Source organism: Pseudomonas sp. Y39-6, assembly GCF_023651955.1.
Classification (GTDB): Bacteria; Pseudomonadota; Gammaproteobacteria; order Pseudomonadales; family Pseudomonadaceae; genus Aquipseudomonas; species Aquipseudomonas veronii.
On sequence record NZ_CP069594.1, the window covers coordinates 5,436,830 to 5,494,500 of the forward strand.

The 57,671-nt window shown below is 61.1% G+C and carries 53 protein-coding genes (2 of these 53 running past the window's edge); 11 read left to right on the plus strand and 42 right to left on the minus strand.

What is annotated here, in order from left to right; all coding sequences use genetic code 11:
• The 19 genes from JN756_RS24640 to JN756_RS24730 form a co-directional block, all read right to left on the minus strand.
• Positions 1-1,170: the 5' portion of a purine-cytosine permease family protein gene (locus tag JN756_RS24640; RefSeq protein ID WP_201021450.1), read on the minus strand. 297 nt of this gene lie to the left of the window's left edge; the window shows 1,170 of its 1,467 coding nt (coding positions 1-1,170); it begins with the start codon at positions 1,168-1,170; its stop codon lies off the left edge, out of view.
• Between the two features lie 68 nt (positions 1,171-1,238).
• Complete coding sequence (locus tag JN756_RS24645; RefSeq protein ID WP_046382377.1) at positions 1,239-2,270, minus strand: ADP-ribosylglycohydrolase family protein; 1,032 nt, start codon at positions 2,268-2,270, stop codon at positions 1,239-1,241.
• Positions 2,267-2,980, minus strand: coding sequence for a GntR family transcriptional regulator (locus JN756_RS24650; protein WP_201021451.1), 714 nt, complete (start codon positions 2,978-2,980; stop codon positions 2,267-2,269). Before JN756_RS24650 ends, JN756_RS24645 begins: the two co-directional genes overlap by 4 nt.
• 69 nt (positions 2,981-3,049) lie before the next feature.
• A complete protein-coding gene (locus tag JN756_RS24655; RefSeq protein WP_046489303.1) occupies positions 3,050-3,610 on the minus strand; it encodes a DUF1285 domain-containing protein in 561 nt (186 codons plus the stop codon).
• A 16-nt stretch (positions 3,611-3,626) separates the two neighbouring features.
• Entirely contained in the window at positions 3,627-4,232 is a 606-nt protein-coding gene (locus tag JN756_RS24660) for a DUF4823 domain-containing protein (RefSeq protein ID WP_046382374.1), read from the minus strand.
• Positions 4,233-4,416: 184 nt separating this feature from the next.
• Positions 4,417-5,385: a GTP 3',8-cyclase MoaA gene (locus tag JN756_RS24665; protein ID WP_046382373.1), complete on the minus strand. Its 969-nt coding sequence runs from the start codon at positions 5,383-5,385 to the stop codon at positions 4,417-4,419.
• A 114-nt stretch (positions 5,386-5,499) separates the two neighbouring features.
• Complete coding sequence (locus JN756_RS24670) at positions 5,500-6,168, minus strand: TetR/AcrR family transcriptional regulator (RefSeq protein WP_046382372.1); 669 nt, start codon at positions 6,166-6,168, stop codon at positions 5,500-5,502.
• Positions 6,169-6,613: 445 nt separating this feature from the next.
• Entirely contained in the window at positions 6,614-7,399 is a 786-nt protein-coding gene (locus JN756_RS24675) for a TatD family hydrolase (RefSeq protein ID WP_046382371.1), read from the minus strand.
• Positions 7,400-7,462: 63 nt separating this feature from the next.
• Entirely contained in the window at positions 7,463-8,452 is a 990-nt protein-coding gene (locus JN756_RS24680; RefSeq protein ID WP_046489299.1) for a DNA polymerase III subunit delta', read from the minus strand.
• Positions 8,445-9,077, minus strand: a complete 633-nt coding sequence (tmk, locus tag JN756_RS24685) for a dTMP kinase (protein ID WP_046382369.1) — start codon at positions 9,075-9,077, stop codon at positions 8,445-8,447. Before tmk ends, JN756_RS24680 begins: the two co-directional genes overlap by 8 nt.
• 19 nt (positions 9,078-9,096) lie before the next feature.
• Positions 9,097-10,227, minus strand: a complete 1,131-nt coding sequence (gene mltG / locus JN756_RS24690; RefSeq protein ID WP_046382368.1) for an endolytic transglycosylase MltG — start codon at positions 10,225-10,227, stop codon at positions 9,097-9,099.
• A gap of 1 nt (position 10,228) precedes the next feature.
• Entirely contained in the window at positions 10,229-11,044 is an 816-nt protein-coding gene (gene pabC / locus JN756_RS24695) for an aminodeoxychorismate lyase (RefSeq protein ID WP_201021452.1), read from the minus strand.
• Entirely contained in the window at positions 11,044-12,288 is a 1,245-nt protein-coding gene (gene fabF, locus JN756_RS24700; protein ID WP_046382366.1) for a beta-ketoacyl-ACP synthase II, read from the minus strand. Before fabF ends, pabC begins: the two co-directional genes overlap by 1 nt.
• Positions 12,289-12,414: 126 nt before the next feature.
• Entirely contained in the window at positions 12,415-12,651 is a 237-nt protein-coding gene (gene acpP / locus JN756_RS24705; protein ID WP_003175607.1) for an acyl carrier protein, read from the minus strand.
• 192 nt (positions 12,652-12,843) lie between these two features.
• The gene (gene fabG / locus JN756_RS24710) at positions 12,844-13,587 is read right to left on the minus strand and encodes a 3-oxoacyl-ACP reductase FabG (protein WP_046382365.1); all 744 of its coding nucleotides are present in this window, start codon (positions 13,585-13,587) and stop codon (positions 12,844-12,846) included.
• Positions 13,588-13,611: 24 nt separating this feature from the next.
• Positions 13,612-14,550: an ACP S-malonyltransferase gene (fabD, locus tag JN756_RS24715; RefSeq protein ID WP_046489281.1), complete on the minus strand. Its 939-nt coding sequence runs from the start codon at positions 14,548-14,550 to the stop codon at positions 13,612-13,614.
• Between the two features lie 126 nt (positions 14,551-14,676).
• Complete coding sequence (plsX, locus tag JN756_RS24720) at positions 14,677-15,687, minus strand: phosphate acyltransferase PlsX (RefSeq protein ID WP_079444532.1); 1,011 nt, start codon at positions 15,685-15,687, stop codon at positions 14,677-14,679.
• A gap of 4 nt (positions 15,688-15,691) precedes the next feature.
• Positions 15,692-15,874: a 50S ribosomal protein L32 gene (gene rpmF, locus JN756_RS24725; protein ID WP_008152339.1), complete on the minus strand. Its 183-nt coding sequence runs from the start codon at positions 15,872-15,874 to the stop codon at positions 15,692-15,694.
• Positions 15,875-15,887: 13 nt separating this feature from the next.
• The gene (locus tag JN756_RS24730) at positions 15,888-16,418 is read right to left on the minus strand and encodes a YceD family protein (RefSeq protein WP_027607804.1); all 531 of its coding nucleotides are present in this window, start codon (positions 16,416-16,418) and stop codon (positions 15,888-15,890) included.
• A gap of 105 nt (positions 16,419-16,523) precedes the next feature.
• On the opposite strand from JN756_RS24730, the gene JN756_RS24735 reads away from it, so the two are divergent.
• Positions 16,524-17,102: a Maf family protein gene (locus tag JN756_RS24735; RefSeq protein WP_201021453.1), complete on the plus strand. Its 579-nt coding sequence runs from the start codon at positions 16,524-16,526 to the stop codon at positions 17,100-17,102.
• Positions 17,103-17,232: 130 nt separating this feature from the next.
• Here JN756_RS24735 and sppA read toward each other — a convergent pair whose 3' ends face one another.
• From sppA to rluC, 3 genes are read right to left on the minus strand one after another with little or no spacing between them, the layout of a single operon-like run.
• Complete coding sequence (gene sppA / locus JN756_RS24740) at positions 17,233-18,216, minus strand: signal peptide peptidase SppA (protein ID WP_057005500.1); 984 nt, start codon at positions 18,214-18,216, stop codon at positions 17,233-17,235.
• A gap of 21 nt (positions 18,217-18,237) precedes the next feature.
• Positions 18,238-18,900, minus strand: a complete 663-nt coding sequence (locus JN756_RS24745) for an HAD-IA family hydrolase (RefSeq protein WP_046489270.1) — start codon at positions 18,898-18,900, stop codon at positions 18,238-18,240.
• Positions 18,887-19,846, minus strand: a complete 960-nt coding sequence (gene rluC / locus JN756_RS24750; RefSeq protein WP_046382359.1) for a 23S rRNA pseudouridine(955/2504/2580) synthase RluC — start codon at positions 19,844-19,846, stop codon at positions 18,887-18,889. The genes JN756_RS24745 and rluC overlap by 14 nt, the downstream gene beginning before the upstream one ends.
• 768 nt (positions 19,847-20,614) lie before the next feature.
• Here rluC and rne point away from each other — a divergent pair.
• Complete coding sequence (gene rne, locus JN756_RS24755; RefSeq protein ID WP_201021454.1) at positions 20,615-23,809, plus strand: ribonuclease E; 3,195 nt, start codon at positions 20,615-20,617, stop codon at positions 23,807-23,809.
• 115 nt (positions 23,810-23,924) lie between these two features.
• Here rne and JN756_RS24760 read toward each other — a convergent pair whose 3' ends face one another.
• From JN756_RS24760 to JN756_RS24780, 5 genes are all read right to left on the minus strand, one after another.
• Positions 23,925-24,509: a nucleotidyltransferase family protein gene (locus JN756_RS24760; RefSeq protein ID WP_108526642.1), complete on the minus strand. Its 585-nt coding sequence runs from the start codon at positions 24,507-24,509 to the stop codon at positions 23,925-23,927.
• Complete coding sequence (locus JN756_RS24765) at positions 24,506-25,492, minus strand: XdhC family protein (RefSeq protein WP_201021455.1); 987 nt, start codon at positions 25,490-25,492, stop codon at positions 24,506-24,508. The genes JN756_RS24760 and JN756_RS24765 overlap by 4 nt, the downstream gene beginning before the upstream one ends.
• Positions 25,492-27,813: a xanthine dehydrogenase family protein molybdopterin-binding subunit gene (locus tag JN756_RS24770; RefSeq protein WP_046382355.1), complete on the minus strand. Its 2,322-nt coding sequence runs from the start codon at positions 27,811-27,813 to the stop codon at positions 25,492-25,494. The genes JN756_RS24765 and JN756_RS24770 overlap by 1 nt, the downstream gene beginning before the upstream one ends.
• Positions 27,810-28,280, minus strand: a complete 471-nt coding sequence (locus tag JN756_RS24775; RefSeq protein ID WP_046382354.1) for a (2Fe-2S)-binding protein — start codon at positions 28,278-28,280, stop codon at positions 27,810-27,812. The genes JN756_RS24770 and JN756_RS24775 overlap by 4 nt, the downstream gene beginning before the upstream one ends.
• A gap of 254 nt (positions 28,281-28,534) precedes the next feature.
• Positions 28,535-29,866 carry a dicarboxylate/amino acid:cation symporter gene (locus tag JN756_RS24780; RefSeq protein ID WP_201021456.1) on the minus strand — a complete coding sequence of 444 codons (1,332 nt, stop codon included), beginning with the start codon at positions 29,864-29,866 and terminating at the stop codon, positions 28,535-28,537.
• A gap of 339 nt (positions 29,867-30,205) precedes the next feature.
• Here JN756_RS24780 and JN756_RS24785 point away from each other — a divergent pair, with 339 nt between their 5' ends.
• A complete protein-coding gene (locus tag JN756_RS24785) occupies positions 30,206-31,204 on the plus strand; it encodes an AraC family transcriptional regulator (protein ID WP_046382352.1) in 999 nt (332 codons plus the stop codon).
• Between the two features lie 21 nt (positions 31,205-31,225).
• Here JN756_RS24785 and JN756_RS24790 read toward each other — a convergent pair whose 3' ends face one another.
• The 3 genes from JN756_RS24790 to JN756_RS24800 are packed head-to-tail and all read right to left on the minus strand — an operon-like array spanning position 31,226 to position 33,573.
• Positions 31,226-32,572: an ATP-binding protein gene (locus JN756_RS24790; RefSeq protein ID WP_046382351.1), complete on the minus strand. Its 1,347-nt coding sequence runs from the start codon at positions 32,570-32,572 to the stop codon at positions 31,226-31,228.
• A complete protein-coding gene (locus JN756_RS24795; protein ID WP_046382350.1) occupies positions 32,569-33,246 on the minus strand; it encodes a response regulator in 678 nt (225 codons plus the stop codon). The genes JN756_RS24790 and JN756_RS24795 overlap by 4 nt, the downstream gene beginning before the upstream one ends.
• 18 nt (positions 33,247-33,264) lie before the next feature.
• Positions 33,265-33,573 (minus strand): hypothetical protein, encoded by a 309-nt coding sequence (locus JN756_RS24800; protein WP_057005506.1) that lies wholly within the window; start codon positions 33,571-33,573, stop codon positions 33,265-33,267.
• Positions 33,574-33,705: 132 nt separating this feature from the next.
• On the opposite strand from JN756_RS24800, the gene JN756_RS24805 reads away from it, so the two are divergent.
• Positions 33,706-34,422, plus strand: coding sequence for a 4'-phosphopantetheinyl transferase family protein (locus tag JN756_RS24805; RefSeq protein WP_057005507.1), 717 nt, complete (start codon positions 33,706-33,708; stop codon positions 34,420-34,422).
• Between the two features lie 90 nt (positions 34,423-34,512).
• Here JN756_RS24805 and JN756_RS24810 read toward each other — a convergent pair whose 3' ends face one another.
• Positions 34,513-36,123 (minus strand): ATP-binding protein, encoded by a 1,611-nt coding sequence (locus JN756_RS24810; RefSeq protein WP_046489255.1) that lies wholly within the window; start codon positions 36,121-36,123, stop codon positions 34,513-34,515.
• A complete protein-coding gene (locus JN756_RS24815) occupies positions 36,120-36,845 on the minus strand; it encodes a response regulator (protein ID WP_046382346.1) in 726 nt (241 codons plus the stop codon). The genes JN756_RS24810 and JN756_RS24815 overlap by 4 nt, the downstream gene beginning before the upstream one ends.
• Before the next feature lie 785 nt (positions 36,846-37,630).
• Between JN756_RS24815 and JN756_RS24820 the strand changes: the two genes are divergently transcribed.
• Positions 37,631-40,525, plus strand: coding sequence for a ribonucleoside-diphosphate reductase subunit alpha (locus JN756_RS24820; RefSeq protein ID WP_046382345.1), 2,895 nt, complete (start codon positions 37,631-37,633; stop codon positions 40,523-40,525).
• A 103-nt stretch (positions 40,526-40,628) separates the two neighbouring features.
• Here JN756_RS24820 and JN756_RS24825 read toward each other — a convergent pair whose 3' ends face one another.
• The 7 genes from JN756_RS24825 to JN756_RS24855 all read right to left on the minus strand — a co-directional run bounded on the left by JN756_RS24825 (position 40,629) and on the right by JN756_RS24855 (position 46,974).
• Positions 40,629-41,696 (minus strand): hypothetical protein, encoded by a 1,068-nt coding sequence (locus JN756_RS24825; protein WP_236255059.1) that lies wholly within the window; start codon positions 41,694-41,696, stop codon positions 40,629-40,631.
• A 227-nt stretch (positions 41,697-41,923) separates the two neighbouring features.
• A complete protein-coding gene (gene flgE / locus JN756_RS24830; protein WP_057005510.1) occupies positions 41,924-43,240 on the minus strand; it encodes a flagellar hook protein FlgE in 1,317 nt (438 codons plus the stop codon).
• Positions 43,241-43,271: 31 nt separating this feature from the next.
• On the minus strand, positions 43,272-43,997 hold the full coding sequence (gene flgD, locus JN756_RS24835) for a flagellar hook assembly protein FlgD (protein ID WP_057005511.1): 726 nt from the start codon (positions 43,995-43,997) through the stop codon (positions 43,272-43,274).
• A gap of 16 nt (positions 43,998-44,013) precedes the next feature.
• Positions 44,014-44,457, minus strand: a complete 444-nt coding sequence (gene flgC / locus JN756_RS24840; protein WP_046382341.1) for a flagellar basal body rod protein FlgC — start codon at positions 44,455-44,457, stop codon at positions 44,014-44,016.
• A gap of 3 nt (positions 44,458-44,460) precedes the next feature.
• Entirely contained in the window at positions 44,461-44,868 is a 408-nt protein-coding gene (gene flgB / locus JN756_RS24845) for a flagellar basal body rod protein FlgB (protein WP_003175633.1), read from the minus strand.
• A gap of 303 nt (positions 44,869-45,171) precedes the next feature.
• Entirely contained in the window at positions 45,172-45,999 is an 828-nt protein-coding gene (gene cheR / locus JN756_RS24850) for a protein-glutamate O-methyltransferase CheR (RefSeq protein WP_026140309.1), read from the minus strand.
• A gap of 42 nt (positions 46,000-46,041) precedes the next feature.
• The gene (locus tag JN756_RS24855) at positions 46,042-46,974 is read right to left on the minus strand and encodes a chemotaxis protein CheV (protein ID WP_026140310.1); all 933 of its coding nucleotides are present in this window, start codon (positions 46,972-46,974) and stop codon (positions 46,042-46,044) included.
• 81 nt (positions 46,975-47,055) lie between these two features.
• Here JN756_RS24855 and flgA point away from each other — a divergent pair, with 81 nt between their 5' ends.
• From flgA to JN756_RS24875, 4 genes are all read left to right on the plus strand, one after another.
• Positions 47,056-47,820 (plus strand): flagellar basal body P-ring formation chaperone FlgA, encoded by a 765-nt coding sequence (gene flgA / locus JN756_RS24860; RefSeq protein WP_032804943.1) that lies wholly within the window; start codon positions 47,056-47,058, stop codon positions 47,818-47,820.
• A 142-nt stretch (positions 47,821-47,962) separates the two neighbouring features.
• Positions 47,963-48,286 carry a flagellar biosynthesis anti-sigma factor FlgM gene (gene flgM / locus JN756_RS24865; protein WP_017849175.1) on the plus strand — a complete coding sequence of 108 codons (324 nt, stop codon included), beginning with the start codon at positions 47,963-47,965 and terminating at the stop codon, positions 48,284-48,286.
• Between the two features lie 48 nt (positions 48,287-48,334).
• Positions 48,335-48,805, plus strand: a complete 471-nt coding sequence (locus tag JN756_RS24870) for a flagella synthesis protein FlgN (RefSeq protein WP_057005512.1) — start codon at positions 48,335-48,337, stop codon at positions 48,803-48,805.
• Positions 48,806-48,901: 96 nt separating this feature from the next.
• The gene (locus JN756_RS24875) at positions 48,902-49,651 is read left to right on the plus strand and encodes a flagellar brake protein (protein ID WP_017849177.1); all 750 of its coding nucleotides are present in this window, start codon (positions 48,902-48,904) and stop codon (positions 49,649-49,651) included.
• A gap of 58 nt (positions 49,652-49,709) precedes the next feature.
• Here JN756_RS24875 and JN756_RS24880 read toward each other — a convergent pair whose 3' ends face one another.
• Positions 49,710-51,095: an MFS transporter gene (locus JN756_RS24880; RefSeq protein WP_046382338.1), complete on the minus strand. Its 1,386-nt coding sequence runs from the start codon at positions 51,093-51,095 to the stop codon at positions 49,710-49,712.
• Positions 51,096-51,961: 866 nt separating this feature from the next.
• Between JN756_RS24880 and JN756_RS24885 the strand changes: the two genes are divergently transcribed.
• Together JN756_RS24885 and JN756_RS24890 are read left to right on the plus strand one after the other, a co-directional pair.
• Positions 51,962-54,358: a membrane-bound PQQ-dependent dehydrogenase, glucose/quinate/shikimate family gene (locus JN756_RS24885; protein WP_236255060.1), complete on the plus strand. Its 2,397-nt coding sequence runs from the start codon at positions 51,962-51,964 to the stop codon at positions 54,356-54,358.
• 138 nt (positions 54,359-54,496) lie between these two features.
• Positions 54,497-55,783 (plus strand): carbohydrate porin, encoded by a 1,287-nt coding sequence (locus JN756_RS24890; protein WP_201021459.1) that lies wholly within the window; start codon positions 54,497-54,499, stop codon positions 55,781-55,783.
• 63 nt (positions 55,784-55,846) lie between these two features.
• Here the strand turns inward: JN756_RS24890 and JN756_RS24895 are convergent, their stop codons facing one another.
• Positions 55,847-56,719 (minus strand): NotI family restriction endonuclease, encoded by an 873-nt coding sequence (locus JN756_RS24895; RefSeq protein ID WP_128192564.1) that lies wholly within the window; start codon positions 56,717-56,719, stop codon positions 55,847-55,849.
• On the minus strand, positions 56,716-57,671 hold the 3' portion of the coding sequence (locus JN756_RS24900) for a DNA-methyltransferase (RefSeq protein ID WP_128192565.1). 175 nt of this gene lie beyond the right edge of the window; the window shows 956 of its 1,131 coding nt (coding positions 176-1,131); its start codon lies off the right edge, out of view — the gene reads right to left on this strand; its stop codon occupies positions 56,716-56,718. The genes JN756_RS24895 and JN756_RS24900 overlap by 4 nt, the downstream gene beginning before the upstream one ends.

The window sequence follows — 57,671 nt, forward strand, 5'->3', positions numbered from 1 at the left end:
ATGACGGTGAATCAGGTCGACCACGAAGATCCCCACCCATGCGGTGATCGGCACCGCCAGCAACGAGATGAAGGTGATGAACGGGCCGTAGAAACTGTCGGCGATCAGCATGAAGTAGATGGAACCGGCGAAGATCGCCACGATATCGACGATCACCGCGTACACGCGCTTGACCTTCAAACCGAGGGTCAAGGTAGTGAGGCCGGCCGAATACACCGACAGGTTATTCGACAGCAACAGCCCGCCAAACGCGGTGATCAGGTACGGCACGGCCATCCAGGTGGGCAGCATGTCGCGGATCGCGACGATCGGGTCGGTCGCCGCCGCCAGGTCGTTGTTGCCCACCGACAGCAGGCCGCCGAGGGTGATCAGCAGCACCAGTGGAATGCCCGCGCCAAACGCGGCAGACGCCACCAGGCGCACGGCCGTGACGCTGCGGTGTTGGTAGCGCGACATGTCGGCGCCGGCGTTGGCCCAGCCGATCCCGGTGCCGGCGGCCATGGTGCCGATGCCGATGAGCATCGCGCTCAAGGGCGCCGGGGTGGCGTTGAACACTGCGCTCCAGTCGATGGTGGCGCAGAGGAAGCCGCCGACCAGGAGATTCAAGGCGCCGAACACGTAGGTCGCCCACTTCTGGATCACCAGCAAAGTCGCATGGCCCAGGCCGGAAACGGCCAGGGTCAGCAGTACGAAAATGGCGATGAACAGCAGCGTCAGCAGCGGCGCACTTTTCGCCGCAACCGGGGTGTGGAACAGCAGCGTACACAACGACAGCAGCACGAACGCAGCGGTGGTGGTGTTGACGGTCTCCCAACCGAGCCGCGACATCAGCGACACCAACGTCGGCCCGATATTGCCGCGCACGCCGAAGATGGCGCGAGACAGCGTCAGACTCGGCGCACGCCCGCGCCGCCCGGCGATCGAGATAATGCCCACCACCGCGAAGGAGCCGGCGGCACCGAGGATGGCGACGATGACCGCCTGCCAGATGGCCAGGCCGCGAAACGCAACCAGGGTGGCGCCCAACGGCAACCCCAGGATGCTGATGTTCGCGGCGAACCACACCCAGAACAGTTGCAGCGGATGGCCGTGGCACTCGCCTTCGGGGACCGGTTCGATGCCGCGCGTTTCCAAGCGCCCGGCGCCTGGGCCGGAAGTGGACGTACTCATGTGCGGGTGCTCCTGGTGCCAGTATTGTTAGGGTTGTGGCAAATTCGCAAATCGCAATGTTGACTCGGTCAGTGCGCGAGCGCGCTGGCCTGTAGCGCCTGGCGCAAGCTGAGCAGCCCTTCAACCAACGGCTGCAACGCCAGCCCGTTGACCCGCTGGACCTGTTCGATCATCGCCGCCGGCCAGCATTGCATCCCCAGGCACGCGCCCAGCATCGCGCCGAGGATCGCGGCGATGGTGTCGGTGTCGCCGCCCAGGCTGGCGGCCACGCACAAGGCCTCGAAGGCGTTCATCTCGCCCACCGCCACTTGCTGCGCGAGGGCGAACGAGACCACCACCGATTCCTGGGAAGCGACCGAGGTGCCAATCAATTCATAGAGCAAGTCGGCGAACAGCGCCTTGTCGCCACTGGCGACGCTCAAGGTCCGCGCCCAACCGATGCGCGTGGCAATACGGCCGCCGGCCACCCAGTGTCCATGGCGTTCGGCCTGCTGGGCGATCTGGCTGCCGATGTTCAGCGCTGCGCCCAGGTCCGCGCCGTTGATCCCGGCCGAGACCACTGCCGCCACTGCCGCGGCACTGGAGATGCCCAGGCTGGTGTTGTGGGTCACCTGGCACGCCTGGATCACCGCACGGATGAACGGCGCGGGGTCGCTGACATCGGCGGCAATCCCCACCGGCGCGATACGCATCGCCGCGCCGTTGGTGGTGCCGTAGCGCCCGGACTCTTCAGGCGTATGCCCAGCGAGGATCATGTCGATGGCGCGCTTGGTCGACGGGCCCAGCAGGTCCTGGGAGCCTTTGGCGCGCATTCGCGCTTCCCAGTCGATCAGGCGTCGCGCAAGTACGCTCGGCTCGATCGTGCCCTGGCCTTCCACCAGCAACTCGCCGACGAGGATCGCCTGCTCGGTGTCATCGGTGATGGAGCCGGCGGGCATGTTCGGTGCGATGGGTTGGTCGGCGTCGGCATCTTCCAGGCCGGTGATGGCACCGAAGCGCGCCCGGACCTGCTCGCGACTCAAAGACTGGGTGGGCATGCCCAGGGCATCGCCCAACGCCAGACCGTAGAAGGCGCCGAGGGCACGATTGTGCGCGCTCATTTCGTCGCGCCAAACTGCAAGTGCAGACGAAAATGCAGCGGGTCGAGCAGACTCTCCACGTATTCCATGAAGCGTTCGCGCCGGTCGTAAGTGGTGCGCGACGCCTTGAGAAACACCGTGCCCACCGGGCGCTCGAGCAGCTCGGCGTCTTCATCGGTCAGAGGCTCGGCGCCGATCCATTGATCGCCTTCGGCGCCGACGTAACCGTAGGCGGCCAGGGTGATGGTCAGGGAGTTGTCGATCAGCCCGACCCGGGGCAAGCCTTCCAGGCCTCCGGAGGCCGGCATCAGCGAGCGCTCCAAAGACACGGCGCGGCCATCGGCGGCGCGGCGGCGACGGTCGAGGGCGATGAATTGGTCGCTGCCGAAGCGGCTGAACAGGTCCGGGCGGGTCACGGCTTCGAAGCGCAGGATGTCGGTGCGGACCAGGGCGCCGGTGTCGGCCAGGGCCTGGGCCCAGCCATTGCGTTGGTCGAGCACCATGCCGTCATAGGTGACGATGGAGCCGACGCCGCCCTGGGTGGCGATGTAGTTGCGGCGCTTGAGCTCGGCCAGGGCTTCGCGCAGCGTGCCGCGACTGACCGCAAACTCTTCGGCCAGTTGATGCTCACCCGGCAGCAGGAAACCATCGGCCATCACCCCACCTTCGATACGGCGGATGAGTTCGTCGACGACGCGTTTTTTCTTATCGAATCGGACATGTCTAATCATGTACAAATTGATAACCGAAAGCAGCCGTTTGCAGCAAGCGAATTATTTCAGGGAGAGGAAAAAACCTTCTCAGGGCTCCAGGCCAATCGGGAAGAACGTCCCGCCGCTCCACACGCCGAGCCAGTTCTGACCGTCGATCGGACGGCTCACCGCCAGCTCGACCAATTGGTAGAACACATTGCGATGCACCAGGGCTTCGAGGTTGGCGCGCACGCGCAGATAGGGCGAAGGCTCCTCGGTGTCGGGGTCGATCACCACCCGCAGCGGGTGTTCAAGATCGGCCTCGACCTGCTCGTCGACTTGCGTGGTGAAGCGCAACCGCTGGCTTTCGCCCTGCCCTTCGACTTCCAGGGTGACCGCGACAAACGGCGCATCCTCGACGGTGATGCCGACCTTTTCCACGGGGGTGACCAGAAAGTACTCATCGCCATCGCGGCGGATGATGTTGGAGAACAACTTGACCATCGGCTTGCGCCCGATCGGCGTGCCCTGGTAATACCAGGTGCCGTCGCGGGCAATGTGCATGTCGATGTTGCCGCAGAAGTCCGGGTTCCACAGATGCACCGGCGCCGGTCCCTTACCCTTGGGCAGTTGGGCCAATAGATCATTGGCCTTGGCGGAATCGGTCATGGGCTTCTCCTCTGGCTTACTGATCGCTCATGCCCAGCAGGCCTCGGGCGTACTGCGCCAGCGGGCGGGCGATCAGATCTTGGGGCGTATTGTCGTGGAACGTCAGTAAACCGCCACGACTGCGAATCCGTGCAGTATCAATCAAATACTGGGTGCTGGTCTCGATCAACATGATCTGGATAACGCCGCTGTCCAGGCCGACACGGTCGAGGGCCTGCTGATCGGTCCACTCATCGGCGTTGCCGATGCGGTCATCCGCCTTGGCGAAGCGGCAGTACAGCAAGTAGTGAGCGCCGGCCGCACGGGCTTCGGCCATGGCTTGTTCGAGGCTTTCGGGCTGGCGGGCGCGGCGCACCATGGGGAAGTATTCGACGAAGCCGTTGAAGGCTTCTTCGGCGACCACGTTCGGGCGCGGATAGGCGCTGCCGGGCGGCACGAAGGCGCCCTGGGCGATGAAGACAAAGGAGTCCGGCTGCACGCGAATCGACGCGGAGCGCCGGGTGTCGCTGTGGTCCAGCAACCCGGCGTCGCTCATCTGATAACGGGTGCCTTCGGCCATATCGCTGACGGTCATGCAACCACTCAGCGTCAACGACGCCAGCAACAAAACCAGACTACGCATCCTAATCCTCCAGAAGCCGGTGACGGAAAACCGGCGAATGGGCATGAGATGCAGAATCCGCGCCATTTGGGGAGGGGGCTTGCTCCCGATTGCGGCGAGTCGGTCAGATTATCTGGGACTGACACATTGCAATCGGGGGCAAGCCCCCTCCCACACTGGATTGTGCGCAATCTTGAAAACCGGGTTAGCCGCCGATGATTTTCATGATGGTCGCACCACCGGAGAACGCCACTTCCTGTTTGTCGCCCAGGGCCTTCATCAGCAAGCCTTGCAAGGCCGGCAGCGCCTGGTGGCGCGGTTTATCCAGCAGGTCACCGACATAGTGACGATTGCTCGACGACAGGCAGCCATGCAACCAACCGGTGGACGACAGCCGCAACCGTGAACAGGTGCGGCAGAACGGCACGCTTTCGTTGGCGATCACCCCAAAGAAACCCTTGCCCGGCACTTCGTAGCGCACCGCCGTGGCGTCCACGGGAGCGTTGGCTTGCAGGTATTCGTGGTGTTCGCCGATCAGGCTCAGCAGTTGCTGAAGGCTGACGAATTGCTGCAGGAAGGCATTGGAGTCCTTGGCCAGGTGGCCCATTCGCATCAGTTCGATAAAGCGCAGCTCGTAGCCCCGTTCCAGGCAATAGTCGAGCAGCGGCATCACCTGATCGAGGTTCTGGCCGCGCAACGGCACCATATTCACCTTGATCTTGATCCCGGCCGCGCGCGCCTGATCCATGCCATCGAGCACCGTGGCCAGGTCGCCGCCACGGGCGATGCTGCGGAAGGCCTCGGCGTTCAGCGTGTCGAGGGACACGTTGATGCGCCGAATGCCGGCGTCCACCAGCAGCGGCAGTTTGCGCGCCAGCAGTTGGCCGTTGGTGGTCAGGCTGATCTCACTGAGGCCCATCCCGCCCACGGCGCCCATGAAGGCTTCCAGCTTGGGGCTGACCAACGGCTCACCACCGGTGATGCGCAGGCGCTCGATACCGGCGGCTTCGATCAGGTAAGCCACGCCACGGGCCATGGCCTCGGCCGAGAGTTCGTCCTGGGCAGCCACCAGCCGCTTGCCGTTAGGCACGCAATAGGTACACGCGTAATTGCAGGCTGAGGTCAGGCTGATCCGCAAATTGCGAAAACGCCTGCCTTGACGATCAACGATCATGGATCACTCCGGCAGAGGATAATTCAGACGCAGCAAAAGCTGACTCATAAATCAGCTTTTAGCAATAGCCTTACCTGAGTATATTCCTGGGTTACTGCACCTGGCAGCAAATCATTACGCGGCAGGCGTGCCAGCAGGTGCAGCGTCAACGGGTGGCAGCTCGCTGCTGTGCTTGCGCTTGTTGCCCATACGCACGCCGATGTCCATCAGGAACTGGAAGAAACCTTCCTGATCTTCCAATACATTGCTCCAGAACGGCGAGTGGTACAGCGCCACTGCGCCATGCACCAACGCCCAGGCGGCGCAGTAGTGGAAGTACGGCGGCACGTCTTCCAGCTTGCCTTCGCTGATGCGGCCCTTGATCAGCAGGGTCAGGCGTTCGAAGTTCGAGGCGCGGATCTTGTGCAACTCCTCGACCATTTCCGGCACCTGATGGCCCTTGACCACCTTCTCTTCCAGGCGGTCGAACAGGCGGTAGCGCTGCGGGTCACGCATGCGGAACTCGAAGTAGGCCCGCGACAGGGCTTCCTTGTCCTTGTCCACATCAGCCGAATGCAGCAGCTCGTTCAGGTCGCGCTCGTAGTCGAGCATCAGGCGCAGGTAGATCTCGGCCTTGGACTTGAAGTGCTTGTAGATGGTGCCTTTGCCGATACCTACGGCATCCGCGATCATCTCGACGGTAACGCTGTCTTCACCTTGTTCGAGGAACAACTTGAGGGCGGTGTCGAGAATTTCCTGCTCGCGGCGGCGAAACTCACGGACCTTACGGGGTTCTTTTTGCATGAGGAAAAGGTCTGCAGAGGTCGGTATAGGGAGGGTTGCGCAGGGCCAAGGAGACGTGGCAATACGATTTACCCGGTACGAGGGATTATCCCGACTGAACGTTCGTTGGGCAACGCTTATGTGAACCGCTCACACACATTACTTTCAGCATGCCGACGAATTCATGGCGTTCAGTCAGAAATAATACGTGACGTCTACGCCTGTACATCCGCTCAATGAGAACTCAAGCGAAGCGCGCGTATTCCAAATCTGTTTAAAAAACGACCAGACGCGACTGGACTGAATCGGATACTGATCAATACTTCAACTGTCGGCGCGACATCTCCCCCAAGTGAAGCGTCGACCTGGGTACCGACGGACTGCGTGCCCTTGTTTTACTCCTAATGGTCTTAACCCGGATTCCCCCCCCAGAACCCGGGTTTTTTTTGCCTCGGATTTGGTCGCGTCAACCCGCGACGTGCGCCAGCGGGAACAGGCGCTTGAAGTTCTCGGTGGTCTGTTCGGCAAAGCGTTCGTAGGATTCACCGCGTAGCATCGCCAGGTAATCCGCCACGTCACGCACATACTCCGGCAGGTTCGGCTTGCCGCGATGGGGAATCGGCGCCAGGTACGGCGAGTCGGTTTCCACCAGCAGCCGGTCGGCCGGCACTTGTCGCGCCACGTCACGCAGGGCGTCGGCATTGCGAAAGGTGACGATGCCCGACAGGGAAATGTAGAACCCCAGGTCGAGGGCCGCCTTGGCCATGTCCCAGTCTTCGGTGAAGCAATGCAGCACGCCGGCCTGGGGCAATGCGGCTTCGCGCAGCAGGCTCAGGGTGTCGGCGCGGGCGCCGCGGGTGTGGACGATGACCGGTTTGCCGGTCTGCTCGGCGGCGTGCAGGTGCAGGCGGAACGACGCTTGCTGCAATAGCGCGGCTTCGGGCTCGTAGTGATAGTCCAGGCCGGTTTCACCAATCGCCACCACCCGTGGGTGGTTGAGTTCGCCGAGCAACCAGTCGAGGGCCGGAGCTTCGCCAGGCTTGAGGTCCAGCGGGTGGATACCCACCGAGCAATCCACGTCCGCGTAGCGATCCGCGAGGGCTTTGACGTCGGCCGCATTGTCGGCGCTGACGCCGATGCACAGGAAGTGCCCGACCCCACGCTGGCGGGCCGCTTCCAGGGCGGCGTCGAGGGAACCGCCGTGTTGGGCGAGGTCGAGGCGATCAAGGTGGCAATGGGAATCTACGAGCATAGGAAATGACAACTTCAATCACGGGAAGGATCTGGTCGACGATACACCCGTCGGCCACGGAAATTAACGCCGGCCGAGCAAACCGACCCACTGCACCAGCAGCGCTTCGAGCAACAGCACGCGGTTGAGGTTGGCCTTGCCGAGGACCTTCTGGCGCTGGGCGAGAATCCAGTCCTGGATATTCAGCACCTTGTCCTGTGCGCTTTTCTGCGCGAGGTATTGCACGACCTTGCGCATGTCCGGCAGGCCCAGGCCATTTTCATCCTGGGTCAACTGGTAGCGCAGGATCAGGCTCGACCAGTCGCAGAACCAGTCGAACAGCAGCAGCAAGGGGATGTCCTTCCAGGCGGTTTCCGCCAACTGGGTGGCGGACAACTCCTGCTTGAGCAGCTTTTTCACCCCGTCCACCACCAGCGCGCGTTGCTCGCGCACGCCCTGGGCCTGCAGCTTCACGGCGGCCAGGGGGGAGCCGGCGGCCAGGGTCAGCAACTCGACGCGTTCGGCTTCGGAACAGTCCGGCAAAGCCTGTTCCAGCCATTGCAGGCTCATCGCCTCGCTGGGCAATGGGCACGCCTGCTGCACGCAACGGCTGCGAATGGTCGGCAACAAGCGGCTGGACTGGTGGCTGACCAGCAACAGCACGGTATCGCCGGAAGGTTCTTCGAGGCTTTTGAGCAAGGCGTTGGCCGCGTTGATGTTCATCGCCTCCACCGGCTCGATCAGTACGACCTTGCGCCCGCCCATCTGCGCGGTTTGCACCACGAAGCTGACGAGGTCACGCACCTGGTCGACCTTGATCGCCTTGTCCGCTTCCTCGGGTTCCAGCAGGTAGTTGTCCGGGTGGCTGCCGGCCTTGAGCAGCAGGCAAGACTTGCACACGCCGCAGGCTTCCAGGTTGACCGGACGTTGGCACAGCAGGCTGGCCATCAGGCGTTCGGCGAGTGCGCGCTTACCGATACCCGCCGGGCCGTGCAACAAGTAGGCATGAGCGTGCTGGGCACGCCCCGCCAGTTGCTGCCAGAGACTGTCCTGCCAAGGGTAGGCTTCAGCCACGGGCGCGCTCCAGCAATGTGGGTAGCAGCGCATCGATGGCCTGCTGCACCTGGGCCAGCGGCTGCGCGGCGTCCAACAGGTAGTAACGCGCCGGCTCGGCCTTGGCCCGGGCGAGGAATGCGCTGCGCACGGCGTTGAAAAACGCCTGGCCTTCCAGTTCGAAGCGGTCCAGGCGGCCACGCGCACTGGCACGGGCCAGGCCGACTTCCACCGGCAGGTCGAACACCAGGGTCAGGTCGGGGCGCAAATCGCCCTGGACGAAGGTCTCCAGGGTGGCGATGCGCGCCTGGGACAGGCCGCGGCCACCGCCTTGGTAGGCATAGGTGGAATCGGTGAAGCGGTCACAAATCACCACGGCGCCGCGGGCCAGCGCCGGGCGAATCACTTCGGCCAGGTGCTGGGCGCGTGCGGCGAACACCAGCAGCAGCTCGGTGTCCGGGTTCATCTGTTCTTCACCTGGGGCCAGCAGCACTTCACGGATGCGCTCGGCCAATGGCGTACCGCCGGGCTCGCGGGTCAGCACCACCTCGACGCCCGCAGCGCGCAAACGCTCGGCCAGGTAATCGCGGTTGGTGCTTTTGCCGGCGCCTTCCGGGCCTTCCAGGGTAATAAACAAGCCAGTCACAGGCAGTCCTTAGTCAGAGTCATTGCGGGCTTTGCGGTGCGGCGGCGTCCGGCGCAGGCTCGGCGGGTGCGTCGGGGGCATCGTTCGTCGGCGCGGGGTCTTCCAACGGCTTCACCTGCGGCGCCGGGCTGGAACGGTAATCGGCGCGACGCTTGAGCTGGAACTCACGCACCGCGGCATTATGTGCATCCAGGTCGTCCGAGAAAATATGACTGCCATCACCCCGGGCAACGAAATACAGGCTGCTGCCCGGCACCGGGTTCAGCGCCGCATGAATCGCCTCGCGGCCGACCATCGCGATGGGTGTCGGCGGGAGCCCGGCAACCATGTAGGTGTTGTAGGGGTTGGCTTCCTTGAGATGGGCACGCGTCAGCTTACCGTTGTAGCGCTCGCCCAGGCCGTAGATCACCGTCGGATCGGTCTGCAGCAGCATGCCGATCTTCATGCGACGCACGAATACCCCGGCGATCTGCCCGCGCTCCTCCGGCACACCGGTCTCTTTCTCCACCAGGGAGGCCATGATCAGCGCTTGGTAGGGGTCGGTGTACGGCGCGTCGGCGGCGCGTTTGCTCCACTCCTGGGCGAGCACGTCGTCCAGGCGGTTGTAGGCTTTCTTGAGGAACTCGACATCCGTCATGCCGCGCACAAAGCGATAGGTATCGGGGAAGAACCGCCCCTCGGGGAAAACCCCTGGGTGGCCGAGCTTGTCCATCACTTCGCTGTCACTCAGGCCGGCAAGGCTCTGCACGATCTTTTCATGCTTGGCCAGCGCCGAGCGCACTTGGCGGAAATTCCAGCCCTCCACCAGGGTCAGGCTGTATTGCACCACTTCGCCACGCTGCCACAGGCCGATCAAGCCTTGGGCGGTGAGGCCGGGAGTGAGGCGGTATTCGCCGCTGTGCAATGGCTGGCCTTCGAGGTTGAAGCGCCAGTACAGACGCAACCAGAAGGCGCCGTCGAGCACACCGTCGGCTTCCAGGCGATTGAAAGTGCCGGTCGGCGTGGCTCCGGCGGGGACGTCGAGCAGTTGCTCCTCGGTCAGGTGCAAGGGCTGCTTGAGGGCTGAGTCGAGCTTCCAGGCCGAAAACCCCAACAGCAACGCCGCCGCGAACAGACCGATCAGCAGCAGTAACAACAGTTTTCGTATCAACTCAAATATCCAATAGCGCGCGAACAATGCCCTGCAGTTTACGGGTGAGCGGCCCAACCGACCAGCTCATCGCAGCACAGCTGCGCACCGGCCAAATGCCATAAACGCTGTTGCAGACAAAAACCTCGTCGGCCGACTGCAACTGCTCAAGGCTGATATCGGCCACGACCACCGGGATGCCGAGCGCCTGCGCCTGGGCCAGTAGCTCGGCACGCATGACGCCGGCCACGCCGCAACGATTCAGATCAGCGGTCAACAACACGCCGTGGCGCACCAGGAACAGGTTGCTGAACACGCCTTCGATGACGCGCCCGGACATATCCAGCATCAAACCTTCGGCATGCTCGGTATCTTGCCACTCGGCGCGCGCGATCACTTGTTCGAGGCGATTGAGGTGCTTGAGACCGGCCAGCAGCGGCTGTTCGGACAAACGGGTGGCGCACGGAAACAGGCGGATACCGTCGTTGCCATGGGCCTGGGGATAAGCAGCAGGCGCACTGCCCTGCAGGATACGGCGCACCGGGGCGCCGGGGTTGATGCCATAACCGCGTAGGCTGTCGCCTCGGGTGAGGATCAATTTGAGTACGCCGTCGCCGAGGGCGCTGGCATAAGCGAGCACTTCGCTGCGGACCAATGCCGGGTCCACAACCAATGCCAACCGCCTGCAACCCTCGGCCAGGCGTTGCAGGTGGCGGTCGAGCAACACCGGTTGCCCGGCCTTGACGGCGATGGTTTCGAACAGGCCATCGCCATACGCCAGGCCACGATCTTTCAGGGGCACGCTGTCCGCTGGCTGACCGTCGACCCAGCTGTGCATTACTCGGCGAACCGGCGGAACACCAGGGAGCCGTTGGTGCCACCGAAACCGAACGAGTTGGACAACACCACGTCGATCGGCATCTTCTGCGCTTCATGAGGCACGAAGTTCAGGTCGCAGCCTTCATCCGGCTCATCGAGGTTGATGGTCGGCGGAGCGACCTGATCCCTGATGGCCAGCACGCTGAAGATCGCTTCGACCGCGCCCGCCGCACCCAACAGGTGGCCGGTCATGGACTTGGTGGAGCTGACCGCCAGCTTGTAGGCGTGCTCGCCGAACACCGACTTGATCGCTTCGGCTTCCGCCAGGTCGCCGGTCGCTGTCGAAGTGCCGTGGGCGTTGATGTACTGCACCAGGTCCGGGCTGATCTTCGCATCGCGCAGGGCGTTGGTGATGCAACGCGCAGCACCGGCGCCGTTGGCCGGTGGCGAAGTCATGTGGTAGGCGTCGCCACTCATGCCAAAGCCGATCAGCTCGGCGTAGATCGTCGCGCCACGCGCCTTGGCGTGTTCCAGCTCTTCCAGCACCAGCGCACCGGCGCCGTCGGCCAGGACGAAACCGTCACGGCCCTTGTCCCACGGACGGCTGGCACGAGCCGGCTCGTCGTTGCGGGTCGACAGCGCACGCGACGCGCCGAAGCCGCCCATGCCCAGGCCGCAGGCCGCCATTTCAGCGCCGCCGGCAATCATCACGTCCGCTTCGTCATAGGCGATATTGCGCGCGGCCATGCCGATGCAATGCGTGCCTGTGGTGCAAGCCGTGGCAATGGCGTAGTTAGGTCCCTGTGCTCCCAGATGGATGGACAGGAAACCGGAAATCATATTGATGATCGAACCCGGCACGAAGAACGGTGAAATTCGACGCGGACCGGACTCGTGCAACGTGCGACTGGTTTCTTCGATATTGGTCAAACCGCCAATACCCGAACCCATGGCCACGCCGATGCGTTCACGGTTGGCGTCGGTGACTTCCAGACCAGCGTCACGCACTGCCTGAAAACCGGCTGCCAGGCCGTATTGAATGAACAGGTCGAGTTTGCGGGACTCTTTGATCGAGAGGTATTGCTCGACATTGAACCCCTTTACCGAGCCGCCAAAACGGGTGGAATAGGCAGAAAGGTCCGTGTGTTCGATCAGACCAATACCACTGCGGCCAGCCAGAATGCCCTGCCAACTGCTCGGCACATCCGTGCCCAGTGGCGACAACATACCCATACCGGTGACTACGACGCGTCTACGCGACACAGCACTCTCCTTTTTCTAATGACGACACTTTGCTTCAGAATCACTTTTCATCAGAGCTAAAGAAAAAACCGCACGCCGTTACAGCAGTGCGGTTTTTCCCTGACAGCAAGCGACGACTACAAACTATTACGCCTGGTGGCTGGTAACGTAGTCGATTGCAGCTTGAACGGTAGTGATTTTTTCAGCTTCTTCGTCCGGGATTTCGGTCTCGAATTCCTCTTCCAGAGCCATCACCAGCTCAACGGTGTCAAGGGAGTCGGCACCCAGGTCTTCAACGAAGGAAGCGGTGTTGACCACTTCTTCTTCTTTAACGCCCAGTTGCTCGGCAACGATTTTCTTGACGCGCTCTTCGATGGTGCTCATACCTTGTTTTCACTCCTAATGGACAAATTCAGGCAGCTGGCCAGTGGGTAAGTGTATAGAAAGCCATTTCAGCTTTTCAACTGAAAGGTTCACCCCGTACCCGGTCGGCCACCCGCGTATAAATTAAGTTGCAGCTTTATAACGGATTTTAGACAGCTCGTATGACATTTTTTTGAAGCGATCCGTCACAATTTAACTCATGTACATCCCGCCGTTAACCGGGATTGTAGCCCCAGTCACGTATGCCGCACCGTCGGATGCCAGGAAAGAGACCACATTCGCGATCTCTTGAGCCTGGCCCAGACGGCCCAGCGGAATCTGCGTCAGCAAGGCTTCACGCTGTGCTTCCGGCAGTTCGCGGGTCATATCGGTGTCGATGAACCCAGGGGCCACCGAGTTGACCGTAATCGACCGCGAGCCGACTTCACGCGCCAGTGCGCGGCTGAAACCTTCCAGACCGGCTTTCGCCGCGGCATAGTTTACTTGGCCTGCGTTGCCCATGGCACCCACTACGGAGCCAATATTGATAATTCGACCCCAACGCGCCTTGGTCATGCCGCGCAAAACGCCCTTGGACAGGCGAAACAGACTGTTCAAGTTGGTGTCGACGACGTCATGCCACTCGTCGTCTTTCATCCGCATCATCAGATTATCGCGGGTGATACCAGCATTATTCACCAGAATCGCCGGCGCGCCGAACTGTGCGGTGATCTCGGCCAGTACGGCAGCCACGGACTCATCGCTGGTCACATTCAGCTCAAGGCCGGTGCCCTGCACGCCGTTTTCCTTCAAGGTCGCGGCGATACGCTCGGCGCCCGCGGCGGAAGTGGCGGTGCCGATCACGACGGCGCCCTGACGGCCCAGTTCCAGGGCGATCGCCTGGCCAATGCCACGGCTTGCGCCGGTAACCAGTGCAACTTTACCTTGCAGACTCATGCAGGCTTCTCCTAAGTTCGGGGTTCAGGCCAGTGCCGCGCGAGCGGCCGCAAAGGCATCCGGGGTATTGAGGTTGGAGGTCGACACGCCGTCGGCGCAGCGCTTGTTCAGGCCGGCCAGGACTTTGCCCGGGCCGCACTCGACCAACTCGGTGGCGCCGTTGGCGGCCAGGGTCTGTACCGATTCAACCCAGCGCACCGGCTTGTAGAGTTGTTCCAGCAGGTCGCGCTTGAGGGTGTCGAGATCCGCGGCAACCGCCGCGCTGACGTTCTGCACCAGCGGGATCTGCGGTGCCTGCCAGTTGATGGCGGCGATGGACTCGGCAAAACGCTCGGCCGCCGGGCGCATCAGCTCGCAGTGCGACGGCACGCTCACCGGCAACGGCAAGGCACGCTTGGCGCCACGGGCCTTGCAGCCTTCGATGGCGCGCTCAACGGCGGCCTTGGCACCAGCAATCACCACCTGGCCCGGCGAGTTGAAGTTCACCGCGCTGACCACTTCGCCCTGGGCCGCTTCGGCACAGGCGGCGATCACCACCGCATCATCCAGGCCGAGAATGGCGGCCATGCCACCCTGCCCGGCCGGAACCGCTTCCTGCATCAACTGGCCACGACGCTCGACCAGCTTGACCGCTTCAGCGAGGGTCAGGCTGCCCGCGGCGACCAGGGCACTGTATTCGCCCAGGCTGTGACCGGCGACGAATGCCGGACGCGCGCCGCCTTCCGCCAGCCACAAGCGCCACAGGGCGATCGAAGCGGTGAGGATGGCCGGCTGGGTTTTATCGGTTTGATTGAGTTGCTCTTCCGGCCCCTGCTGGGTCAGCGCCCACAGGTCGTAACCCAGGGCATCGGAAGCTTCCTTGAAGGTTTCCAGGATCAGCGGATATTGCGCGCCCAGCTCGGCCAACATGCCGAGGGACTGCGAACCCTGCCCTGGAAAGACGAATGCGAGGGATGTAGACATGTAACAAGCCCCTAATGATCTGGTCGTCGGATATAGGCGCTCCTACGATGGGAGCGCACGAAACTGACAGATTGGATGGTCAATTGAACCGGCCGGTCACATTTAAGCATTCCCGGGCCGATTCGCCTAAGGCAACAGATCTTCCAGGCGGCCGTGCAAGCGTCGCGGCAGGTTTTCCTGGATCTCGATCAACGCCCGTGCAATCGCACTCTGAAAGCCTTCCACCCCCGCCGAGCCATGGCTTTTCACCACGATGCCCTGCAAGCCGAGAAAGCTTGCGCCATTATGCCGCGCCGGGGCCAGGTCCTCCTGCAGGCGGCGCATCAGCGGCAACGCCAGGGCGCCGACCAGGCGTGTGGCCAGGTTGCGCTTGAACAAGGCCTCGATCCGCGTGGCAATCATGGTCGCCAGGCCTTCGCTGGATTTAAGCAGGATATTGCCGACAAACCCGTCGCACACCACCACATCCGCCTCGCCGCGATACAAACCGTCGCCTTCGACAAAGCCGATGTAGTTCAACCCCCGCGCGCCTTGCAGCAAAGCGGCGGCGAGCTTGACCTGCTGGTTGCCCTTGATGTCTTCGATGCCGATATTCAGCAAGGCCACGCGCGGACGAGCCACACCCAGCGCCTCGGCAGCCACCGAGCCCATCACGGCGAACTGGAACAGATGCTCGGCACTGCAATCGACATTCGCGCCCAGGTCGAGCAACTGGCAATAGCCTGTCTGCGTCGGTATCGCCGCGACTATCGCCGGCCGGTCGATCCCCGGCAAGGTCTTGAGCACATGCCGCGACAATGCCATCAGCGCGCCCGTATTGCCGGCACTGACACAGGCTTGCACCTTGCCATCACGCAACAACTCGAGGGCGACCCGCATTGAAGAGTCGGGCTTGCCACGCAGGGCGACCGCTGGCTTTTCATCCATGCCGATGGCTTCGCTGGCGGGCGTAATCGTCAGGCGCGCGCGATCCACAGCCGGATGGCTGGCAATCAGTTCTTCAAGAAGGGAAGGTTGACCGACGAGGGTCAGGTGCAGCGAGGGCGTAGCAGACAGGCTGGCAATACAAGCCTGAACAATGCTGCGGGGACCGAAGTCCCCGCCCATTGCGTCAATCGCGATGACTTGAGCAGACAAGTGATTACTCGTCAGCGCCCTTGTCGATCACTTTACGGCCACGGTATACGCCTTCTGGCGATACGTGGTGACGCAGGTGAATTTCACCGGTGGTTTTTTCTACAGACAGAGTGCTTGCCGTCAGGGCGTCGTGCGAACGACGCATGTCACGGGCAGAGCGGGATTTTTTGTTCTGCTGAACAGCCATAATTGATTAACTCCTAAACGTTTGGGTCACGCTTTAACTGCGCCAATACACTGAACGGGTTGGACCGCGTTACCTCGTCCTCGCTCGGTTCGGACTCGTCATCGAGGCCCGCCGGCTGCTGGCATTCTTCCGGATGATGAGCAGGCACAATGGGCAAGGCGAGCAAAAGCTCCTCCTCGATCAGTGCATGCAGATCCAAAGGATCTTCGCCCAGTTCCAGCACGTCATAACCTTTCGGCAACGACTGGGTATTCGCACCCTCCTTTACCACAGCGTAACTGCATTCGCTGTGAATCGGCAGGGTGACCAGCTCAAGACAACGCTGGCAAACCATTTTGACCTCGGTGTCGATAAAGCTGTGAATAACCACAGATTTACGTTCATCTCGTTCAAAAACGAATTTGGCCTGCACCGTACCGACAGTGTCGGAAAGCGGGTCGCAGAGTCTCTCCAAATCGGCCAGCAGCAATTCACCTTGAAGGGAAGTGCCACGATCAGCCAATTTGCGCGGGTCAACGTGAGGTGGAATCGGGTCATTCAACATAGGCGCAGCATTATAGGGATGCCCCCAGCCATGTCAAAGGAAATTCAGCCCTGTGCGTCAGCCGGTCGTCCCGCTAGAATCCCCGGTCGCCCTGAGGAGACGCCCATGCTGCCTTTATTACTCGCATCCAGCTCGGTCTATCGCCGGGAATTGCTGAGCCGCCTGCACTTACCGTTCATCTGCAGCTCGCCGGATATCGATGAAAGCCACCGCGCAAATGAGTCAGCCGTCGAACTGGTCAAACGCCTGGCCGAAGAGAAAGCCCGCGCCCTCGCCGCCCGCCATCCAAGGCACCTGATCATCGGCTCCGATCAGGTCGCCGCACTCGAAGACCGGATCATCGGCAAACCCCACACCTTCGAGAACGCCCGCGAGCAACTGCTGGCGGCCAGCGGCAAGCGTGTCAGCTTCCTCACCGGGCTGGCGCTGCTGAACAGCGAGACCGGGCATTGCCAGGTCGACTGCGTGCCGTTCACCGTGCACATGCGCGTGCTGGACGCGGAGCGGGTCGAGCGCTACCTGCGGATCGAGCAGCCCTATGACTGCGCGGGCAGTTTCAAGGCCGAAGGGCTGGGCGTGAGCCTGTTTCAAAGCACCGAAGGCCCGGATGCGACCAGCCTTGTCGGCTTACCGCTGATTCGCCTGGTGGATATGCTGCTGGCCGAGGGCGTGCAAATCCCTTAAACCAGCGCAAAACCAAATGTGGGAGGGGGCTTGCTCCCGATTGCGGTGGGTCAGCTACAGATAAGCTGGCTGATCCACTGCTATCGGGAGCAAGCTCCCTCCCACATTTATCGACGCAGACCTTGGGATCTCAGCGCAGGGTCGGGCCCTGGAAGCCCATGTACAAGGCCAACTTCTCCGCCACGCTGGCGCCGAGCTTCTTGGAGAAACGGTCAAACGGCGACTCCTGAACGGTGAAGTCCACCAGTTCCTTTTCACCAATCACGTCCCGCGCCACCGAACTGGCACTGCCCAGGCCATCGATCAAGCCCAGCGGCAAGGCCTGCTCGCCAGACCAGACCAGCCCGGAGAACAGCTCCGGATGGTCCTTGTCCTTCAAACGATCACCGCGCCCTTGCTTGACGCTGGCAATGAACTGGCGATGAGTGGTGTCGAGCACGCTCTGCCAGAACTGGGTTTCATCGGCCTTTTGCGGCTGGAACGGGTCGAGGAACGCCTTATGCTCGCCCGAGGTGTAGGTGCGACGCTCCACACCGAGCTTCTCCATGGTGCCGACAAAGCCGTAACCGGCCGCCGTGACGCCAATGGAACCCACCAGGCTGGCCTTGTCGGCGTAGATCTGGTCAGCGGCACTGGCGATGTAATACGCACCCGAGGCGCCCAGGTCGGAGATCACCGCGTACAGCTTGATCTGCGGATGCAGTGCGCGCAGGCGGCGAATTTCGTCATACACGTAGCCCGACTGCACCGGGCTGCCGCCCGGGCTGTTGATGCGCAGGATCACGCCCTTGACCTTGGGGTCTTCGAACGCGGTGCGCAGACTGCTGACGATATTGTCGGCGCTGGCGGACTCCTTGTCGGCAATCACCCCGCGCACTTCGATCAAGGCGGTGTAGTTGGGACCACGGGTCGCGGTTTTTTCCATGTCCACCAGCGGGCTGAACAGCACCAGCATGCCGAGCAGGTAAACAAAGGTCAGCAGCTTGAAGAAAATCCCCCAGCGCCGCGAACGACGCTGCTCTTGCACGCTGGCCAGAAGAGTCTTCTCCAGCAGCTTCCAACTCTTGTCGTCACTGCTGTCGGCCTTTTCGGGCGCTTTCCACTCATCACTCATGCCATCTACCCCAGCAAAGACTCAGTGGGCCCGGCTGAGCCAGGCCTGCAATTCAGAAAAATGATCGATCGTCAGCCTGGGCTCGTATGCCTGCAGCGCCTCGGCAGCCTGCGCACCGTAGCTGACCGCCACGCTGTCCATGCCGGCATTGCGTGCCATCATTAGGTCGAAGGACGCGTCGCCGACCATCAACGCCTGGCGTGGCGACACGCCGCAATGGGCGAGGATCTGCTCAAGCATCAGCGGATGGGGCTTGCTGGCGGTTTCGTCCGCTGCGCGGGTAACGTCGAAATAGTCTTCCCAGCCGTGGGCCCTGAGCACCCGGTCCAGGCCGCGGCGGGCCTTGCCGGTGGCGACCGCCAGCTGATAACCCTCGGCGCGGAACGCTTCCAGGGACTGCACCACGCCATCAAACAGCGGCGAAGGCTCGGCCTCCAGCGCAATGTAGTGATCGGCATAATGCTCGCGGAACGCGACCAATTCAGCGTCAGCGATGTGCGGGTACAAGGTGCGAATCGCCTCAGGCAACCCCAGGCCGATAATGCCCTTGACCGCCAGATCGCTGCACAGCTCGAAGCCAGAACGCGTCGAGGCCATGTGCATGGCCTCGACGATACGGCCAATGGAGTTGGCCAGCGTGCCGTCCCAATCGAAAATCAGCAGTTTGTAGTCAAGGTGCGGCACTCAAACGCTCCACGGTCTTGGCCCACATCTCATCGACCGGCGCCTGCAATTTCAATTCGCCACCATCGGGCAGCGGGACGGTGAGCATGTAGGCGTGCAGGAACAGGCGTTTGCCGCCCAGGTCGCGAATCTCCTTGGAGAACGCCTCGTCGCCATACTTGGTGTCACCGGCAATGCAGTGGCCCGCATGCAGGGTGTGCACGCGAATCTGGTGAGTGCGCCCGGTGACCGGCTTGGCCTCGACCAGGGTGGCGAAGTCGCCGAAGCGGCGCAGCACCTTGAACAGGGTCAGGGCTTCTTTGCCCTCCTCGTCCACTTCGACCATGCGCTCGCCGGAGCGCAAGTTGCTCTTCTGCAACGGCGCGCGCACGCTCTTGATCGAGCTGGCCCAGTTGCCGCGCACCAGCGCCATGTAGCGCTTGTCCACGCCATCGCCGCGCAGGGCGGTGTGCAGGTGGCGCAACATGCTGCGCTTCTTGGCGATCATGAGCAGGCCGGAGGTGTCGCGGTCGAGGCGATGGACCAGCTCCAGCTCCTTGGCATCCGGACGCAACTGACGAAAGGCTTCGATCACGCCGAAACTCAGGCCGCTGCCGCCGTGAACCGCAATGCCGCAGGGCTTGTTGATCACGATCAGCTTGCTGTCTTCGTAGACAATCGACGCTTCAAGGCGCTGCAACAGACCCTGGGCCAGCGGCACAGGTTCGTCGCGCTCAGGCACGCGCACCGGAGGCACCCGGACGATATCGCCCGCCTGCAGCTTGTACTCGGGCTTGATGCGACCCTTGTTCACGCGCACTTCGCCTTTACGCAAAATGCGGTAGATCAAGGTCTTGGGCACGCCTTTGAGCCTGGCCAGGAGAAAATTGTCGATGCGTTGGCCGGCATATTCCGGCGAGACCTCGAGCAGCTGGACGCTGGGGGTCTGGGGGGCGGTAGTCGTCATGTCGGCGATGATAACAATTTTTTATGGAATTGAAGCACTTAATCATTACTGCTATAGTCGCGAACGCCGCCAAAAGCGGCCTGGACAGAGGACTTGCGGCAAATTGCCGGCCCTGACCTTCGCAATTCATCAGGACGCGAGGCCGTCCTACGGGGCTTTCGTTACCTTGGAAAGCCCGAGATTGTAACAAGCGCAGGTGACATGAGGCCTGAAGCGAGTGCAGAAAGCAGAGTGAATACTCGCATTTTGCGCCGATATTTACGGCCAGTTCACAAAGTGCAGTCAGTCTTGGGACACACCATGGCGAATGCTTCGGAAACAACGCCTGTTAAGAGCCGAGTGAGAGCGCAATCGCCCACACTTGGTCTTGTTTAGCCATGAGCGTGGACTCCCCATTGGAGAACACGGTAAATGCCAACCCGCTGCGGATTCTGCGCGCGGCAGCACCCGAATTATCAGGGATACGTGTAGGGTGGAGATGCACAACCGTCGGACCGTGTAGCACTAGGCTTATATATAGACGCTTCATCTCGTCCACAGTCGCCGGTTGATTCCTCCTCCTGACCTTAGCTTTTGTTGAAGTGGTGCCTTTGTCACCACCGCTAACAAGCAGGACGCGTCCGTCGCGATACCAGCCCAATTCGCCGGTTATTGCTGGACACTGGAGTGGCCAACCACTCTTGACGCACCTGACACCGACCGTGAGAAGTCGTGTGTGCCGAACGCCGTTTCCGGCAGCCCGGAAACCGACGGTACAACATGAAAAGAATGCTGATTAACGCAACTCAACCCGAAGAGTTGCGTGTTGCGCTGGTAGATGGCCAACGCCTTTACGACCTGGACATCGAGTCCGGCGCACGCGAGCAGAAGAAGGCCAACATCTATAAAGGCCGTATTACTCGCATCGAACCAAGCCTTGAGGCTGCCTTTGTCGATTTCGGCTCCGAGCGCCACGGCTTCCTGCCCCTCAAAGAAATCTCCCGCGAATACTTCAAGAAAGCCCCCGAAGGCCGCGTGAACATCAAGGACGTCCTGAGCGAAGGCCAGGAAGTCATCGTCCAGGTCGAAAAAGAAGAACGTGGCAACAAGGGCGCCGCCCTGACCACCTTCATCAGCCTGGCCGGTCGTTACCTGGTACTGATGCCGAACAACCCGCGTGCCGGCGGCATTTCCCGTCGCATCGAAGGCGAAGAACGCAACGAACTGCGTGAAGCGCTGAACGGCCTGGTCGCTCCAGCCGACATGGGCCTGATCGTCCGCACTGCCGGCCTGGGCCGCAGCAGCGAAGAAATGCAGTGGGACCTCGACTACCTGCTGCAACTGTGGACCGCCATCAAAGAAGCGTCCCTGGATCGTTCCGCGCCGTTCCTGATCTACCAGGAAAGCAACGTGATCATCCGCGCCATCCGCGATTACCTGCGCCAGGACATCGGCGAAGTGCTGATCGACAGCGTCGAAGCCCAGGACGAAGCCCTGACCTTCATCCGCCAGGTGATGCCGCAGTACGCCAGCAAGATCAAGCTGTACGAAGACAGCGTTCCGCTGTTCAACCGTTTCCAGATCGAAAGCCAGATCGAGACCGCCTTCCAGCGCGTGGTCGAACTGCCTTCCGGCGGCTCCATCGTGATCGACCCGACCGAAGCCCTGGTGTCCATCGACATCAACTCGGCGCGCGCCACGAAAGGTAGCGACATCGAAGAAACCGCCCTGCAGACCAACCTGGAAGCGGCTGAAGAAATCGCCCGCCAGCTGCGCCTGCGTGATATCGGCGGCCTGATCGTGATCGACTTCATCGACATGACCCCCGCCAAGAACCAGCGCGCCGTGGAAGAGAAAGTCCGCGAATGCCTGGAAGCTGACCGTGCCCGCGTGCAAGTCGGCCGCATCTCGCGCTTCGGCCTGCTGGAAATGTCCCGTCAGCGCCTGCGTCCGTCCCTGGGCGAGAGCAGCGGCATTGTCTGCCCGCGTTGCAACGGCACTGGCATCATCCGTGACGTTGAATCGCTGTCCCTGGCGATCCTGCGCCTGATCGAAGAAGAAGCCCTGAAAGACCGCACCGCCGAAGTCCGCGCACAAGTGCCGATCCCGGTTGCCGCGTTCCTGCTCAACGAAAAACGCAACTCGATCACCAAGATCGAACTGCGCACCCGTGCCCGTATCGTCATCCTGCCGAACGATCATCTCGAAACGCCGCACTTCGAAGTGCAGCGCCTGCGTGATGACAGCCCGGAAGCCCACAGCGGCCAGTCCAGCTACGAAATCGCCGCTGCCGCTGCCGAAGTGGAAGAAGTCCAGCCAGCCGCCGCGACCCGCACCCTGGTTCGCCAGGAAGCCGCCGTGAAGACCGCTCCGGCGCGTGCCAACGCACCGGTTCCGGTTGAAGTGGCTGCCCCGGTTGCAGCCCCGGCCGCCCTGCCTGAGCCAAGCCTGTTCAAGGGCCTGGTGAAATCGCTGGTCAGCCTGTTCGCCAGCAAGGAAGAGCCTGCGGCACCGGTGGTGGTCGAAAAACCTGCCACCGAGCGTCCGGCGCGTAACGAAGAGCGTCGCAACGGTCGCCAGCAGAGCCGTAACCGCAACGGTCGCCGTGACGAAGAGCGCAAGCCGCGCGAAGAACGGGCCCCGCGTGAAGAGCGCGCACCCCGTGAAGAGCGTGCGCCTCGCGAAGCCCGTGAAGAGACCCCGGTCGTAGCCCGCGAAGAACGCGCACCGCGCGAAGAGCGCGCACCACGTCCACCACGCGCACCGCGTGAAGATCGCAAGCCGCGTGGCGAGCGTGAAGAACGTGTGCGTGAACTGCGCGAGCCGCTGGACGCTGCGCCAGCCGTTGCCGCCGCTGCTGTTGCCGCCCCTACCGAGGAAGAACGCCCGGCTCGCCCGCCGCGTGAAGAGCGTGCGCCACGTGAAGAGCGTCAACCGCGCCCACCGCGTGAAGAACGTCAACCACGTACCGAGCAGGCGGCTGCCGCCAGCGAAGAAGAAGTGCTGACCGGCGAAGAGCAACTGCAGGAAGACGGCCAGGACAACGCCGAAGGCGATCGTCCGCGCCGCCGCTCCCGTGGCCAGCGTCGTCGCAGCAACCGTCGCGAGCGTCAACGTGACGCCAACGGCAATGTGATCGAAGGTTCGGAAGAAGCCGGCGAGAACGCAGAAGCCGCTACCAGCGAACCGACCAGCACCGAACTGGCTGCCGGCCTGGCCGTTACCGCCGCTGTTGCCAGCTCGGTCATCAGCGCACCTGCCGAAGCCCAGGCTCACGAGCAGGCTGAACGCGCCACTGCCGCCGTCGAAGAAACCGTTGCGGTAGAAGCGCCAGTCGCCGAGACCCCAGTGGTTGAAGCACCGGTCGTAGAAGCAACCACCCCGATCGAAGCCCCCGCGGCTCCGGAAGTGGAAGTTGCGCCGGTTCGCGAAGCCCAGTCGCAAGAAGAAGTGGCTGCCGCCGAGCCTGCCCCGGTGGTTGAGCCACAGCCAGTGGTTGAAGCTGTCGTGGAAGCTCCGGTCGTCGAAGCCGCCGCCCCGGCCGTGCGTGAAGTTCGCGAAGAACAGACCGCCTTCCAGTGGACTGCCGAACCTGCCGCCCCGGTTGAAGCGTCTGCCCCCGTGGTAGAAGCCGCACCGGCCCCGGTTGCCGAAGTGGTTGAAGCCGCTCCGGTAGTGGTTGCCGAGCCTGCGCCCGTGGTTGAAGCGCCCGTGGTTGCCGAAGCCGCCGCCCCGGTGGTTGAAGCCGCACCGGCCAGCGCCCTGACCGAAAACGGCCGTGCGCCGAACGACCCACGTGAAGTGCGCCGTCGTCGCAAGGAAGCCGAAGCGGCCGCCGCTGCTGCCGCTGCCGCACCGGCTGTCGCCGAAGTGGTCGAGCACGCTGCCCCTATCGTCGACGAGACCCCGCGTTCCGTTGAAGAAGTGGCAGAGCACCACCCAAAGGCCCTGGAAGAAGAGCACGAGCCTAAACCCCTCGTCTGATTCCATCAGCCACTGAAAAGCCCCGCCTGATCACTCAGGCGGGGCTTTTTTATGCCAACAAATTCTGAAAACACCGAAGATTCAATGTGAGAGGGGGCTTGCCCCCTCCCACATTTCAGAGCGGTTTGAAATCCAACAGATGCGGCAGATCCACATCCCAGAGTACGCCAGGGTCGTTTACCTGGATCTCGCGCACCTGCCCCTGGGCAAACAGCGGCTTGGCCCCGCGATCGCCCGTCAACGCCATCAACGCAAGCCCAAACGCTCGTCCAAACGCAACCGGATGCCCATACTGGCCGGCATGCACCGGCACGTTGATGCTGTCCACGTGCTCCAGCACCCGTTCAATACTGGACGGCAGGATGAACGGCATATCACCCAGCACCACCAGCCAGCCATCACTGGAAGCACTGGCCGCGACCGCTGCCGCAATGCTGTCGCCCATTCCGGCCGAGCACAGCTGCACTACCTCGCAGCCATGGACCTGCGCCAGACGAATGACTTCAAGCCGCTCGGGCGACGTCACCAGCACGCGCTTTAGCGCCCACGCCGGCAAATTCACCAGCACCTGCTCGATCACCGGCCGCACCACTGCGTCCCGGCCGACGCACTCAGCCAGCAATTTATCCCGATCTGCCCCGGCTTCAGCGCGAAAACGACTGCCCTGCCCCGCCGCCAGCACAATCACCGTGACGGTCATTCAACCTGCACCGACAGCGGCTTTTTCTGCAGCGGCGCCACGCCATTCTTGATCGCGACAATTTCCGCCAGCAACGACAGCGCGATCTCCGCCGGTGTATGGCTGCCGATATGCAAACCGATCGGCCCATGCAACCGCGCGATCGCCTGCGCAGACAACCCCAGCGCCGCCAGGTTTTCCCGGCGTTTACGCGTGTTGACCCGCGAACCCAGCGCGCCGATATAGAACGCATTGGAGTTCAGTGCCGTCAGCAACGCCATATCGTCCAGGCGCGGATCGTGGGTCAGGCAGACGATGGCCGTGCGTTCGTCGGTCTGGATGTTCAGCACCGCTTCATCAGGCATGCCGGGCACAAAGCGGCCGTGCGGTTCTTCCCAGCCATACACGAACTCTTCACGCGGGTCGCAGATCAGCACTTCGAAATCCAGCAATCGCGCTATCTGCGCCACGTAGCGGGACAATTGCCCGGCGCCGATCAACAGCAGGCGCCAGCGCGGGCCATAGATGGCGCGCAGGCGCTCGCCGTCGAAGCTCACCACGTCGGTCTTGCTCGCGGGGCTCAAGCTCACGTCGCCGGTGGCCAGGTCCAGCTCCCGAGCGACGATTTCATGGGCGTCACAGCGCGCCAGCAACTCGGCCACCCACTGCCACTCCGTCACGCGCTCTTCGGTCAGGCGCAGGGTGCCGCCGCACGGCAGGCCGAAACGCGCCGCTTCATCGCGTGTCACGCCGTAGGTCACCAACTGCACCGCGGGCCCGTCGTCCGCCAACCGACCATCCTGCAAACGCGCAATCAAGTCGTCTTCAATGCAACCGCCGGACACCGAGCCGATCACCACCCCGTCGCCGCGCAAGGCCAGCATGGCCCCGGGCGGACGCGGCGCGCTGCCCCAGGTCTGGACCACGCTGTACAACACCACCCGCTGCCCGGCGCGGCGCCATTCGAGCACGCTGCGCAGGACATTCAGATCCACACTGTCCATCAAGCCTTCGCCTCCTGCCAGCCTTGCAACTGATAACGCACGGGCAGGTTGCGAATACGCTTGCCGGTGGCGGCAAAGATCGCGTTGCACAGCGCCGGCGCAATCGGCGGCACGCCGGGCTCACCGACACCGCCCAACGGCACCTCGCCCTGTGGCGTGACCAAGTGGACCGCGACAACCTTGGGCGCCAGGGACATGCGCGCCACTTCATACATATGGAAGTTGTCCTGCTGGACCTTGCCGTCCTTGAAGCTGATCTCGCCCAATACCGCGTTGCCCAGGCCCATCACGCAGGCGCCTTCGAATTGCGAGCGAATGCGTTCCGGGTTGATCTGCGGGCCGCAGTCCACAGCGATATCCGCCTTGTGGACGATCAGCGTGCCGTCGTCTTTGACTTCCACCTCGATCACCGCCGCCACATAGGTGACGAAACTGTAATGCACCGCCAGCCCCAGGCCTCGCCCCTTGGGTAGCGTGCGCCCCCAGCCGGCGGCTTTGGCGGCGGTTTCGAGGACGCCGCGCAGGCGGGCGGTATCGATCGGGTAGCGCTCCGGGGATTCGCCGTAGTTCCACTCATCGCTCAGGGTTTTCGGATCGATCTGACGGTCCGGCCCAAGCAGTTTGAGTTGGTACTGCAACGGGTCCTGGCCGGCCTTGTGCGCCAGCTCATCGACAAAGCTCTGAATCGCAAAGCCATGCGGGATGTTCGACACCGAGCGGTACCAGCCAACCCGGGTGTGGGCGGCGGCTTCGGGGTTTTCCAGGCGCACGTTGGGAATCGCGTAGGCCATGTTGGTAAAGCCCATGCCCAGCTCGAACGCCGCCTCGTGGTTCATCCCCGGCGCAAACAACGCGGTGATGCTCGGCGCGACGGTGCGGTGCAGCCAGGCGGAAGGCAGGCCGTCCTTGTTCAGGCCGGCCTTGAGGTACTCGGCGGAAACCGTGTGGAAGTAGGAGTTGTGGATGTCATCTTCACGGGTCCACTGCACGCGCACGGCCTTGCCGGGGAATTCCTTGGCGAGGATGGCCGCCTCGACCACGAAGTCCGGCTTGGACTTGCGACCGAAACCGCCGCCCAGCAGCGTGACATTGATCGTCACGTTATCGAAAGGCAGGCCCAGGCGCTCGGCGACGCGCTCACGGGTCACCTGGGGCGCCTGGCTGGGGGCCCAGGCTTCGCACTGGCCCTTGTCGAAACGGGCAACGGCAACCATCGGTTCCATCGGTGACTGGGCCAGATGCGGCAAATAATAAGCGGCGTCCAAAGTGCTGTCGGCCTCGTTCATCGCCTGCTCGAGGGTGCCGGTGTTGCGCACCACTTTGCCCGGTTGCCGCGCGGCCGCTTCCAGTTCCTTGCGGTAATCGATCGAGTTGTAGCCGGCGTTGACGCCGTCATCCCAGACAATCGCCAGCGCTTCGCGGCCCTTGATCGCTGCCCATGTGTTGCTGGCCACCACGGCCACGCCGCCCAGCGGCTGGAACTCCGAGGGCAGAGGCCGGCTTTCGATTTCGAGGACCCTGATCACCCCCGGCACCTTCAACGCCGCACTGGCATCGAAGGATTTGACCTTGCCGCCATACACCGTCGGCCGTGCAATGGTGGCGTAGAGCATGCCGTCGAAATGCACGTCCGCGCCGTAGACCGCGCGACCGTTGACGATATCGGCGCCGTCGATGGCCTTGACGCCCTCTTTGCCGATGTAGCGGAACTCCGACGGCTGCTTGAGGCGCAGCGTGTCGCGCGCCGGCACCGCCAATGCACCGGCAGCGGCGGCCAGCTCGCCATAGCCCAAGGTGCGACCGCTGGGCTGGTGAACCACCTTATGCAGCTGCGCACGGCACTCGCCCAGCGGCACCTTCCACTGTTCGGCAGCCGCCTGTTCCAGCATCGCGCGCACACTCGCGCCGCAACGCCGCATCGGTTCGAACCAGTGGCGCATGCTGCGCGAGCCATCGGTGTCCTGGTTGCCGTAACGCACTTCGTCAGCCGGCGCCTGCTGGACGCGCACGTGGGCCCAATCGGCGTCCAACTCATCGGCGACTACCAGGCTCAGGCTGGTACGCACGCCCTGGCCCATTTCCGAACGGTTGCAGATCACGGTCACGGTGCCGTCGGTGGCAATGCTGACGTAGACCTTGGGGTCATCGATCAGCCCATGGGGCATGGCATCGCCGCCATACTTCTTGGCGGCATCGGCGGCAAACGCTGCGGGCAGGCCCCAACTGGCGGCGATCACCAGCGCGCCGGTGGCGCCGACGCCCTTGAGGAAACCGCGGCGGCTGAGGTTATCGAGGACGAAATCAGCGGGTAAGCGGTTCATGCCTTGGCCCCCTGCAGGTGCGTCGAGGCCTGGCGGATCGCGGTCTTGATGCGGTTGTAGGTGCCGCAGCGGCAGATATTGCCGACCATCGCCTCCTCGATCTGCTCGTCGCTGGGGTTGGGGTTGGTTTTCAGCAGCGCGGTGGCCGACATGATTTGCCCGCCCTGGCAGTAACCGCACTGGGCCACGGCACTGTCCAGCCAGGCTTGCTGCACGACCTGGCCGATGGGGTCGGTGTGCAGGTTGTCGATGGTGCTCACGGCCTGGCCCTTGACCGCGCCGATCGGGGTGATGCAACTGCGCGCCGGGGCGCCGTCGATATGAATGGTGCACGCGCCGCACAGGCCCATGCCGCAGCCGAATTTGGTGCCGTTGTAACCCGCCACATCGCGAATCGCCCACAACAGCGGCATATCCTCGGTGACGTCCAGTTGATGGTCTTGACCGTTGAGTTTCAGGGTAATCATTGGGCACGCCCGCCTATTTTTTGCATTTAGGGGCGAGCCATCTGCTGCGAAAGGTATCGCTGGTTCGGGTGCACGCAGATGGGCTCAGGCTGAGGAGGCTCTCTTGCGAAGACGGATCTTCACCGGGCCTTTGATGGAGCATTGACTAACTGTAAACCAAAAAATTCGAATTTGGCCGCGCAGAAACGCAAACGCCCCGAACCAGTCGGGGCGTTTGCGGATTGCTGTGGGCGTCAGTTCACGCCATCAGCGGGTTACTTGATCACCGGCGCAGGGCCTTCGGCCACGCCCAGATCATCTTCTTCACGAGTGTCGGAGATCCCACGACCACCGGAAGCCAGCTCGACTTGCAGCTTGTCTTCGTCCAGCTCCTTGACCCACTTGGCGACAACCAGGGTCGCCACGGCGTTACCGACCAGGTTGGTCAGCGCACGGGCTTCGGACATGAAGCGGTCGATGCCGAGGATCAGCGCCAGGCCGGCAACCGGCAGGTGGCCCACGGCCGACAGGGTCGCGGCCAGCACAATGAAACCACTGCCGGTCACGCCTGCAGCACCTTTGGAGGACAGCAGCAGCACCAGCAACAACGTGATCTGATGGGTGATATCCATGTGGGTGTCAGTCGCCTGGGCGATGAACACGGCAGCCATGGTCAGGTAGATCGAGGTACCGTCGAGGTTGAACGAGTAGCCAGTCGGGATCACCAGGCCAACCACGGATTTCTTCGCGCCCAGACGCTCCATCTTGATCAGCATGCGTGGCAGTGCCGATTCAGACGAGGACGTACCCAGAACGATCAGCAGCTCTTCACGGATGTAGCGGATCAGTTTCAGCACGCTGAAACCGTGCGCGCGGCAGATGGCGCCGAGCACCACCACCACGAACAGGACGCAGGTGATGTAGAAGCAGATCATCAACTGGCCCAATTGCACCAGGGAGCCGACACCGTAGGCACCGATGGTGAACGCCATGGCACCCAGCGCACCGATCGGCGCGAGCTTCATGATGATGTTGATGATGTTGAACATCACGTGGGCGAAGCGATCGATGAAGTCCAGCACCGGCTTGCCGTAGGCACCCAGGCGATGCAGGGCGAAACCGAAGATCACCGAGAACATCAGCACTTGCAGGATGTCACCGTTGGCGAACGCGCCGACGATGGTGTTTGGAATCACATTGAGGATAAACCCTACGATGCTCTGGTCTTTACCAGCTGTCACGTAGGCCGCCACTTTGGATGCGTCCAGGGTGGCCACGTCGATGTGCATGCCAGCGCCCGGCTGCACGACGTTCACCACGAACAGGCCGATCAACAGGGCGATGGAGGACACGACTTCGAAGTACAGCAGCGCGTAGCCGCCGGTTTTGCCGACCGATTTCATGCTCTGCATGCCAGCGATGCCGCTGACAACGGTGCAGAAGATGATCGGGGCGATGACCATTTTGATCAGTTTGATGAACCCGTCACCCAGCGGCTTGAGCGCCACACCGGTCTGCGGGTAGAAGTGACCGAGCAAAATACCGATAACGATGGCAACGATCACCTGGAAATACAGGGATTTGTACAGTGGCTGACGAGTCGTCATTGCAAAGTTCCTCAATCGTCCCGTGTGGCAAATATCCGCCATTGCCCACGGCACTTGAATTGCGAACCCTCCTGCACTGGAGGGATTTGTTGTTTGCGAGACCTGTAGGACCAAGCCTGCGCTGTAATCCTTATCGCAAACGTCGTGCCACTTTGCTTAAACGGCCTGAAGCCCCTTAGACATCAGGGCTGGAGGGATCAAGGCGCGCCTGAGCGCCGTCCATTGCATGGCGGGTTTCCGCCAACTCGCCGTATCTCGTCCTACAATTTGGCGGATATCCGCCTTGTCGCTGTAGCGGGTGATGGCTACCATCCGCCCTTCCATGGACGAGGCCCTTGCATGCGCGAACGTACCATCGCCAGTCACTACGCCCGAGCGGCCCTCGGCGGTGCGCGCCGGGCCGGCTACGACTACTCGGGCCTGTTGCAGCAGGTGGGCATCACCCCGGAACTGCTGAACGAACCCCGCGCCCGCATCGCGCCGGAACAATTTACCCGGCTGTTGCAAATGCTCTGGCTCGCGCTGGACGACGAATACCTGGGCTTTGCCGAAGGTCCGAGCAAGCGCGGCACGTTCGCCATGATGTGCCACGCGCTGATCCATTGCCGCACCCTGGAGAAGGCTCTCGAACGCGGCTTATTGTTTTATAGCCTATTCCCACAAGGTCCGCGTTGGCAGCTGACACGGGAAGGCGAAATGGCCCGCTTGAGCCTGGACGACTCCCAACTCGGGGACCCGGATCACTTTCTCAGCGAATCCCTGCTGCTGATCTGGCATCGCCTCGGCAGTTGGTTGATCGGCCAGCGCATCCGCCTGCAGCAGGCCACATTCAGCTACCCGATGCCGGCCCACGCCAGCGAATACGACCTGTTGTTTCCCTGCCCGCAGGTGTTCGACGCACCGAACAGCAGCCTGGTGTTTCCTGCGCGTTACTTGAGCCTGCCGCTGCTGCAGGACGAGCGCACCCTCAAGCATTTCCTGCAGCGCTCCCCCGCCGACTTGTTGTCGCGGCCCGATGAGGGCGACAGTTTGAGCAGCCAGATCCGCCGCCTGCTCAGCCGTGACCGCACACCCTGGCCGGACCTGGACGCCGTTGCCCAGCACTTGCACATCAGCCCGCAGACCCTGCGCCGACATCTGCGTGAAGAAGGCAGCAGTTTTCAAGCGCTCAAGGATGAGCTGCGGCGGGACATCGCCATTTACCACCTGGGACGCGCGGATCTGTCATTGCAGGAAATTGCCGAACAGCTCGGGTTCTCCGAGCCGTCGGCGTTTCATCGGGCGTTCAAGAAGTGGACGGGATTGACGCCGGGGGCTTATCGGGCACAGGAGAGTTAGGCAGGCGCCACTCAAGGAAGGTCAAACGGCCGGAAAGTGGATCTTGAACGCCGCGCCCCCCAAAGGCGAGTCGCCCAGGGTCAGGCGCGCGCCGTAGCTTTCAATGATGTCCTTGACCACCGCCAGGCCGATCCCCTGCCCCGGGTGCTGGCGGTCCAGCCGCTCGCCCCGTTGCAGAATCCGCGCGCGCTGGTCGGGCGGCACACCGGGGCCGTCATCTTCGATGCACAGTTCGATGCCATCCAGGCTTTCCACCAGGCTGATACGCACTTCGCTCAGGCACAGGCGGTAGGCGTTTTCCAGCAGGTTGCCGAGCAGTTCCAGCAAGGCGCCTTTTTCGATGGGCACATCGCACGCGTCCGGCAATACGAAGCTCACTTTGACGTGCTTGTCGCGGTAGACCTTGTCCAGCGTGTCGCACAGGCTTTGCAGTACCGGCTGCAGGCGTACCTGATGGCGTACCAGGCCGCTTTTACGCAGGCTGGCGCGCTGCAACTGGTAGCTGATCTGCTGGCTCATGCGTTCGATCTGCGATTGCAGCACCCAGGCCTGGTCGCGGTCTTCGGGGCGCTGGGCCATGTCTTCGCTCACGCCCTGCAACACCGCCAGCGGGGTTTTCAGGCTGTGGGCCAAGTCGTCGAGGGAGTCGCGGTAGCGGGTACGCTGCTCGCGCTCACTGTGCAGCAAGCGGTTGAGAGACCCGGTGAGGCGCAGCAGTTCGCGCGGGTGTTCTTCGCTGAGGCTTTCGCGGGTGCCGCCTTCGATCTGGTCCAGCTCCTGGCTCAGGCGCCGCAACGCTTGCAGGCCCCAGGTCAGGCCCAGCCAGAGCAACGTCAGCAACACCAGCAACGCCGCGCCGAAGCCCAGGTAGAGGTTTTCGCGCAGACCTTCGAGGGTCAACTGGTATTCGCGCACCGGTTGCAGCGCGACGATGCTGAACGCCGCACTCTTGCCGCCGAGCAGCTTGACCTCGACGTCATACACGAAGAATTCCTGGCCATTGCCCTCGCGAATCCGCGCAAACTCATTCCCGCGCCCGTCATAGCGCGGCCTGTAGTTGATGTTTTCTTCCTGGGTCGCCCGCGAGCGCCACACCAGATGGCCTTCGCGGTCGTAGATATAACCGAGCAACCGGCTATCGGTGAGGTTGAAGCGTTCGTCCGGCAACTGCGCCGGCATTTGCAGGCGGTTGTTTTCAACCCGCGCCGCCGAAATCAAGGTGGTGACGTCCGACGCCAGGCGCTGCTCGATCGAGTCCTGCAAGGCCAGGCTGAACGCGCCCTGCATGGCCGGCAACAAACCCAGCATAAACAGCACGGCCAGGGTGGCGGCCGCCAGCATCAAGCGCACACGTAACGAGCGAATCAACGACAGCGCTCATTGAACAGATAGCCCAGGCCGCGCACGGTGTCGATCGGCTTGAACCCGCCCGGGCCTTCCAGTTTACGGCGCAGGCGGCCGACCAGCACTTCGATGACATTCGGGTCGCGCTCATCGTCATCGGGGTAGAGCTGCTCCATCAAGCGGTCCTTGGGCACTACCTGCTGATGGTGACGCATCAGGTACTCGAGAATCCGGTACTCGTAGGCGGTCAGCGCCAGGGGTTGCTCGTCCAACGAGGCCTGCTTGCGGTTGAGGTCCAGCAGCAAGGGGCCGGCGACGATGGTCGATTGGGTAAAGCCGCTGGAACGACGCAGCAACGCGTTCATCCGCGCTTCCAGTTCTTCGAACTGGAACGGCTTGACCACGTAGTCGTCGGCGCCAGCGGCCAGGCCTTCGACCTTGTCCTGCCAGTTGCCGCGAGCGGTGAGGATCAGGATCGGGAAGGTCTTGTCCTGGGCGCGCAGTTGGCGGATCAGATCAAGACCGCCCATGCCGGGCAGGCCGAGGTCGATGATCGCCAGGTCATGGTTGAATTGGCCAGTCTGGTACAAGGCCTCCTCCGCGTTGGCCACGGCTTCGACCACGTGCCCGCTGTCGGTCAGGCGGGTATACAGGTGATGACGCAACAGAGCCTCATCTTCCACGACCAGCAATTTCATAAGGCTCTCCAAGGCAAATCAACTGTCCGACAGAGGGATATCATAGCGGCCCTGCAGGTCTTGCGGGCGCAGTTTAATGCCATTGTATTGGCCACCAAGATGCTCATAGCCGGCACGATACGTCGCCTGCGGGCTGCTCGAACCCAGCGACTGGCCCCAAGGCGCGGCCTGGCTGCGCACCGCCTCGAAGCTCACACGCTGCATCAGCGTGCTGGATTTCTTGGTTCTCTCGCTACCGAATGCCGCAAAGGCGCCATCGCTGGCCTGCGCCCCGGCGGTGGCACTGAACATGGTCAACGCCAACATCAGCTTCTTGATTGCAGTCATGGTACTTACCTCCACGTAGGCTGTAGGCCCACACTACGCAAGCGCCCCTGAACTCCCCCTGAACAGGCTCTGAACCTGGCCTGAACCGCTACGGACTATCCACTGGCGCGCCAACTCGGCAAAATACCGCCCATGACGCCCCTACCCGCTTGCTGCACCCCACTCGACGCCCATTGGCCACTGCCCGATCCCTTGCCGGGTACGGTGTTGCTCAGTACGCGCTTTGATCCGGCCCTGTTGATCGCCGGTGATTTCCAACGCAGCGCGGTGCCGCCGCCGGCGAGCATCCAGCGTTCGGTGGCCAAGCGCCAGGCGGAGTTTCTCGCCGGACGGTTATGCGCCCGCGCCGCCTTGCAACAGCTCGATAACCTGGACTGCGTGCCGGCAATCGGCGAAGACCGGGCGCCGGTGTGGCCGCCGCACATCAGCGGCTCCATCACCCACAGCAGCGGGCACGCGGCGGCAATCGTCGGGCACAAGGCGCAATGGCGCGGGCTGGGGATGGACCTGGAAAATGTCCTGAGCCTGGAGCGCGCGGAACGCCTGGCGGGGGAAATTCTCACCGCCGATGAGTTGCAGCGCATGGCCAGGTTGCCGCGTGAGCAACATGCGCAGCTGGTGACACTGACGTTTTCGGCCAAGGAGAGCCTGTTCAAGGCGCTCTACCCGATCGTGCAGAAGCGCTTCTACTTTGAGCATGCCGAAGTGGTGGAATGGTCCGAGCACGGCCAGATGCGGTTGCGGCTGCTGACGGAGTTGTCCGGCGAGTGGTGCCACGGCAAGGAGTTGGTTGGGCAATTTGCGGTGGATGGGGAACAGTTGTTGAGCCTTGTAGCAATCGGCGTCTGATCTAGCGTCATCGGGGGCAAGCCCCCTCCCACACTGGAATGCATTCCAAGAGGGGCGGTGCGAGGGTTCGGCTTGCTCCCGATAGCAGTATCAGGATTTATCCTGGTCCCGTGGCCAACTCAGGCTGAAGCACGCCCCTCCCAGGTTGTTGCTCTTGCTGATCAATGCCCGCCCGCCATGCCAATGAATAATCCGCCGCACAATCGACAAGCCCAGGCCATGCCCGCCCGAGGCGCGGGTTCGGCTGTCGTCCAGGCGCAGGAACGGCGTGAAGATGCGTTCCCAGGCGCTTTCCGGTACGCCGGGGCCATCGTCTTCCACATCGATGCGGCAGCGCACCTGGCCGACCTGGTAACTGATCAGCACCCGGCCCTGGGCATGGCGCATGGCATTGCTCACCAGGTTCTGCAGGGCGCGGTGCAGGTAGCGCGGTTCGGCATCGACCCAGGCATCGTCCCAATGCACCGATGACAGGCAGATACCACGGCTCACGCTGACCTGCGGGCGCAGTGGCGATAATTCGCCGATCACCTGGTCGAGTAACGCATTGAGGTCGACCCGCTGGAAATTCAGCTCCGGCGCGCCCTGCTCCAGGCGCGCGTAGGTGAGCATTTCGTCGACCAGGCCGTCGAGGTCCTGAATATCGCTGTCCATACCTTCGAGGTATTTGCGCCGGGCCTGCGGGGTGGCGGCCTCGCCGATCATCTCCAGGCCGAAACGCAGGCGCGCCACCGGGGTGCGCAACTCGTGGGACACCGCGCGCACCAGTTCGCGCTGGATCGCGAGCAACTGCTGCAGGTGCTCGGCCATGCCATTGAAGGCGGCGGCCAGGCGCCCCACCGAGTCGGCGCCGCGCGCGGGCACGCGCACTTCCAGGTTGCCTTTGGCAATACGCGTGGCAGCGGCCTCCAGGCCTCTGAGCCGGCGCTCGAGCTGACGCACCAACAGATAGACGATCAGGCCAATCAGGGTCAGGCCGATCAATGCGATCAGGATCAACCATTGCGCCGGGTACGGGTTCATTTGATACAACGGGCCGATTTCAAGCACCCAGGGCGTGCCGACCATGCCGGCAAACACCCGAATCGAGTCGCCGCCCTTGCCCAGCGCCATCACCGTATCGCCCTCCGACACGCGGCGGCGCTGGTCGTCGTCCATATCGGCCTGATCGAGGGCCATCAGGTGCATCTCGAAGCCAAACCCTTTGGCTTCCTTTATATCCGCCAGGCGTTGCGGTTGCTCGGCCACCGGAAAACGCACCAACTCGTCGGCCAACAGGTAGATCGTCGCCCGCGCCAATTGCTCGCTGATCTGTTGCACTTCACCTTCCAGCACCAACTGATCCTGCTCGCTGACCAAACGCAGGACCCGCGCCGCATGGGGGCCGGTCTGTTGCACCAGCACCTGGCCATGCTGCAGGCGGGTGCGTTGGCCGAGGTCCAGTTGGGCATCGGTGTACGTGCGCAGCATCAGGGGAATGCCCAACAGGCGCTCCCACACCGCCAGTGCGCGCTGGCGCTCGATCGCGCTCATGGGTTGCAGGTTGTCGCCCATCAAGGCAAAGGTGCCGTGGGCCAGACGCTCACGGTACTGCCCGCTGCGCACGTCGTTGAGCAGGTGCAACGCCAGCACGCCCAGCAGCGCCACCAGGATCAGCGCCGCGCACATGCCGCCGTAGATGCGCAGGAAGATCGAGTTCACAGCGGTATGTCGCCAGCGGCTTCGGGGACGAACAGATAGCCTTTGCTGCGCACGGTCTTGATCAGGCGCGGGTGGATCGGATCGTCGCCGATCTTCGGACGGATGCGCGAGATACGCACGTCGATCGAGCGGTCCTGGCCGTCGTAGCCGATGCCGCGCAGGGCGATGAAGATTTCTTCGCGCGACAGGATGCGCCCGGCATTCGCCACCAGCAGCCACAGCAGGTCGAACTCGGCGCTGGTCAGTTCGATGCCGTCGCCCTGCAGCCAGGCTTCGCGCAAGGCGTTATCCACGAGCAGCGGGCCGAATTGCAGGCGGCGCTGGTTTTGCGCGACGGCCGGTTCCGCCGGCTCGCTGCGGCGCAACAGGGCCTGGATACGCGCCAGCAGCAGGCGCGGGCGCACGGGTTTGCACACGTAGTCGTCGGCGCCCATGTCCAGGCCCAATACCTGGTCCATGTCGTCGGTACGCGCGGTGAGCATGAGGATCACCCCGTCGTAGCGCTCGCGCACCTTGCGGCAGATGCTCAGGCCATCTTCGCCGGGCAGCATCAGGTCGAGAATCACCAGGTCCGGCTGTTCGGCGATGATCCGCGCCGCAGCCTGGGCGCCGTCGCTTTCCACCGACACGCGCAGGCCGTTGCTCTCCAGGTAATCACGGGTCAACTCGGCCAATCGCTCGTCATCCTCGACGATCAGGATTTGCCAGGCTTCATGCTCCACAGGTAATCCTCGTTGTTATTAGGGGATTGGTTGGTCTGCTCGATCAAATGTGGGAGGGGACTTGCTCCCTCCCACATGTTGATCTTCGCCAGCCACACCTTATTTGTAATGTTGTGAGGGCATAACAATGATCGATTGTAGCCATGCCCCAACCCTCGAACACAAGCCAGGAAATGCATTCGGTGATGCGGTTTTTTTGTGATAGGGTTCGCGCCCTCAAAAATCCAAAGAGCCGTTTTTTTCTTGGAATATTCAGTGACAAACGGCGCGGTCCAGCAGTACTGCGGCCTACACGGGCATTCTACGTTTCATACACATTTTACTCACAGCGTTATCCACAGGCCCTGGATTGCTAAGCCTCCAAAAACGCATTATCTTGTACCTCGGCGCCAAAAAAACCCTACATGTAGGGTTTTGAACTAAAAGACCAAACACAAATCAGACAAGAAACTCAAGCCCTTTCTTGCTCCTGTTTGGTCCAACTCCAGCATTTTTTGAAAGCCCAAACCGCTCATGCGGATGGCAACCGTTTTAGCGCTCCAACAGCGTAAAACGGTACGGGTGTTGCAGTGCTTGAACCGGGCAACTGTCACCCACCAGGAATACGGCGAGGCGCTTTTGAGCGCCAAACCGAAGACTTCGGCATGGAAGCGGCGCGATAAGCCCCCCTTCCTCCTGTCCCGAAGTTGTTATGCCAGGCCAAGGCCTGCTGTAAGTGCTTCAGGACGGAACGGTGGGCACCGTGATGGTGCCCAAATAAATATAGAATGTGGAGACAACCCCCCATGCAAACCGACACAACTCGCGAGAACCCGCAGGGCTCCGTGCCGCAGGCCGCTGATTCGAATATGGATCTGTCCGCCACTGCACCCGGCCAACTGCGCGTGATCAAGCGTAACGGCACTGTCGTTCCTTACACCGATGACAAAATCACCGTCGCCATCACCAAAGCGTTTCTTGCAGTTGAAGGCGGCAACGCTGCCGCCTCGTCGCGCATCCACGACACCGTTGCCCGCCTGACCGAACAAGTCACCGCGACCTTCAAGCGTCGCATGCCTTCGGGCGGCACCATCCACATCGAAGAAATCCAGGACCAGGTCGAACTGGCCCTGATGCGTGCCGGCGAGCAGAAAGTCGCCCGCGACTACGTGATCTACCGTGATTCGCGCGCCAAGGAACGTGCCGTTCGCTCCCCGGCCGACGAAGCCGCTGTACACGCGCACCCATCGATCCGCATCACCCTGGCCGACGGCACCTTCGCGCCGCTGGACCTGGGCCGCCTGAACACCATCATCACCGAGGCCTGCGAAGGCCTGGAAGAAGTCGACGGCGACCTGATCCAGCGCGAAACCCTGAAAAACCTGTACGACGGCGTGGCCCTGACCGACGTCAACACCGCCCTGGTGATGACCGCCCGTACCCTGGTTGAACGCGAGCCGAACTACTCGTTCGTCACCGCGCGCCTGTTGATGGACACCCTGCGTGCCGAAGGCCTGGGCTTCCTCGGCGTGGCCGACAGCGCCACCCACCACGAGATGGCCGACCTCTATGCCAAGGCCCTGCCGGCCTACATCGCCAAGGGTATCGAATACGAATTGCTGAACCCGGTCCTGGCCACCTTCGACCTGGAAAAACTCGGCAAGGCGATCAACCACGAGCGCGACCAGCAGTTCACCTACCTGGGCCTGCAAACCCTGTACGACCGTTACTTCATCCACAAGGACGGTATCCGCTTCGAACTGCCGCAAGTGTTCTTCATGCGCGTGGCCATGGGCCTGGCGATTGAAGAGAAGCACAAAGAAGACCGTGCCATCGAGTTCTACAACCTGTTGTCGTCCTTCGACTACATGTCGTCCACGCCGACCCTGTTCAACGCCGGTACCCTGCGTCCACAGCTGTCGAGCTGCTACCTGACCACCGTGCCGGACGACCTGTCGGGCATCTACCACGCGATCCACGACAACGCCATGCTGTCCAAATTCGCCGGCGGCCTGGGTAACGACTGGACCCCGGTGCGCGCGCTGGGTTCGTACATCAAGGGCACCAACGGCAAGTCCCAGGGCGTTGTGCCGTTCCTGAAAGTCGTCAACGACACCGCCGTAGCGGTCAACCAGGGCGGCAAGCGCAAAGGCGCTGTATGTGCCTACCTGGAAACCTGGCACATGGACATTGAAGAGTTCATCGAGCTGCGCAAGAACACCGGCGATGACCGTCGTCGTACCCACGACATGAACACCGCCAACTGGATTCCTGACCTGTTCATGAAGCGTGTCTTCGACGACGGCAAGTGGACCCTGTTCTCGCCGTCCGAAGTGCCGGACCTGCACGACCTGACCGGCAAGGCCTTCGAAGAGCGCTACGAGTACTACGAAGCCCTCACCGAGTACCCAGGCAAGGTCAAGCTGTTCAAGACCATCCAGGCCAAAGACCTGTGGCGTAAAATGCTGTCCATGCTGTTTGAAACCGGCCACCCATGGCTGACCTTCAAAGACCCGTGCAACCTGCGCAGCCCGCAGCAGCACGTAGGCGTGGTCCACAGCTCGAACCTGTGCACCGAGATCACCTTGAACACCAACAAGGACGAGATCGCTGTTTGCAACCTGGGCTCGATCAACCTGCCGAACCACATCGTCAACGGCAAGCTGGACACCGCCAAGCTGGAGCGCACTGTCAACACCGCTGTTCGCATGCTCGATAACGTGATCGACATCAACTACTACTCGGTGCCACAGGCGCAGAACTCCAACTTCAAGCACCGTCCGGTTGGCCTGGGGATCATGGGCTTCCAGGACGCTTTGTACCTGCAGCACATTCCTTACGGTTCGGACGCCGCGGTCGAGTTCGCCGACAAGTCCATGGAAGCGGTCAGCTACTACGCGATCCAGGCTTCCTGCGACCTGGCCGACGAGCGCGGCGCCTACGAGACGTTCCAGGGCTCGCTGTGGTCCAAAGGCATCCTGCCGCTGGATTCGCAACAGATCCTGATCGCGCAACGTGGCCAGAAGTACATCGACGTTGACCTGAACGAATCCCTGGACTGGGCGCCGGTACGTGCCCGTGTGCAGAAAGGTATCCGTAACTCCAACATCATGGCCATCGCACCGACCGCGACCATCGCCAACATCACTGGCGTGTCGCAGTCGATCGAACCGACCTACCAGAACCTGTATGTGAAATCGAACCTGTCGGGCGAATTCACCGTGATCAACCCGTACCTGGTTCGCGACCTGAAAGCCCGCGGCCTGTGGGACTCGGTCATGATCAACGACCTGAAGTACTACGACGGTTCGGTGCAGCAGATCGAGCGCATCCCGCAAGAACTCAAAGAGCTCTACGCGACTGCCTTCGAAGTGGACACCAAATGGATCGTTGACGCCGCCAGCCGTCGCCAGAAGTGGATCGACCAGGCGCAGTCGCTGAACCTGTACATCGCCGGCGCTTCGGGCAAGAAGCTCGACGTGACCTACCGCATGGCTTGGTACCGTGGCCTGAAAACCACTTACTACCTCCGTGCCCTGGCCGCGACCAGCACCGAGAAGTCGACCATCAACACCGGCAAGCTGAACGCGGTTTCCAGCGGCAACCACGGTGATGACTCGGTGCTCGCCGCACCGGCCGGCCCGGCCCCCGTGCCGAAAGCCTGCGCGATCGACGAGCCGGATTGCGAAGCCTGCCAATAAGCTGAGCACGTTCCGGGCTTGATGGCCCGGGATTGGAAAACCCCGATATTCCCTTGCTGCAGTTGGGTTTATCGGGGTTTTCTTTTGCCTGGGCAAAGGCTCGTCAGTCGTCGAACAATATGGTCGCAATCCCCGACCGGGGTACCCCGCCCCGCTTGCCCCACAGTTCAATCCGGCCACCGATCACCGCCATCGAATGACCGCCATACTCCACCGTCCCCACCTTGCCGCTTCGCAAGTCGGCATCCGTGGCCTGCCGGTAATTTTTGCGCAAGCCCAGACGGTCCAAGCCTTCCCGGCTGTACTCGCCGTCATTGAGGGTACGTATGCCATCCAGAAAGCTGCGTCCGGCAGTGCCGTCGTTGTTTTCCAATTGCGCGCGTTTTGCGCTGACGGCAAACATGAAATTGGCGTTGGTCATCATTTTCGGGTCATCGCCCTGGAAACGTGCATGAGTGGCAGCCAGCCGCACTTCATCCTTGGTCAGGTCAACCTTGACACCATCGCGCATGGTCACAGAGTAGCCATTACCCGTCTCTTTGACCTCTTTGAAGACGTCGGTGGGCTTCTCGCCAAATTGCATCATGGCGGCTTTAATCGCTGAAACCGTCACGCAATTGCCGTCCGGCCCCTGTCTGAAGCCGCTCCAGATATTCTCCGGTTTTTTCCCCGGCTCGCTGTCATCGGGCTTGTAGTCGAAATGCTTCGCGCCTTCGGTAATCGGCTTGTCGCTCATGGACTCGCTGGGGCCGAAACCACCGCCGCCGCCTCCACCGCCTCCACCGCCGCCGCCGCCGCCGCCGCCCCCCCCTCCCCCACCGCCGTCCGGAGAGGGGGATGGAGACGGTGCTGGTGACGGCGGCGCATCCGGGCCATCCGGAAATTCCTCCGGGAAGGCTCTCTTCATGAACGCCTGAAAGCCCTCAGGCGCGTCTTTCTTCACCTCTTCGAGGATCTCCTTGAACTTCTCTTCGCCGAGCTCCTTTCGCTTTTCATTCAGCTTGTCCCGCAGCTCCTGGGCCGTCTGGTTCTTGGAGGTTTTTTCGGCATCTTCAAGCTCCTTGATCAGCTTCGTGATACTGTCCTTGACGGCCCCCTTGTCGTCCTTGGTGCCATCAGACTGGTTGACCCCCTTCTGGTACTGTCCTCCCCACCCCCCCTCGTAACGCATCCCCCCAGCCCCTTGGCCGGATATCGATGAATTCCACATACCGCCTCTCCCAGGTAATGAAACAACCCAACGCCTCTCGGCTTGATAGGTGGAAAGACAGGTGTGGTGCGTTCCAACAAAGGCGTGTCATCTCGTAACCGCATCGGGGGTGGGAAAAGGTCCTGATGCCAAATAAAACGCAAAAAAAAGCCCCTCGATCGAGGGGCTTCTTGTGCAGCGTTAGCGCATCAGGTCATCTGGATGATGGTCTGCATGATGGTGCTCTGGGTGGAGATGGTCTTGGCGTTCGCCTGGTAGTTGCTCTGGGCCTTGATCAGGTCCACCAGCTCGTTGGTCAGGTTGACGTTGGAGTTCTCCAGGGAGTTGGCCACGATCGAACCGAGGGTGCCGGCTTGAGGGGTGTCGTATCCCGGTTGGCCCGAGGCAAAGGTCTCTCTCCAGGCCGTGCCGCCTGCCGGTTGCAGGCCTTGTTCGTTGTTGAAGCTGGCCAGGGAGATCTGGCCAATGGCCTTGCTCTGCTGGTTGCTGAAGGTGGCGAACAGTACACCGCTGCCGTCGATTTTCAGCCCGGTGATCTGGCCGGTGGCATAGCCATCGGTGACCGGTGGGTTGCGATAGCTGGCCGAATTGTACTGGGTGATATTCGCCATGTTGACCGCAATACCGCCGGTGTTGGCAGCGGCGCCGTTAGCAGTCCATACACCGTTGGTCACGGTGCCCGGTTTCCAGTTGGAAATGGTCAGGGTGGTGTTGGAGACTATGCTGGGCGGGGTGACCACGCCAGCGAGCTTACCGGCCGTGTCGAACGTCAGGGTCGACGCGACAGGTGCCACCGCGCCTGCGCCACTGATCGGGGTACCATCAGGGTTACGCCCGTCGATCAGGGTGTAGGAGTTCCATTGGTTGGAACCCGTCTTCACCAGGTACTGCACCATCGGGTGAGCGTTGCCTTGGGTGTCGTACAAGGTGGTGCTGTACTGGGTGGTGAAGGTCTTGGTGTCGGTTGGGTTGAAAGGCTTGGCCACCTGGTCGATCACCGCCTCCGAGGAGTTCAGGTTACTGGTGGAATCGACGGTGCTGGAGGCTTTTGGCGGCAGGTTCGACAAGTTGAGTTGCAGGTCGACCAAGCCACCCTTGACGATCTTGCCGTTGTCATCCGCCGCGTAGCCTTGCAGGCGCGAAGTACCGGTGTTGTTGGTGATGTAGCCGTCTTTGTCTGCACGGAAAGCACCGCTACGGGTGTATTCCAGCGAACCGTCGCTGCCCTTCTGTACGAAGAAGCCACCGCCCTGGATCGCCATGTCCAGGATGCCGCCACTGTTGTTGACGTCGCCCTGGGTGAATTGCTGGGACACGGCCGCCAGGTTCACACCGTTACCGATGCTGTTCTGGCCGGTGCCCAGCTTGGACGCCGCGTAGATGTCCGCGAATTCCGCACGGGACGATTTGAAGCCAGTGGTCGCGACGTTGGCGATGTTGTTGCCGGTCACGTCCAGTTGTTTGTTGGCCGCATAGAGGCCGCTCAGGCCGATGTTAAAAGACATGTTTCTCTCCCTCTGCCGTATCTAGCCGGCTCTATGTACCGATAGTCTGAATTTGCGACAGCTTGACGCTGCCCATGCCGCCTGCAAGGTTGAGCAGCATTTCGCCGCCGGTCTTGCTCAGGGTCACGCTGGTGACCGTCGCCGGCAGCGAAGTGGCCAGAGCCACTGCGTCGCCCGCGTCATTCTTGGTGGTGGCCGTAAAGGTGTAAGTCCCTGCCGGGGCGACCTCACCGTCAGCGTTCTTGCCATCCCAGATGAAGTCGGAACTGCCCGCGCTCTGTGCGCCCATATCGAGGGTACGCACCACGACACCGTCTTTGTCGGTGATCTTGACCGAGACGTTGCCCGTTGCCGCCGTCACTGCGACCGAGCCGGTCATGCTCTTGCTGGTGTCCACCAGCGCCTTGTCGGTCTGGGTAATGATCGAGCGACCGACCAGCGACGAAGCCTGCAATGCTTGCGACGAGCTGAAGTTGCTGGAGATGCTGTTTACCGAGTCGTTCAGGGTGTTGATGCCTTCCAGGCTACTGAACTGCGCCAACTGAGCCACGAACGCACCGTTGTCCTGAGGCGACAGCGGGTTCTGGTTCTTCAGTTGGGTCACCAACAGTTGCAGGAACGCATCCTTGCCCAGCGACTGGTTGCCCGTTGCCGTCTTGGTGGCGGTGCTGAGGCTGCTGTTGTCCGTCGCAGTCTTGACCTTGCTGTTGAACAGGTCCTGGACTGCCGAGTTGTTCGTCGTATCAACAATGGCCATTGTTTGGCGCCCCTTATCACTGACCCAGGGTCAGGACCTTCTGCATCATGGTTTTGGCGGTGTTCATCATTTCCGCGTTGGTCTGGAACGAGCGACTGGCAGAGATCATGTCAGCCATTTCCTCGACCACGTTGACGTTCGGGTAGTACACGTAGCCTTTTTCGTTCGCCGCAGGGTGATTAGGCTCATAGCGCGCTTCCAGATTGCTCTGGTCTTCAACCACGCCGAGTACCTGCACGCCTTGCCCGGCAGCGTCCTGATTCTGGAACAGCGAATCGCCGCCGCTGCTCTGGCCGCCCTGAAACATGGTGGCGAACACCGGGTGACGGGCGCGGTAGGTCTGGTCGATGCTCGAAGACACCGTCTCGGCGTTGGCGATGTTACTGGCGACGGTGTTCAGGCGCGTGGTCTGCGCGCTCATGCCACTACCGGCAATATTGAAAACACTGGCTAAGGACATGGCTTACTCTCCACGCAGGGCTGACATCAGCCCTTTGAATTTGCTGTTGAGCAGGGTGAAGCTGGCCTGGAAGTTCACCGAGTTCTCGGCGTAGGCCGATTGCTCCAACTGCGCGTCGACGGTGTTCTGGTCGATCGACGGCTGCATCGGCGTGCGATACAGCAGCGATTCGTCGCCACTGCTCAGGCCTTGCGCTTCGATATGACGGCTGTTGGTCATGTTCAAGGCGAAGGTGCCGTTCTTGGTCTTGTCCTGCTGTGCGGCGAGCACGGCGGAGAAGTCCAGGTCCCGAGCCTTGTAGTTCGGGGTGTCGGCGTTGGCAATGTTGTTGGCCAGGACTTCGGCACGCTGGGCGCGAAAGCCGAGGGCTTGTTCGTGGATACCGAGCGCTTTATCGAAGCTGATGCTCATGGCGGAAACCTTTAGGCTGACCTGCTGTTCGTTAACAGGGTTATAGCAAGGTGCATGCCAATCTGGCTAAAGCCCATATATCAAGGGGTTACGCAGAGATTGCCGGCGGCAATGCCAGAAAAGCGGCAAACGGCTTCCGCGTGGCGCCAGTAAAGCGGCAATCGGGAGTTGCCGCTTTTACCTTGCCGCAAAACAAATGTGGGAGGGGGCTTGCCCCCGATAGCGGTGGTTCAGTCATAGATACTGAGACTGACACACCGCTATCGGGGGCAAGCCCCCTCCCACACTTTGACTGCGTGCGACTTACTTGGCCTGGTAAATGATCCCAGGACTGCACTGCACCATCTGGAAATGATCCGGCAGGCCGTTCAGCGCCTCGGATGCACCGAGGAACAGATACCCCCCGCGCTTGAGCGTGCCGTGGATGCGCAGCAGGATGTCTTTCTTCACTTCGGCCGAGAAGTAGATCAGCACGTTACGGCAGAACACCATGTCGAACTTGCCCAGGCTGGCGTAGCTGTCGAGCAGGTTGAACGAGCGAAACTCCACCCGGTTCTTGATCGGCGCCTTGACCGCCCAACGCCCCGCCCCTTTCGGGTCGAAGTAACGCTGCAGGCGTTCCGGGGACAAACCGCGGCCCAGGGCCAGGCTGTCGTACTCGCCGGTCTTGCAGTTGGTGAGCATGGTGCCCGACAGATCGGTGGCGACAATTTGCGCGCCGGCCTTCAACTGGCCCATGTTCGTCCGTTCGAACTCGTCGATCGCCATCGAAATCGAGTACGGTTCCTGCCCCGAGGAACAGGCTGCCGACCAGATCCGCAAACGCTGACCCGGGCTGGCCTTGATCGCCTCGGGCAGCACTTTGCTCTTGAGTACCTCAAAGGGGTAGGTGTCGCGAAACCATAGGGTTTCGTTGGTGGTCATGGCATCGACCACCATTTCCTTGAGCCCGCTGCGCGGCTGGCTCTGAATCCGCTGGACCAACTCACCGAGGGACTTGATGCCCTGCTGTTCCATCAGTTTGTTGAGACGGCTGGATACCAGATACTGCTTGTTTTCACCGAGCAATATGCCACAGGCTTTTTCCAGGAAGACCCGGAACTGTTCGAAATCCAAATTACCCGTAGACAATGATACCGCCTCTTAAATCGTGTGACCGCCAGGGAAATTCCCCTAGCCGTGATCTGCTGCCTTGATCCGGTCGACTACCCGGGATGCCAGGTCATCAGGGCGGAACTTAGCCAGGAAGTCGTCAGCACCGACCTTCTTGACCATCGCCTGATTGAATACGCCCGACAACGAAGTATGCAGGATGATATGCAATTTTTGCATGCGTGGATCGTTGCGTATTTCAGCCGTGAGGGTATAGCCGTCCATTTCCGGCATCTCGATGTCGGAAATCATCATCAAGAATTCTTCTTCCGGCTTCTTGCCTTCATCCACCAGTTTGCGCAGGTAATCCAGCGCCTGGCGGCCATCGTTGAGCGCCACCACCTCAACGCCGATGGTTTGCAGGCAACGGGTCACCTGTTTACGCGCCACCGAGGAGTCGTCCACCGTCAGCACCCGCAGCGAAACCGCCTTGTGCGCCGTTTCGGCATCGACGACGCCAACCGAAATCGCTTCGGAAGTCGGTGCGACTTCGGCGAGGATTTTCTCCACGTCGATGATTTCGACCAACTGGTTGTCTACTCGCGTCACCGCCGTGAGGTAGTGATCGCGACCGGTGCCCTTGGGCGGCGGATGGATCTCTTCCCAGTTCATGTTGACGATACGTTCCACCGAGCGCACCAGGAAACCCTGGGTCTTGGTGTTGTATTCGGTAATGATCACAAACGGGTTTTCGCGGTCTTGCAGGCCGGCCGAACTCGTGGCCAATGCCAGGTCGAGAATCGGGATGGTCGCGCCACGGATGTTGGCTACGCCACACACCACCGGGCTCGACTTGGGCATGATCGTCAGCTTGGGACACTGCAGTACTTCCCGCACTTTGAACACGTTGATGCCATAGAGCTGCTTGCCGTCCAGGCGAAAAAGCAACAACTCCAGGCGATTCTGCCCTACCAGCTGTGTGCGCTGGTTTACTGAATCCATTACACCTGCCATGCCCAGACTCCTACGCTAAAACCTTTGGGGGTACGACGCGCACCCAACACTAAACGGCACGAGCTTTGCTTTTTATTGGCTATGGATATGAAAACGACAGTTTCCCGACGCACTCGCCACTCACGGTATCGCAGATTGCTCTGCGCCTGGATGGCGTTGTTTGCCGTGGGCGCAGGCATCACTGCCCGCGCCGCCGACGTCACCTTGCCTGATCTACTTATCGGCGTCACCCAAGGCTTTCTTGAATTCACTGTAGAAGATTATCTGGCAACCACCCAGACGCCAGGACGCTATGAAATCCAGGTCAACCAATTGGATCCGCGCCTGCGCATGCCGATGTGCGACAAGGAATTGACAGCCAGCCTGGAAAGCCCGGCCCAGCCCATTGGTCGCGTGACGGTCAAGGTGCGCTGTGAAGGGACCTCGCCCTGGACCGTGTTCGTGCCCGCCCAGGTCAAACTGTTCCGCGATGTCGTCGTGGTGTCGCGGCCGCTCAAACGCAGCGGAATCATCGGCTATGAGGATGTCATCTTGCGCGAGCGGGACATCAGCCTGATCAATCAGGGTTACCTGACGTCAGTGGACCAGGCTGTCGGGCAACGATTGACCCGACCAATGGTCGCCGACCAGGTCATCACCCTGGTCCATCTTGAACAGGCAGAAGTCATTCGCAAGGGCGACCAGGTCATCATTTCCGCCAGCAGCGGCGGGCTGAATGTGAAGATGCCGGGCGAAGCGCTGTCCAACGGCGGCATGAGCGAACAGATCCGGGTCAAGAACCTCAATTCCAACCGCGTCATCAAGGCACGGGTCACCGCGCCGGGCCAAGTCGAGGTGGCTTTATAGATCACTGGAATAGGACGCCAGCTTTTCCTACACTGTACGCCTGACGTTCGTGCATGCAGGTTTATTGTCAATCGTGCCTAAAGTTTGTCCGGGTATGGCCGAAACCATGGCAAGCGTCCAAATACCCAGAGGTTTTTTTATCATGGTCATCGATTTCAGCCGTTTGAATAACGCCCCGGCTTTGCCAGGCACTACGCGCACCAGCGGCACCAAGGACAGCGTAGACGCCAAGGCCCAGCCTCTGCCCGCCAAAGCGGAACAGGCCGGCGCCAGCCAAAGCGGGGAATCCGTACACCTGAGCAATGAGGCTCAACAGTTGCAGAAGGTCACTGACTCGCTGCGCGATCAACCTGTCGTCAATCAAGCCCGTGTGGCCGAATTGAAACAGGCAATCGCCGATGGCAGCTATAAAGTCGACAGCAACCGTGTAGCCAGCAAGCTGCTTAACTTCGAAGCCGAGCGCTAGGCAAAGGCCTGCGCCAGGCTTTTGGACGCTTAAAACCCAAGGCCAGCCATGCACCACGACGAAAATCTGCTTCAACTGATCATTGATGATCTGGCGCCGACGCAACAATTGCTCGAGCTGCTCAAAGAAGAATCCCTGGCCCTGTATGGCCGGGATATGCCGCTGCTGGAAGAAATCCTGGCGCGCAAGCAGTCGCTGATTGTCCTGCTGGAACAGCACGGCAAGAAGCGTAGCCAGATTCTCGTCAGCCTCGGCCTACCGGCAGATCAAGACGGCCTCGCTCAGTTGGCCAGTCATTCCTCGGTCGGCGATCAGTTGCTGGCCCAGAGCAAAGAACTCAATCAATTACTCACCCAGTGTCAGGAAGCCAACCTGCTCAACGGTCAGTCGATCCAGCTTCAGCAAGCCACGACCGCCAATCAGTTGCGCATACTCCATGGCGGCGAACCTCCGGCCCTGTATAACGCCCAAGGCTCTACCTCGCGCATGGTCAAGCCAAGCACCCGCAGCCAAGCCTGACGTCGGTTTAACGTGCGCCCTATCCAAGGCGTGCGACATACTGGCAAAATGATGGTTCTTGCGTGTAGTCGTATATTGTCTGGAGATGGAAGAACCGTGTTCAACGCCCTTAATGCGGAAGAAGCTCCGCAGCCACCCAAGGTGTTCACCACGCCTCTGGAAATCGCTGGCACCTTGCGCATGCTGCAAGAAAGCCATGACCCGCTGATCATCACCTTCCATGAACGCAGCCAGCGCTTTCAAAGCTACCTGGTCGACGTCGACCGGGACAGCAAGACCCTGGCCCTGGACGAAATGATCCCCCGCGATGGCGAACGCTACCTTGAGAATGGCGAACCCTTCCGCATCGAAGGCTTTCACGACGGCGTGCGCGTTGCCTGGGAAAGCAACGGCACCCTGAGCATCAGCGAAAAAGGCGGCCACCGTATCTACAGCGGCAACATGCCGGACGAAGTGGTCTACCATCAGCGCCGCAATGCGTTCCGCGCCGCGCTGAAACTCGCGCAATTGGTGAATATCGAGTTGGGCGGCGAGAAACTCAAGGCGCCGGTCAGCGGCAAGCTGCTGGATATCTCCGCCACCGGCTGCAAATTGCGCTTTGAAGGCGATATTTCCGAGCGCCTGCAGTTGGGCCAGGTCTACGACCGTTTTATCGCCGCACTGCCCTTTGGCAGCATGACCACCTCGGTCGAACTGCGTTACCTGCACTTCGAAGAGAAGATCAACACCACCTTCGCCGGCGTGCGCTTTCACAACATGAGCGGCCTGGTGCAGCGCCAGGTCGAGCGTTTTGTGTACCAGTTGCAACGCGAAGCACGACGCTTCGACAAAGACGACGATTTTTAAGCATTCAGATCGCGATAAAAAACGGGCAGACCCTTTGGGGATCTGCCCGTTTTTGCATTCAGGGGCGCGCCCTGCTCAGGCCGTGGGGATGCTCATCCGGGCCCGGTGGTTCCGGCGGCCCTTCGAAGAGCGGCTCATCCGCCGGTGATTCCGCGTCGGTTTCAGGCTCGGGCTCGACAACCGCCGTCTGCATCTGCTCCTGCACCATCTGCTCATCGACCCGCGGATCGAGGGCAGCCACCAGCGGCGAGCTGGACATGCTGTCAGGCATTGCCACGTGCTGCAGCGGTGCATCGTCGACCTGATGCAGGTTGGTCACCGCTTTAGGCCGGATACGCCACACCAGGATCAGCGCGCACAGGCTGAAAAACGCGTACAGCATCTGGCTGCCAAACAGCTTCATCACCACACCGGCCAGCAACGGCCCGATACTGGCGCCCACGCCATAGGTCACCAGCAGCATGGCCGTCAGCGATACCCGACGATCGCCTTCGACGTGGTCGTTGGAAAACGCCACGGCCAGCGGGTACAGGCAGAACTGCACCAGCGAACACAGGAACCCGGCCACGAACAGCACTTCCAGCGGCACCTTGCTCAGGATCGCCAACGGCAATGCCGCCACCGCCAGGCACAGGGCGAAGCAGCGAATCAACAGTGCGCGATCGTAACGGTCCGACAGCCAGCCCAACGGCCACTGCACCACCAACCCGGCAAAAATGCAGCTACCCATGAAGAGACCGACCTGCTCGGTACTCAGCCCCTGCTGGGACGCATAGAGCGGCGCCAAACCGTAGAACGAACCAACGATCAACCCCGCCCCCAGCACCGTGCTCAACGACTGCGGCACGCGCTGGATAAAGAAGCGTGGCTCCATCGGCGCCGGACGCAGGGGCGCCGGGTGAATGCGCCGGGTCATCGCCACCGGCACCAGGCACAGGGCAAAGCACAGCGCGACCAGCATCAGCAACTCGGGGCCGAGCTGGGGATGCATCACCAGGATCAACTGCCCCAGCACCAGGCCAAGGTAGGACGCAATCATATAGCCGCTGAACACTACGCCACGCTGCTTGGCGTCCGCCTGCTCGTTAAGCCAGCTTTCGATGACCATGTACTGGCACATCATCCCCAGGCCCACGATGACCCGCAGGACGATCCAGGCCGGCAGCCAGTCGATCAGGCCATGGCCCAACACCGCCGCGCCGACGATCCCGGCACAGGTGGCATACGCGCGGATATGCCCGACCCGGGCGATCAGGCGGTGGCCGATCTTGCCGCCCAGTACCAGGCCGGAATAGTTGGCCGCCATCAGCGCGCCGACCCACAGGCTGTCGACGTTGTCGGCCGCCAGGCGCAAGGCCAGGTACGTACTGAGCAGGCCGGAGCCGATCAGCATCATCAAGGAGGCGAAATAAAGGGCTCGAAAAGATTTCCAGATCTGGCGCATCGGCGTTCCGAGCGGCTCCTTGCAGTGAGGGTCAGGGCTACCGGCATGATAGTCCCGGGGGTCGAGTCCGGACAGGCACCAGGCGCTGTTTCCGGGGAATATTTTGTGTGAAAACGATGGACTACAGCTCAGACGCTACCGGGTGACACACAAGGTACAAGGTTGCGCGAAATACTCGCCGCACCACCTGTGAACCTCGATCACACGCAAGGTTCGACCGAGTGTTGAAAAGACCGAGCACGCCCCAAAAGCCCACCGCCACGCCTGCACATGATTACCCGCACGCCGGCGTCGCCGATGCGTATCGCCGCGAATTGTTACTGTTTTATCAACATTGTTTTCCAGTCTTATGGATTTATCCAAAAAACCAGCGCTATAGACTGGTCTACGCGTTAATCCACCGCGATTAACCAGCGAATCAGTCGGAGTAAAGCATGTAACCCGAACAAGGCCGACAGAGCCTTCGGAACGATTCACTCGCGACTGAGCACGTGGACAATCGTCAAGCGGGCGTAATACAGCCGCCAACGTTTTCGTTATCCCTCCTGCCGAAACTCAATCAGCCTCTATTAAGCATCCAGTTCGTTATCGAACGGCGCTTTCAACGTGGAGGGCTGGGGCGAAAGAGTGTCGGCATCCAGACCAGGAATACGGGGATGGCCAATTATTACGCTGATTTCCAAAGCTCGCTTGCCGTCGGCAAGCCAGCCTATCGGGATCATGGAAGAACCGCACCCGGCCAACTAAAGGCCGAACTCAATATTCGGCCAAGTTGTTGGTAAATAGCGCAAGCCGTTACGTATTTCCCCAACTGAGCATATACAAATATGACAGACGATCATCGATCTCACTCTGGAAGATCCTCAATGAGCACTATTGCAAGGGGACTGTTTTCCCTGCTTGTTTTTGCCGTGGCACTGGCGTTGATTTATGGCGGATTCAAGCTGGTAGCACTCGACGGGTCGAGTTATTACTTGCTGGCTGGCCTCGCCTATCTGTTGTTGGCGGCACTGTTTGTCTTGCGTAAACCTATCGGCATCGCCCTCTCCGTCGTCGTATTCCTCGCCACCTGTGTGTGGGCGTTCTACGAAGTGGGTCAGCTCAGCTACTGGCAACTGCTGCCGCGCCTGGTGGTGCCGGCGATCATCCTGACCCTCAGCTTGTGGGTCGGTGCCGCATTCCCGGAAACAGCCTTGAGCACCCGGCGCACGGCGAACCGATTCGGCTTCGCCGTATTCCTGGCCTTGATCGCCACCTTCATTGCAGCGTTCTACCCGCACGGCGGGATCTCGAACCCTGTGGCCGCGACTGACTCGAGCAAGGCCACGAGCCCCGCCAGCGCACCTGAAAACTGGGAGTTCTTCGGGCGCAATGCGTCAGGGACGCGGTTTGCGCCTTACACGCAGATCACGCCGGGAAACGTCAAGGACCTGCAAGTAGCCTGGACCTACCGAACCGGACGCAGGACCACCGGCGCCGGCGCTGGCGTTGATGAAAACACCCCGCTGCAGATCGGCAACGTGCTGTATTCGTGTACCCCGGAAAACCTGATCACCGCGCTGGATGGCGATACGGGCAAGGCGATCTGGACGTTCGACCCTCACGCCAAAAGCGAAGAGCATGTGACGTGCCGTGGCGTGGGCTATTACGACATCGATAAAGACGACAGCCTGAGCGCGGCGGTCAAGGCCTCGTATACCGATCAGCAGCAATGTCGCCAGCGTATTCTGGTGTCGTCGGTGGATGCCCGCCTGTTTGCACTTGACGCGCACACCGGCGCCTTGTGCCAGAGTTTTGGTGACAACGGTTACGTCGATCTCAAGAAAGGCATGGGCCCGACCGAGAACAGCAAGCGCTACCACCCGACCTCCCTGCCTGTGGTCATGGGCCACCTCACGGTGGTGGGCGGTTGGGTACGCGATATTGTGGCAGGCGAACCTTCCGGCGCCGTGCGCGCCTTCGACGTGCTGAGCGGTGCGCTGGTGTGGGCATGGGACGTCGGCGCGCCCGAAGGCACCGACCCGACCGCGGCCGATCACCAGTTCACGCTGGAAACACCTAACGTATGGACGATCCCGACCTACGATAAAGAGCTGAACCTGGTCTACTTGCCGACCGGCAATGGCCCGCCCGACTATTGGGGCGGTGATCGCAACGCCGTCAAAGAAAAATTTGGTTCGGCCGTCGTGGCAGTCGATGCCTCGACCGGCAAAGCCAAATGGGTCTACCAGCTCATTCACCATGATGTATGGGATTACGATCTGCCATCGCAGCCGGTTCTCTATGACATCAAGAATGCCCAAGGCGTGAAAACCCCGGTCTTGATCCAGACCACCAAGACCGGCCAGATTTTTGTGCTGGATCGTCGTACTGGCCAGCCGGTCACCGAGGTGCAGGAGCGTGCCGTTCCGACTTCTCCTGCGGCAGAAGGCGAACACTTGTCGCCGACGCAACCGTACTCGGCCGGCATGCCGGTGATCGGGGCCGACCCACTGACTGAAAAGTCGATGTGGGGCGTGTCGACATTCGACCAACTGTATTGCCGGATCATGTTCAAAGACTCGGTTTACGCGGGGCCGTTTACGCCGCCAACCGAAAAGCCGTACATCGAATGGCCTGGCTTGCTGGGCGGGATGAACTGGGGTGGCATCTCCATCGATGAGAACACCGGCACGATGTTCGTCAACGACATGCGGATGCCGCTGCGGATGTCATTGGTGACCAAGGAAGAAACCAAGAAGTTCAAGGTGTCGACCGATGAAGTGCCGGGTTTCATGGGCACCATTCGCCCGCAAGTCGCGGGTATCTATGGCGGCGTGAAAATCGACATCCTCCAGTCGCCACTGGGCGTGCCGTGCAACTCCCCGCCCTTCGGCAGCATGAGTGCGATTGATCTCAATACGCAGAAACTGCTCTGGCAGGTTCCCATGGGCACCGTGCAGGACACCGGCCCGCTGGGGATCAAGACGCACCTGCAGATTCCGCTGGGCATGCCGACGCTCGGCGGTCCGACGTCGACAGCCTCTGGCCTGGTGTTCTTTGCGGGCACCCAAGACTACTACCTGCGCGCGCTCGATTCGGCCACCGGCAAAGAAGTCTGGAAAGCCCGCCTGCCGGTTGGCGCAGTTGCCGCCCCACTGATCTATCAGTCGCCCACCACCGGGAAGCAGTACGTGGTCATCTCCGCCGGCGGCATGAGCCATTCGCCTGACGTCGGTGATTACATCATTGCTTATGCATTGCCGGACAACATCAAGCCGTAATGCGTTAGTTGCCACTGCATGAAAATAACCCCCGTTTACGGGGGTTATTTTTCCAAGTCACAAAAGAACGGTGCAACCGATAAACAACGCGGGCCGTTGAGCTATTCCCCCACTTTCTCTGTAACGGAGCACATCCAAATGCTTTTTTCTTTCCGCGCCATGCTGACCAGCAGCCTGTGCAGCGGTTTGTCCCTATGCCTTTTCGCCCCATCCCCGGCACTGGCCGACGATCTGATGAACCGCTCTACACTCACTGGCGACTGGGGCGGTGAACGCCAAAAGTTGACCGACAAGGGCATCAAACTGACCGGTGACTACAGTTCCGAAACGATTTCCAACTTGCATGGCGGGATCAAGCGCGGCACCCGCTATTCGCAACAAATACGCATAGGCGCCCAGTTTGATCTGAGTAAGTTGCTCGACAGCCCCGATGCGGGACGCGTGCAACTGCTGGTTAACGACCGTCGCGGCCACAGCGCCACGGAAGATTTGCTTGGAAACCGTCTGTCGTCCCAAGAAAACTATGGCGGCGAATACACCCGGCTGACCGAGTTCAGTTATCAACGCAACCTGTTTTCGCCGGACCTCTCCACCAAACTCGGCTTCATGGTGATGGGCACCGATTTCGGTGGTATGCCCATCTTGAGCAACTTTGTGAGCGCCGGTTTTTGTGCACACCCACTGACCATGTCGAGCGGCAGTGGCTGGGGCAACTACCCGACAGCACATTGGGGCGGCGAGCTGCGTTACGATGTCAACCCGTCGCTGACGCTGCAAACCGCCGTATTCCAAGTCAACCCGGAATACAACACGCGCTCGTCCAAAGCGTTCTCCATGCCCACCAACGGCACTACGGGAGCGATTTTGCCACTGGAGGCGATCTTCAATAACAACGCCTTCCTGAACGGCCAATACAAAGTCGGTTGGTACTACGACACCTCCAACGCCCCCAAGATCGGCAGTACGCAAAAGAGCGAAAACCGTACCGGCGCCTATGTGTTGATTGACCAAGCCATCTGGCGGGATGAGCAAGACCCGCAAAGCGTACTACGCCTCTTCGGCCAAGCGGCCAGCAGCAACGCGGCGACCTCGCCGATGCGCCGCTGGTACTCGGTGGGCCTGGTCAAACAAAAGCCTTTCGCGAGCCGCCCGAACGACTCCATCTCTTTTGGCTATGGGCGCGCCGTGCTCAACTCGCGCACACGGGATGTGCAAGAAGCCAAGGCGACCAACCTCGAAGACGCCGAAATGATCGCCAACCTCGACAACGGCGAGCAGATGCTTGAGCTCAACTACGGCGCACAGGTCACACCTTGGCTGCTACTACGCCCCGATCTGCAGTACTACATCGAGCCCGGCGCGTTCTCCGGCAAAAAGCGTGACAACGCGCTGGCGGCGGGGTTACAGGTCAAGGCGACGTTTTAACAACGTCGTTTGCACAGGGGGCATCCATTCGGTGCCCTTTCGCAATCGCACACGCAGGCAGTATCACACCAAACTGTCGGGCGTCCCCACTGCCTGGAACAACGTGCGGTCGGATATCTTGGTTTGCAGCCCAATCAATATTTGCTCAAGCTCTATCCGGGCCTCTGCCTGGAGCCCCAGGCACATACCGATTCCGTCCGCATCCGTACTGAGTCGGGATGACATCGAGATTTTATAGTCGCCGGCACCTGCATTATCCATTTTATAGGCATGAAGATGCATTGAATCGCCAATCAATGCCGGTGTTTTAAGATGGTCGAATTTAAATTCCTTGGTCATGTAGCTCAGCAGCTTGTCCTGGATCACCAACACTAACTTCTTGTTGATGTGTTCAAATGTCTGCACCTTGTGGTGCATTTGAACCAAGATGGTTTTTGCGGTCATTTTCCAGTTCATACCGAAGGTTTTGTCCGACTCTTCAGCACTGTCCGACCTGGGAATCCCTAGCGCTTGCAGCATTCTCTGGCGCTCTGGCCAGACCGTTCCAGTCGTATCGAGGGTCTGCAGCTCGATGCCAACGAAGTCCTTCACCTTTCCATCTTTTGCCGATACCAAGAAATAATCGACACTTCCTCCCGGGATCGACACTTCGGGGATGATGTGAAGCTCGTTCCCCGGTTCGTGGGTCGTCAACAGATGGAAACAGTCGGTGAAGATCTGCCTGCGCTCGATTAGCCGGACCGGACAGATGATTACCGGTTCCGGCACTTTTCCGTACAGCACGCTGCACGTACCGATAGAAATGTCGGGGCTGGACTTCCTGACTTTGTAGCAACGCTTGTTGGTATATGAGCAGCGTTGAGCGCCAATCAGACCCCGCCAGTCGACGGAGCGATTATGCGTACCCTTCCCGAACAACTCTATTATTTTGCTCATAACAGCGTATTGCACCTGTCTTTGGTCATCTCAAGATACTGCTCGGAGATATCTATCCCGATCGACTTCAAGCCTAAGCGTTGCGCCGCGACCATCGTTGTTCCCGTACCGCAGAAAGGGTCGATTGCAATACCGCCTGGTGGGCAGGTCGCCAATAAAGGTATACGGCACAGGTCGACCGGATAGGGGGCAAAGTGGGTTTCCCGGCCCTGCGAATCTTCCGGGAGAATGTCCCAGACGTCAGACGGTTTACTCCCCTTCGGGTGGTATTTAAGAAAGTAATAACCTTTATCCCTGAGTTCCTTCGCTCGTCCCGATACTTTTTCACTATCGGAGTGCGTCGCTCTTTGCTGGCCACGAATGATCATCCGGAAGTCTGATACTTTACCGCAAGACAAATCTGCGAGGATGCCGGCCAGGGCGGCATGTGCGGATAATTTTTCTGCGTCGCTCAACGAGGTCGACAACTCGATCTGGCGCTTGTAACGCACGCCCGAAACGCCCGTGGCGGAAACTATCGAGCCATTCACCACTTTGGATTCTCTGGGCTTGGACCGGACGGCATCAGCATTGTAATAATAGTTTTTTGACTGCTTCACAAAGTGAAACAAGTTCTCATGAACATTGCCAAGCCGGTCTTTGGTGTTGTCCATGCCGCCTTTCAGTTTGTTCCATATGATGCTGTTTCGAAGTATCCAGCCTTGATTGTCGGTAAGCTCGAAAACCACTCGCCAAGGAATCCCGAGCAGCCCCTTACCGCTATAAGAATCACCGAGATTGAGCCAGAACGACCCCGTCGACTTCAGGACGCGCTTGAGTTCCAGAAACACAGCGCAAAGATCGGCGACGAAATCCCGATAGTCTTTTTCCAGGCCTATCCCGCCGTTTTGATACTCCCGCTTCCCCCAGTACGGCGGTGACGTCATGGCGAAATCAACCGACTCGTCCGGCA

Coding starts and splice junctions, on each gene's coding strand:
- JN756_RS24645 (WP_046382377.1), bottom strand. CDS start 2,270: ATGAGCGCGCACAATCGTGCCCTCGGCGCCTTCTACGGTCTGGCGTTG.
- JN756_RS24650 (WP_201021451.1), bottom strand. CDS start 2,980: ATGATTAGACATGTCCGATTCGATAAGAAAAAACGCGTCGTCGACGAA.
- JN756_RS24655 (WP_046489303.1), bottom strand. CDS start 3,610: ATGACCGATTCCGCCAAGGCCAATGATCTATTGGCCCAACTGCCCAAG.
- JN756_RS24660 (WP_046382374.1), bottom strand. CDS start 4,232: ATGCGTAGTCTGGTTTTGTTGCTGGCGTCGTTGACGCTGAGTGGTTGC.
- JN756_RS24665 (WP_046382373.1), bottom strand. CDS start 5,385: ATGATCGTTGATCGTCAAGGCAGGCGTTTTCGCAATTTGCGGATCAGC.
- JN756_RS24670 (WP_046382372.1), bottom strand. CDS start 6,168: ATGCAAAAAGAACCCCGTAAGGTCCGTGAGTTTCGCCGCCGCGAGCAG.
- JN756_RS24675 (WP_046382371.1), bottom strand. CDS start 7,399: ATGCTCGTAGATTCCCATTGCCACCTTGATCGCCTCGACCTCGCCCAA.
- pabC (WP_201021452.1), bottom strand. CDS start 11,044: ATGCACAGCTGGGTCGACGGTCAGCCAGCGGACAGCGTGCCCCTGAAA.
- acpP (WP_003175607.1), bottom strand. CDS start 12,651: ATGAGCACCATCGAAGAGCGCGTCAAGAAAATCGTTGCCGAGCAACTG.
- fabG (WP_046382365.1), bottom strand. CDS start 13,587: ATGAGTCTGCAAGGTAAAGTTGCACTGGTTACCGGCGCAAGCCGTGGC.
- fabD (WP_046489281.1), bottom strand. CDS start 14,550: ATGTCTACATCCCTCGCATTCGTCTTTCCAGGGCAGGGTTCGCAGTCC.
- rpmF (WP_008152339.1), bottom strand. CDS start 15,874: ATGGCTGTTCAGCAGAACAAAAAATCCCGCTCTGCCCGTGACATGCGT.
- JN756_RS24730 (WP_027607804.1), bottom strand. CDS start 16,418: ATGTTGAATGACCCGATTCCACCTCACGTTGACCCGCGCAAATTGGCT.
- JN756_RS24735 (WP_201021453.1), top strand. CDS start 16,524: ATGCTGCCTTTATTACTCGCATCCAGCTCGGTCTATCGCCGGGAATTG.
- sppA (WP_057005500.1), bottom strand. CDS start 18,216: ATGAGTGATGAGTGGAAAGCGCCCGAAAAGGCCGACAGCAGTGACGAC.
- rluC (WP_046382359.1), bottom strand. CDS start 19,846: ATGACGACTACCGCCCCCCAGACCCCCAGCGTCCAGCTGCTCGAGGTC.
- rne (WP_201021454.1), top strand. CDS start 20,615: ATGCTGATTAACGCAACTCAACCCGAAGAGTTGCGTGTTGCGCTGGTA.
- JN756_RS24760 (WP_108526642.1), bottom strand. CDS start 24,509: ATGACCGTCACGGTGATTGTGCTGGCGGCGGGGCAGGGCAGTCGTTTT.
- JN756_RS24765 (WP_201021455.1), bottom strand. CDS start 25,492: ATGGACAGTGTGGATCTGAATGTCCTGCGCAGCGTGCTCGAATGGCGC.
- JN756_RS24770 (WP_046382355.1), bottom strand. CDS start 27,813: ATGAACCGCTTACCCGCTGATTTCGTCCTCGATAACCTCAGCCGCCGC.
- JN756_RS24775 (WP_046382354.1), bottom strand. CDS start 28,280: ATGATTACCCTGAAACTCAACGGTCAAGACCATCAACTGGACGTCACC.
- JN756_RS24780 (WP_201021456.1), bottom strand. CDS start 29,866: ATGACGACTCGTCAGCCACTGTACAAATCCCTGTATTTCCAGGTGATC.
- JN756_RS24785 (WP_046382352.1), top strand. CDS start 30,206: ATGCGCGAACGTACCATCGCCAGTCACTACGCCCGAGCGGCCCTCGGC.
- JN756_RS24795 (WP_046382350.1), bottom strand. CDS start 33,246: ATGAAATTGCTGGTCGTGGAAGATGAGGCTCTGTTGCGTCATCACCTG.
- JN756_RS24800 (WP_057005506.1), bottom strand. CDS start 33,573: ATGACTGCAATCAAGAAGCTGATGTTGGCGTTGACCATGTTCAGTGCC.
- JN756_RS24805 (WP_057005507.1), top strand. CDS start 33,706: ATGACGCCCCTACCCGCTTGCTGCACCCCACTCGACGCCCATTGGCCA.
- JN756_RS24820 (WP_046382345.1), top strand. CDS start 37,631: ATGCAAACCGACACAACTCGCGAGAACCCGCAGGGCTCCGTGCCGCAG.
- JN756_RS24825 (WP_236255059.1), bottom strand. CDS start 41,696: ATGCGTTACGAGGGGGGGTGGGGAGGACAGTACCAGAAGGGGGTCAAC.
- flgE (WP_057005510.1), bottom strand. CDS start 43,240: ATGTCTTTTAACATCGGCCTGAGCGGCCTCTATGCGGCCAACAAACAA.
- flgD (WP_057005511.1), bottom strand. CDS start 43,997: ATGGCCATTGTTGATACGACGAACAACTCGGCAGTCCAGGACCTGTTC.
- flgC (WP_046382341.1), bottom strand. CDS start 44,457: ATGTCCTTAGCCAGTGTTTTCAATATTGCCGGTAGTGGCATGAGCGCG.
- flgB (WP_003175633.1), bottom strand. CDS start 44,868: ATGAGCATCAGCTTCGATAAAGCGCTCGGTATCCACGAACAAGCCCTC.
- JN756_RS24855 (WP_026140310.1), bottom strand. CDS start 46,974: ATGGCAGGTGTAATGGATTCAGTAAACCAGCGCACACAGCTGGTAGGG.
- flgA (WP_032804943.1), top strand. CDS start 47,056: ATGGATATGAAAACGACAGTTTCCCGACGCACTCGCCACTCACGGTAT.
- flgM (WP_017849175.1), top strand. CDS start 47,963: ATGGTCATCGATTTCAGCCGTTTGAATAACGCCCCGGCTTTGCCAGGC.
- JN756_RS24870 (WP_057005512.1), top strand. CDS start 48,335: ATGCACCACGACGAAAATCTGCTTCAACTGATCATTGATGATCTGGCG.
- JN756_RS24880 (WP_046382338.1), bottom strand. CDS start 51,095: ATGCGCCAGATCTGGAAATCTTTTCGAGCCCTTTATTTCGCCTCCTTG.
- JN756_RS24885 (WP_236255060.1), top strand. CDS start 51,962: ATGAGCACTATTGCAAGGGGACTGTTTTCCCTGCTTGTTTTTGCCGTG.
- JN756_RS24890 (WP_201021459.1), top strand. CDS start 54,497: ATGCTTTTTTCTTTCCGCGCCATGCTGACCAGCAGCCTGTGCAGCGGT.
- JN756_RS24895 (WP_128192564.1), bottom strand. CDS start 56,719: ATGAGCAAAATAATAGAGTTGTTCGGGAAGGGTACGCATAATCGCTCC.